This is a genomic window from Clostridium sp. C2-6-12 (assembly GCF_009928485.1).
Taxonomy (GTDB): Bacteria; Bacillota; Clostridia; order Clostridiales; family Clostridiaceae; genus Clostridium.
Genome location: NZ_JAABNP010000013.1, coordinates 57,672 through 115,342, shown reverse-complemented (window position 1 = coordinate 115,342; position 57,671 = coordinate 57,672). Strand labels below are relative to the sequence as shown.

The 57,671-nt window shown below is 27.7% G+C and carries 59 protein-coding genes (2 of these 59 cut by a window edge); 52 read left to right on the top strand and 7 right to left on the bottom strand.

The genetic code is table 11. The annotated features are described in order from the left end of the window. The 7 genes from GXK56_RS12855 to GXK56_RS12825 form a co-directional block, all read left to right on the top strand. Nucleotides 1-229 carry the final stretch of a HAMP domain-containing sensor histidine kinase gene (locus GXK56_RS12855; RefSeq protein WP_160687926.1) on the top strand. 1,217 nt of this gene lie to the left of the window's left edge, so only the last 229 of its 1,446 coding nucleotides appear in the window; its start codon lies beyond the left edge, outside the window; it ends in the stop codon at nt 227-229. 96 nt (nt 230-325) lie between these two features. Further along, nucleotides 326-1,024 carry a response regulator transcription factor gene (locus GXK56_RS12850; RefSeq protein ID WP_160687924.1) on the top strand — a complete coding sequence of 233 codons (699 nt, stop codon included), beginning with the start codon at nt 326-328 and terminating at the stop codon, nt 1,022-1,024. A 269-nt stretch (nt 1,025-1,293) separates the two neighbouring features. Next, nucleotides 1,294-2,478, top strand: a complete 1,185-nt coding sequence (locus tag GXK56_RS12845; RefSeq protein WP_160687922.1) for a TolC family protein — start codon at nt 1,294-1,296, stop codon at nt 2,476-2,478. Nucleotide 2,479: 1 nt separating this feature from the next. Next, a complete protein-coding gene (locus GXK56_RS12840; RefSeq protein ID WP_243156109.1) occupies nt 2,480-3,943 on the top strand; it encodes an efflux RND transporter periplasmic adaptor subunit in 1,464 nt (487 codons plus the stop codon). A gap of 12 nt (nt 3,944-3,955) precedes the next feature. Continuing rightward, the gene (locus GXK56_RS12835; RefSeq protein WP_160687920.1) at nt 3,956-4,693 is read left to right on the top strand and encodes an ABC transporter ATP-binding protein; all 738 of its coding nucleotides are present in this window, start codon (nt 3,956-3,958) and stop codon (nt 4,691-4,693) included. Beyond that, complete coding sequence (locus tag GXK56_RS12830) at nt 4,684-6,219, top strand: ABC transporter permease (protein WP_160687918.1); 1,536 nt, start codon at nt 4,684-4,686, stop codon at nt 6,217-6,219. The genes GXK56_RS12835 and GXK56_RS12830 overlap by 10 nt, the downstream gene beginning before the upstream one ends. Nucleotides 6,220-6,591: 372 nt before the next feature. Next, nucleotides 6,592-7,098 carry a hypothetical protein gene (locus GXK56_RS12825; RefSeq protein WP_160687916.1) on the top strand — a complete coding sequence of 169 codons (507 nt, stop codon included), beginning with the start codon at nt 6,592-6,594 and terminating at the stop codon, nt 7,096-7,098. Nucleotides 7,099-7,290: 192 nt separating this feature from the next. Here the strand turns inward: GXK56_RS12825 and GXK56_RS12820 are convergent, their stop codons facing one another. Then, nucleotides 7,291-7,917, bottom strand: coding sequence for a hypothetical protein (locus GXK56_RS12820; RefSeq protein ID WP_160687914.1), 627 nt, complete (start codon nt 7,915-7,917; stop codon nt 7,291-7,293). A 327-nt stretch (nt 7,918-8,244) separates the two neighbouring features. Here GXK56_RS12820 and leuA point away from each other — a divergent pair, with 327 nt between their 5' ends. From leuA to GXK56_RS12745, 15 genes are all read left to right on the top strand, one after another. Next, nucleotides 8,245-9,915, top strand: a complete 1,671-nt coding sequence (leuA, locus tag GXK56_RS12815) for a 2-isopropylmalate synthase (RefSeq protein WP_160687912.1) — start codon at nt 8,245-8,247, stop codon at nt 9,913-9,915. 174 nt (nt 9,916-10,089) lie between these two features. Next, nucleotides 10,090-10,413, top strand: a complete 324-nt coding sequence (locus tag GXK56_RS12810) for a CD3324 family protein (protein WP_347707954.1) — start codon at nt 10,090-10,092, stop codon at nt 10,411-10,413. A 274-nt stretch (nt 10,414-10,687) separates the two neighbouring features. Continuing rightward, nucleotides 10,688-11,386: a class I SAM-dependent methyltransferase gene (locus GXK56_RS12805; protein ID WP_160687908.1), complete on the top strand. Its 699-nt coding sequence runs from the start codon at nt 10,688-10,690 to the stop codon at nt 11,384-11,386. Next, nucleotides 11,373-12,257, top strand: a complete 885-nt coding sequence (locus GXK56_RS12800; RefSeq protein ID WP_160687906.1) for a GNAT family N-acetyltransferase — start codon at nt 11,373-11,375, stop codon at nt 12,255-12,257. Before GXK56_RS12805 ends, GXK56_RS12800 begins: the two co-directional genes overlap by 14 nt. Nucleotides 12,258-12,343: 86 nt before the next feature. Next, nucleotides 12,344-12,844: an AAA family ATPase gene (locus GXK56_RS12795; protein WP_160687904.1), complete on the top strand. Its 501-nt coding sequence runs from the start codon at nt 12,344-12,346 to the stop codon at nt 12,842-12,844. A gap of 144 nt (nt 12,845-12,988) precedes the next feature. Further along, entirely contained in the window at nt 12,989-14,053 is a 1,065-nt protein-coding gene (gene hisC, locus GXK56_RS12790) for a histidinol-phosphate transaminase (RefSeq protein WP_160687902.1), read from the top strand. Nucleotides 14,054-14,143: 90 nt separating this feature from the next. Next, a complete protein-coding gene (locus GXK56_RS12785) occupies nt 14,144-14,650 on the top strand; it encodes a GNAT family N-acetyltransferase (RefSeq protein ID WP_160687900.1) in 507 nt (168 codons plus the stop codon). Between the two features lie 77 nt (nt 14,651-14,727). Further along, nucleotides 14,728-15,765, top strand: coding sequence for a M42 family metallopeptidase (locus GXK56_RS12780; protein WP_160687898.1), 1,038 nt, complete (start codon nt 14,728-14,730; stop codon nt 15,763-15,765). Between the two features lie 112 nt (nt 15,766-15,877). Next, complete coding sequence (locus GXK56_RS12775; protein ID WP_160687896.1) at nt 15,878-16,507, top strand: HAD family hydrolase; 630 nt, start codon at nt 15,878-15,880, stop codon at nt 16,505-16,507. Between the two features lie 301 nt (nt 16,508-16,808). Next, nucleotides 16,809-18,050, top strand: a complete 1,242-nt coding sequence (locus GXK56_RS12770) for an extracellular solute-binding protein (RefSeq protein WP_160687894.1) — start codon at nt 16,809-16,811, stop codon at nt 18,048-18,050. 212 nt (nt 18,051-18,262) lie between these two features. Beyond that, nucleotides 18,263-19,753: a cell wall-binding protein gene (locus GXK56_RS12765; protein ID WP_160687892.1), complete on the top strand. Its 1,491-nt coding sequence runs from the start codon at nt 18,263-18,265 to the stop codon at nt 19,751-19,753. Between the two features lie 161 nt (nt 19,754-19,914). Continuing rightward, complete coding sequence (locus tag GXK56_RS12760; protein ID WP_160687890.1) at nt 19,915-20,862, top strand: GTP-binding protein; 948 nt, start codon at nt 19,915-19,917, stop codon at nt 20,860-20,862. Continuing rightward, the gene (locus GXK56_RS12755; protein ID WP_160687888.1) at nt 20,863-21,489 is read left to right on the top strand and encodes a GTP-binding protein; all 627 of its coding nucleotides are present in this window, start codon (nt 20,863-20,865) and stop codon (nt 21,487-21,489) included. Nucleotides 21,490-21,569: 80 nt separating this feature from the next. Further along, nucleotides 21,570-22,526 carry a permease gene (locus tag GXK56_RS12750; protein WP_243156111.1) on the top strand — a complete coding sequence of 319 codons (957 nt, stop codon included), beginning with the start codon at nt 21,570-21,572 and terminating at the stop codon, nt 22,524-22,526. Between the two features lie 105 nt (nt 22,527-22,631). Then, the gene (locus GXK56_RS12745) at nt 22,632-23,378 is read left to right on the top strand and encodes a TIGR03943 family protein (RefSeq protein WP_160687884.1); all 747 of its coding nucleotides are present in this window, start codon (nt 22,632-22,634) and stop codon (nt 23,376-23,378) included. 128 nt (nt 23,379-23,506) lie between these two features. On the opposite strand, the gene GXK56_RS12740 is transcribed toward GXK56_RS12745, so the two are convergent. From GXK56_RS12740 to GXK56_RS12725, 4 genes are all read right to left on the bottom strand, one after another. Further along, nucleotides 23,507-25,282: an ABC transporter ATP-binding protein gene (locus GXK56_RS12740; protein ID WP_160687882.1), complete on the bottom strand. Its 1,776-nt coding sequence runs from the start codon at nt 25,280-25,282 to the stop codon at nt 23,507-23,509. A gap of 1 nt (nt 25,283) precedes the next feature. Continuing rightward, the gene (locus tag GXK56_RS12735; protein WP_160687880.1) at nt 25,284-27,017 is read right to left on the bottom strand and encodes an ABC transporter ATP-binding protein; all 1,734 of its coding nucleotides are present in this window, start codon (nt 27,015-27,017) and stop codon (nt 25,284-25,286) included. A 382-nt stretch (nt 27,018-27,399) separates the two neighbouring features. Beyond that, a complete protein-coding gene (locus tag GXK56_RS12730) occupies nt 27,400-28,314 on the bottom strand; it encodes a DMT family transporter (RefSeq protein WP_160687878.1) in 915 nt (304 codons plus the stop codon). 61 nt (nt 28,315-28,375) lie between these two features. Next, entirely contained in the window at nt 28,376-29,602 is a 1,227-nt protein-coding gene (locus tag GXK56_RS12725) for a DEAD/DEAH box helicase (protein WP_160687876.1), read from the bottom strand. Nucleotides 29,603-30,318: 716 nt separating this feature from the next. Here GXK56_RS12725 and GXK56_RS12720 point away from each other — a divergent pair. The 4 genes from GXK56_RS12720 to GXK56_RS12705 all read left to right on the top strand — a co-directional run bounded on the left by GXK56_RS12720 (nt 30,319) and on the right by GXK56_RS12705 (nt 33,430). After that, on the top strand, nt 30,319-31,464 hold the full coding sequence (locus GXK56_RS12720) for a cysteine desulfurase family protein (protein ID WP_160687874.1): 1,146 nt from the start codon (nt 30,319-30,321) through the stop codon (nt 31,462-31,464). Continuing rightward, nucleotides 31,464-32,621 carry a tRNA uracil 4-sulfurtransferase ThiI gene (gene thiI / locus GXK56_RS12715; protein ID WP_160687872.1) on the top strand — a complete coding sequence of 386 codons (1,158 nt, stop codon included), beginning with the start codon at nt 31,464-31,466 and terminating at the stop codon, nt 32,619-32,621. Before GXK56_RS12720 ends, thiI begins: the two co-directional genes overlap by 1 nt. A gap of 133 nt (nt 32,622-32,754) precedes the next feature. Continuing rightward, nucleotides 32,755-33,006 (top strand): hypothetical protein, encoded by a 252-nt coding sequence (locus GXK56_RS12710; RefSeq protein WP_347707953.1) that lies wholly within the window; start codon nt 32,755-32,757, stop codon nt 33,004-33,006. Between the two features lie 199 nt (nt 33,007-33,205). Beyond that, nucleotides 33,206-33,430: a hypothetical protein gene (locus GXK56_RS12705; protein WP_160687868.1), complete on the top strand. Its 225-nt coding sequence runs from the start codon at nt 33,206-33,208 to the stop codon at nt 33,428-33,430. Between the two features lie 59 nt (nt 33,431-33,489). On the opposite strand, the gene GXK56_RS12700 is transcribed toward GXK56_RS12705, so the two are convergent. Beyond that, nucleotides 33,490-34,221, bottom strand: a complete 732-nt coding sequence (locus tag GXK56_RS12700) for a YoaK family protein (protein WP_160687866.1) — start codon at nt 34,219-34,221, stop codon at nt 33,490-33,492. 352 nt (nt 34,222-34,573) lie between these two features. Between GXK56_RS12700 and hisZ the strand changes: the two genes are divergently transcribed. The 14 genes from hisZ (at nt 34,574) to GXK56_RS12630 (ending at nt 46,365) form a co-directional block, all read left to right on the top strand. Next, nucleotides 34,574-35,719, top strand: coding sequence for an ATP phosphoribosyltransferase regulatory subunit (hisZ, locus tag GXK56_RS12695; RefSeq protein WP_160687864.1), 1,146 nt, complete (start codon nt 34,574-34,576; stop codon nt 35,717-35,719). Then, the gene (gene hisG, locus GXK56_RS12690; RefSeq protein ID WP_202127879.1) at nt 35,703-36,350 is read left to right on the top strand and encodes an ATP phosphoribosyltransferase; all 648 of its coding nucleotides are present in this window, start codon (nt 35,703-35,705) and stop codon (nt 36,348-36,350) included. The genes hisZ and hisG overlap by 17 nt, the downstream gene beginning before the upstream one ends. Before the next feature lie 128 nt (nt 36,351-36,478). Then, nucleotides 36,479-37,780, top strand: coding sequence for a histidinol dehydrogenase (gene hisD / locus GXK56_RS12685; protein WP_160687860.1), 1,302 nt, complete (start codon nt 36,479-36,481; stop codon nt 37,778-37,780). Continuing rightward, complete coding sequence (locus GXK56_RS12680; RefSeq protein WP_160687858.1) at nt 37,767-38,804, top strand: aminotransferase class I/II-fold pyridoxal phosphate-dependent enzyme; 1,038 nt, start codon at nt 37,767-37,769, stop codon at nt 38,802-38,804. Before hisD ends, GXK56_RS12680 begins: the two co-directional genes overlap by 14 nt. Nucleotides 38,805-38,875: 71 nt before the next feature. Then, a complete protein-coding gene (gene hisB / locus GXK56_RS12675) occupies nt 38,876-39,463 on the top strand; it encodes an imidazoleglycerol-phosphate dehydratase HisB (protein WP_160687856.1) in 588 nt (195 codons plus the stop codon). Between the two features lie 156 nt (nt 39,464-39,619). Further along, nucleotides 39,620-40,240: an imidazole glycerol phosphate synthase subunit HisH gene (hisH, locus tag GXK56_RS12670; RefSeq protein WP_160687854.1), complete on the top strand. Its 621-nt coding sequence runs from the start codon at nt 39,620-39,622 to the stop codon at nt 40,238-40,240. Continuing rightward, complete coding sequence (hisA, locus tag GXK56_RS12665) at nt 40,237-40,953, top strand: 1-(5-phosphoribosyl)-5-[(5-phosphoribosylamino)methylideneamino]imidazole-4-carboxamide isomerase (protein WP_160687852.1); 717 nt, start codon at nt 40,237-40,239, stop codon at nt 40,951-40,953. The genes hisH and hisA overlap by 4 nt, the downstream gene beginning before the upstream one ends. Before the next feature lie 96 nt (nt 40,954-41,049). Continuing rightward, the gene (hisF, locus tag GXK56_RS12660; protein WP_160687850.1) at nt 41,050-41,811 is read left to right on the top strand and encodes an imidazole glycerol phosphate synthase subunit HisF; all 762 of its coding nucleotides are present in this window, start codon (nt 41,050-41,052) and stop codon (nt 41,809-41,811) included. Nucleotides 41,812-42,055: 244 nt separating this feature from the next. After that, entirely contained in the window at nt 42,056-42,385 is a 330-nt protein-coding gene (gene hisI, locus GXK56_RS12655; protein ID WP_160687848.1) for a phosphoribosyl-AMP cyclohydrolase, read from the top strand. Between the two features lie 181 nt (nt 42,386-42,566). Then, complete coding sequence (hisE, locus tag GXK56_RS12650) at nt 42,567-42,893, top strand: phosphoribosyl-ATP diphosphatase (RefSeq protein WP_160687846.1); 327 nt, start codon at nt 42,567-42,569, stop codon at nt 42,891-42,893. Between the two features lie 469 nt (nt 42,894-43,362). After that, nucleotides 43,363-44,238: a phosphate ABC transporter substrate-binding protein gene (locus tag GXK56_RS12645; protein WP_160687844.1), complete on the top strand. Its 876-nt coding sequence runs from the start codon at nt 43,363-43,365 to the stop codon at nt 44,236-44,238. A 215-nt stretch (nt 44,239-44,453) separates the two neighbouring features. Further along, the gene (cobJ, locus tag GXK56_RS12640; RefSeq protein WP_160687842.1) at nt 44,454-45,179 is read left to right on the top strand and encodes a precorrin-3B C(17)-methyltransferase; all 726 of its coding nucleotides are present in this window, start codon (nt 44,454-44,456) and stop codon (nt 45,177-45,179) included. An 81-nt stretch (nt 45,180-45,260) separates the two neighbouring features. Then, nucleotides 45,261-46,034 (top strand): cobalt-precorrin-6A reductase, encoded by a 774-nt coding sequence (locus GXK56_RS12635; protein WP_160687981.1) that lies wholly within the window; start codon nt 45,261-45,263, stop codon nt 46,032-46,034. Nucleotides 46,035-46,185: 151 nt separating this feature from the next. Then, entirely contained in the window at nt 46,186-46,365 is a 180-nt protein-coding gene (locus GXK56_RS12630) for a transcriptional regulator (RefSeq protein WP_160687840.1), read from the top strand. Nucleotides 46,366-46,542: 177 nt separating this feature from the next. Here the strand turns inward: GXK56_RS12630 and GXK56_RS12625 are convergent, their stop codons facing one another. Next, complete coding sequence (locus GXK56_RS12625) at nt 46,543-47,139, bottom strand: DUF1349 domain-containing protein (protein WP_160687838.1); 597 nt, start codon at nt 47,137-47,139, stop codon at nt 46,543-46,545. A gap of 320 nt (nt 47,140-47,459) precedes the next feature. On the opposite strand from GXK56_RS12625, the gene GXK56_RS12620 reads away from it, so the two are divergent. The 12 genes from GXK56_RS12620 to GXK56_RS12565 all read left to right on the top strand — a co-directional run. Beyond that, nucleotides 47,460-48,575, top strand: a complete 1,116-nt coding sequence (locus GXK56_RS12620; protein ID WP_160687836.1) for an SLC13 family permease — start codon at nt 47,460-47,462, stop codon at nt 48,573-48,575. A gap of 247 nt (nt 48,576-48,822) precedes the next feature. Continuing rightward, on the top strand, nt 48,823-49,560 hold the full coding sequence (locus GXK56_RS28545) for a glucosaminidase domain-containing protein (RefSeq protein ID WP_279283103.1): 738 nt from the start codon (nt 48,823-48,825) through the stop codon (nt 49,558-49,560). A gap of 335 nt (nt 49,561-49,895) precedes the next feature. After that, entirely contained in the window at nt 49,896-50,987 is a 1,092-nt protein-coding gene (gene cobT / locus GXK56_RS12610; protein ID WP_160687834.1) for a nicotinate-nucleotide--dimethylbenzimidazole phosphoribosyltransferase, read from the top strand. Between the two features lie 206 nt (nt 50,988-51,193). Next, complete coding sequence (locus tag GXK56_RS12605; RefSeq protein ID WP_160687833.1) at nt 51,194-52,051, top strand: YitT family protein; 858 nt, start codon at nt 51,194-51,196, stop codon at nt 52,049-52,051. Between the two features lie 194 nt (nt 52,052-52,245). Then, complete coding sequence (locus GXK56_RS12600; RefSeq protein ID WP_160687831.1) at nt 52,246-52,776, top strand: cob(I)yrinic acid a,c-diamide adenosyltransferase; 531 nt, start codon at nt 52,246-52,248, stop codon at nt 52,774-52,776. A gap of 27 nt (nt 52,777-52,803) precedes the next feature. Further along, on the top strand, nt 52,804-53,343 hold the full coding sequence (locus GXK56_RS12595; RefSeq protein ID WP_160687829.1) for a bifunctional adenosylcobinamide kinase/adenosylcobinamide-phosphate guanylyltransferase: 540 nt from the start codon (nt 52,804-52,806) through the stop codon (nt 53,341-53,343). Next, nucleotides 53,340-54,098: an adenosylcobinamide-GDP ribazoletransferase gene (locus GXK56_RS12590; RefSeq protein WP_160687827.1), complete on the top strand. Its 759-nt coding sequence runs from the start codon at nt 53,340-53,342 to the stop codon at nt 54,096-54,098. The genes GXK56_RS12595 and GXK56_RS12590 overlap by 4 nt, the downstream gene beginning before the upstream one ends. Before the next feature lie 16 nt (nt 54,099-54,114). Beyond that, nucleotides 54,115-54,489 (top strand): bifunctional adenosylcobinamide kinase/adenosylcobinamide-phosphate guanylyltransferase, encoded by a 375-nt coding sequence (locus GXK56_RS12585; protein WP_160687825.1) that lies wholly within the window; start codon nt 54,115-54,117, stop codon nt 54,487-54,489. A gap of 56 nt (nt 54,490-54,545) precedes the next feature. Then, nucleotides 54,546-55,160, top strand: coding sequence for a histidine phosphatase family protein (locus tag GXK56_RS12580; RefSeq protein WP_160687823.1), 615 nt, complete (start codon nt 54,546-54,548; stop codon nt 55,158-55,160). Further along, on the top strand, nt 55,157-56,107 hold the full coding sequence (gene cbiB / locus GXK56_RS12575) for an adenosylcobinamide-phosphate synthase CbiB (RefSeq protein ID WP_160687822.1): 951 nt from the start codon (nt 55,157-55,159) through the stop codon (nt 56,105-56,107). Before GXK56_RS12580 ends, cbiB begins: the two co-directional genes overlap by 4 nt. 74 nt (nt 56,108-56,181) lie before the next feature. Beyond that, nucleotides 56,182-57,267, top strand: coding sequence for a threonine-phosphate decarboxylase CobD (cobD, locus tag GXK56_RS12570; protein WP_160687820.1), 1,086 nt, complete (start codon nt 56,182-56,184; stop codon nt 57,265-57,267). Nucleotides 57,268-57,374: 107 nt separating this feature from the next. After that, on the top strand, nt 57,375-57,671 hold the beginning of the coding sequence (locus GXK56_RS12565; protein WP_160687818.1) for a diphthine--ammonia ligase. 363 nt of this gene lie beyond the right edge of the window; the window shows 297 of its 660 coding nt (coding positions 1-297); it begins with the start codon at nt 57,375-57,377; the stop codon falls past the right edge of the window.

The following is a 57,671-nucleotide window of genomic DNA, read 5'->3' as shown; positions in this document are numbered from 1 at the left end:
AGATTTAATTAATATAGAGCTTAGTGATAATGGAATTGGTGTAGAAGAAAAAGAACTTCCAAATTTATTTGTAAGTTTCTATAGAGGAGATGTTTCAAGAACAAATCCAAGTCAAGGAAGTGGACTAGGACTAGCTATAGCAAAAAATATTGTAGAAGCCCATGGCGGAAAAATTCATGCCTACAATATGAATGGCCTTACAATTAAAATAACCCTTCCTAAAATTTGAGATAAATAATTGTAAAAATGACTACAACTAAAATCTATAATAAGAATTCTAAACTCTGAACCGTAAATTGTTAACTGAATCAAAGGTGGGATATGATTGAAAAATATATTAATTATAGAAGATGATGAGAGCATTGCTGAATTAGAAAGGGATTACCTTGAAATAACTGGATTTAATACTGAAATTGCAAGAACTGGAACTCAAGGATTGGAGTTTGCCTTAAATAATGATTATGATTTAATACTTTTAGATGTAATGCTTCCAGGTAAGGATGGATTTAAAGTATGTGAAGAAATAAGAGCTGTTAAAGAAGTTCCTATTTTAATGGTTACAGCAAAGAAAGAAGATATTTATAAAATACAAGGTCTTGGAATTGGTGCAGATGATTATATAGTAAAACCATTCAGTCCAAGTGAACTTGTAGCAAGAGTAAATGCACATATTTCAAGGTATGAGCGTCTAACATCAATGGATAAAAATAATGATAACGAAAAGAGTTCAATAATAATTGGAAGAATTAAAATATTGCTTAAAGCTAGAAGAGTATATGTAGGAGAAGAAGAAATAAGATTTGCAAATAAAGAATTTGAATTACTGTTATTTCTTGCATCAAATCCTAATATTGTATTTTCAAAGGAAACTTTGTTGGATCGGATATGGGGAGAAGAATCCTTTGGAGATAGTTCAACTGTAACAGTCCATATTAATAGAATAAGAGATAAAATTGAACTAGATAGTAGCAACCCTGAATATATAGAAACTGTTTGGGGAGCTGGATATCGATTTAATTTATAACAATTAGAGCCGTGTTTATAATACTTTATATAATAAGTAAAGTATTATAAATACGGCTTTTATGCTTTATATTATAAGTATTTCAGCTAAGTTGATTTCTAATTTTATTTATCCTAAAAATTTAACATAAATTTAACATAAGTTTATATTTTGTTTATATTTGTTTTAGAGGCAGGTTAGAATTGAATACTATACTAAAAATAACAATAATAATTATATTTTTAATAAAATTATATGGTTAATTATGACAAATCAAGGAGGAGACACGATTGAAAAGAGCATTTGTAAGTTTATTAATAATGACCTTAACGTTAACCAACATATCATTGGTGAACATAACAAGTGTACAAGCAGCCACTGCTGACAATATTGTAACTACAGATAAGTCGGCAACTACAGATGATGATACATTGATTGTATCATTAGAAAACATAAGGGAAATTGTTATTGAAAATAACATATCACTTAAAATTGCTGATAATAATTTGAAAATAGCAAAAGAAAAACGTGATGATGCCAAAGAAAGTTTTGATTCAAAATCTAAGCCTAGTAAGTCAGATTATACTGATGCCAATACTGGAGTGGTTGATACTTCAGCCTATAACTCAGCTTTGTCAAATTATAATACAGCTAAGTCTAATTATGAAAGTGCTAAAGAGAATCTCACAAAGGCAAAAGATAATTATGATAAAAATGTTGAAACAGTAGTTTACTCAGCACAACAAGCATACATATCATATTTAAATGATATGGCTACAAAAAAGATCAGTGAAGCTACTCAAAAGTATAATGAAAAAAAATCTGATATTTATAAGATTCAATATGAAAATGGATTTATTTCAAAAAATCAATATCTTTCTAAAATACAAGGAGATACTTCTGTTAATGATTTAAATAAATCAAAGGATACTGAAGAGCTTAATAGAATAAAGCTATGTAATACTCTTGGATTAAATCCAAATGACAAGATTGTATTCAACACTGATGTAACTGTGGATTTTAATGTTATTTCACATATTAATTATGAGAAGGACTTAGCAGTAATGCTTGATAATAATCAAAACATAAAAGATAAAAAAGATGCAATCGACAATTTAGATGATCAAGAAGATACTTATGATAATAATGATCAGGAAGATATTTATGATTATGAACAAGACAATGCAAAAATGGACTTAAATCAAACAGAAAATACGGCAGAAACTGATTTTAAAGCATTATATAATGATCTTATGTCTTCATATAATTCTTTAAAAAACAGCTATGAAAAAATAATGCAGGAACAAAAAACTTTTGAAATTACTCAAGCTCAATATGATTATGGTTATATGTCTAAAAATGCATTAGAAAATTCTCAAATAACATTGGATAAAGACAATGCTTCTTTTATTAAAACTAGAAATGAATGTTATTTAAAATATTTAAAGTATACTCAAATGAAAGAAGGTTATTAGTTTGAAACTATCGTTAAAGAATCATTTAATTAACAAAGATATTATAAGTAAGGAAAGTTTCATGAATAAATTACGTAATAAAAAGGTTATCGCTGTGATTTGTATATTGCTTGTTGTCATTTTAGGTTTTACGATTTATAAAGTTAAATTTTCAAAACCAGCTACGACTCAAAGTACTGTAAAATATACTATGCTCAAAAAAACAAATATAGCAACAACTATAAATTCTTCTGGAGCAATAAAAAGTGGAGATTCAACTAATATATATTCAAATTTACAATACAATGTATCGTCTATTAATGTTCAAGTTGGGGATGTAGTGAAAAAAGGAGATGTTTTGGCAACAATTGATACGACAACCTTAGAGGAACAAATTGCTGAAGCTCAGCAAAGTCTTACTTCAAGTGAAACAAAAAATCAATTATCATTAACAAGTGCTAAACAAAAATACGAAAATCTTAAATATTTATATGATAACAATTTAAATACAGATATAATTGATGGTGAAAATTCTCTTGAATCTGCAAAACTCGATTTAGAAAAGAAAACTAAAGCTTATGATTTTAATAAGGTAATGTATGATAAAGGAGAAATATCACAACAAGATTTAAATGATAAAAAAATAGATTATGAAACTGCCAAAAATAACTATGACAAGGCAAGTGCTTCTTTAGAAGCAAAAAAAATAAATGCAAAGCAAAGTTTAGATGAGGCTAAAACAGCCTATGATAATGCAAAAGCTAGTGCTGATGACAAAAGTAACAGACTTGCTTTTGAAGATAAAAAGAAAAAATTAGAAGATGCTAAAGTAATTGCTACAGTAGATGGGACTGTAACTAATGTAAATGCAGTAGTAGGTGTTCAAGCTTCAGGAGCATTGTTTGTAATTCAAGATTTAGGTAATTTAATAGTAAACGCTAGTGTTGATGAAACAGATGTTGGAAAGGTAAAGGTTGGACAAAAAGCTAGAATTACAACAGATGTAACCGGTAATGAAATTATTGAAGGACAGGTTATAAATGTTGAACCAGTTTCAAGCACTCAAAGTGCAAGTAATAGTAGTACAAGCAGTAGCACAGGTAAAACTACAACATCTACAACAAGTAATTCAACAAGCAGTGACGTATCTTTTACTGTTAAAATACAATTAAAAGGTCAAAGTGATAAGGTAAAAGTGGGTATGAATTCAGTAGTAAATATTGTCACTAATGAAAAAGCTAATGTATATGCTGTACCATATGGAGCAATTGTAAATAATAATGGAGAAAGTGTAATTTATGTTGCTGAAAAAACAGGTGATAAATATGTAGTTAAGGAAGTATCAGTAACAAAAGGTATGGAATCTGATACAAGTGTCGAGATTGATGGTTCAGATCTTTCAGAAGGGATGATTGTACTTAGTGAACCAGCAAATTATAAAGTTGGAGATACTGTTACAATCGAACGTGGCAAATTTAATAAATAGGAGGTGAGCTTTTTGAGTGAGTATATTATAGAAATGAAAGATATTACAAAAAGTTTTTATATAGGATCTCCCAATCAATTAAACATTTTAAAAGGGATTGATATAAATGTAAAAGAAGGAGAATTTGTTTCAATTGTTGGATCTTCTGGTTCTGGTAAAAGTACATTAATGAATATAATTGGAGCTCTTGATAGAGCTACTTCAGGAAACTATATATTAGATGGTACAAATATTAATGAAATATCAGATAATGGATTGTCTGAAGTAAGAAATAAGCAAATTGGTTTTGTATTTCAAACTTATAATCTAATTCCTAGAAGTTCAGCTCTCAAAAATGTTGAGTTACCTATGCTTTACCATGGAATGGGAAGAAAAGAAAGAAAAGAAAGAGCAGAAGAGCTTCTTGAACTAGTTGGAATGAAGGATAGAATGTCTCATCAACCTAATGAATTATCTGGTGGACAAAAGCAAAGAGTTGCAATTGCTAGAGCATTAGCCAATGACCCAAGCATAATTTTAGCAGATGAACCAACAGGCGCCCTTGATTCATCAACAGGAAGATTAGTTATGGATTTATTTCATAAGGTTCACGAAGAAGAAGGCAAAACAATAGTATTTATAACTCATAATAATGAACTTGCAGAAGAAACTCAAAGAATAATTACTTTAAAGGATGGAAATATAATATCTGAAACGAAAAATCTAAAGTATTATAAGAGATTTCGAAATGAGGAAAAATTATGTTTATAAAAGAAAATATAATGCTTGCAATAGCAGGTCTTAAATCAAATAAAATGCGTGCGTTACTCACAATGCTTGGTATAATTATAGGTATTGCATCTGTAATTGGAGTTGTATCTGTGGGAAATGCAATGACATCTTCTTTAACAAGTTCAATGGCATCAATGGGAGCAACTAACATTACGGTTAACGTACAAGAAAGAAGTTCAACAAGTACAAGTAATTCTACTTCAAAAAATTTTGGTAATAGTTCTTCACAAAAAAATAGCAGTGGAACTCAAGCTAAAAATAGTTCACAAAATAACAGTAGTGGATCACAGGCTAAAAATGGACAGTCTTCTAATAAGGAACAAGCAAACAGCGGATCACAACAAGGAGGTGGAGCACAACCAGGTGGACCACCTCAAGGTAGTGGAGGAGCACCATCAGGTGGAGGTGGAATGCCAGCAGGAGGAGCTATGAGAGCTGCAAGTGGAGGTGGAATACCTGGAGGTTTTGGAAGACAAGGTAAATCAAGCAGTTCTACTAAGGATACAGATCTTATGACTATGCAGCAGATAAATGATTTAGAAGATGAATTTAGTGATAAGATAAGTGCATTAAGCGTATCAGAAAATGGAGATTCAGGCAAAGTTAAAAATAGTACAACCTATGCTAATATTAGTACAGTAGGTACTAATATTGGATATAAAGATGTTAAAAATCTGGAAATGTCAGAAGGAAGATATCTTTTACAAAATGATATTGATGGAGCAAAAGATGTGGCAGTAGTTTCGGATAAATTAGCTACAAGAATATTTGGATATGAAGATCCAATAAATCAACAAATTAAAGTATATACATCTAATGCAATACATACATATACAGTTATAGGTGTATATAAATATAAATCTTCAGGTGGAAATAGAACAACTTCTGATGAAAATCTTACAACAGATATATATATTCCAATAACAGTGGTAAAGAAAACAGCTACAAATAAGAATTATCAAACTTTTACTATAAAATCTAAGGATGGAGTAGAAGTTCAATCTTTTACAACTGAATTATCAACTTATTTGTCAAAGCTTTATGAAAAAAATACAAAGTTTCAAGCTCAAGCAAGTAATATGGAAAGCATGCTGGAATCCATGACAACTATGATGACTACAGTTGCGCTTGCAATATCTGCAATTGCAGGAATATCACTTGTAGTAGGTGGAATAGGAGTAATGAATATAATGCTTGTATCAGTTACAGAGAGAACTAGAGAAATTGGAACGAGAAAGGCTCTTGGAGCTAAAAGCAGTCATATTAAAATGCAGTTTATAATAGAATCTATTATAATATGTTCTATTGGCGGATTATTGGGTATAGGTTTAGGCTTAGGCTTAGGTGCCCTTGGCTCTAAAATAATGGGATATGCAACAGCAGTATCACCAGTAGTAATTTTAATCAGCTTTTCGTTTTCAATGTTCATTGGTGTTTTCTTTGGATATTATCCAGCTAAAAAAGCAGCAGAACTTGATCCTATTGAGGCTTTAAGATATGAATAATTAAACTAGTTAATGCCCTTTAGAGTACTATGTGGGTAATAAAAATTTCTGCATTAAGAATTAAATTTAATGCAGAAATTTTTTTATGCCTTTTCAAAAGATAAAAATGGCAGCATATCATTTAAGGAGCCGTATAAATTAGTAAATAAAATGCATATTTATAATATATTAATTTGAAGATTAATAATATGAAAATTATATAATATAAGTTTAAATTATGATTTACAATTATTAAGAAAATATTAAGGATATATTAATTGTAACAAGAAATAATATACAGTAAAATTATAAAAAGTAAGGAAGAATATTTATAAATTTAATTTAGAACTTATATATTAATAAATATAATAATTAGGAGATGGGGAGATAAAAATGGAAGATAAAAATTACTTTTGGGGATTCTTTTTAATAATGGTTGGAACATTATTATTCATATCAAAAATGTTTCATATACAGCTTTTTGGAATGGGAAGATTATGGCCAGTGTTTGTTTTAATACCAGGACTATGCTTTGAACTTGCTTATTTTTCTACAAGAAGAGCACCTGGTTTACTAGTTCCAGGAGGAATTTTAACAACAATAGGAGTATTGTTTTTCTTTGAATCAATAACAAATTGGCATTTTTCAGGTTATACATGGCCTATATATCCATTTTCAGTTGCAGTAGGATTATTTCAATTATATATATTTGGAGGCAGAAAAAGAGGCTTGCTTATACCTATAGGAATTTTAACCTTGGTTTCAGTTACTTCATTTGCTTCTATGATTTTTGGAAGTATATTTAGATTTATAAATTCATCACTTGTTATGCCAGCAGTTTTAGTTTTAATTGGAATTTATTTAATAACTGGAAAAAAACAAAAAAATATTGGAGAATAAATCTATGCTCATTATAAGTCAGTAGTAAATCTGTGCTAGAATTTAGGTTATGTAAACAAAAAATTAGTATATAAAATTTGAAGTATAATAAAAATGGGATAGGCCCTAGAATTAATTAATATTCTAGGGCTTATCCCATTTTTATAAAAATTTTGATTTAAATTTTTATTTGAGTAGTCGTGTTACAATATGTTATTGATAAGTTTCCAATAATCCTAAAGTTATTAATAAAATTCCTCCAAATAAATAAAAATGTCTGCCCAAAAAAAGTATAATATTATCTTTAATGTTAAGGTATCCTAAATAAAAAACTATTAATGAAAGAATAAAATTGACAAATACACATATATTAATATTTATGCCAGTGATACCAGCTGAAATGTATATGAGAATATTATTTAGTAAAAATTCTGCTGAAAATTTAATAAAGCTATATATATTAATATCATTTAGGTTATTAATTTCAGGAATGGAAGAAGAGAAATCTAAAAGTTTTCTATAATTTAAAGAAGGTTCATAATAATATGAAGTATCATAGCCAGCAGATTCATTTAATATCCTCATGTATTCAACTATATAATAAACACCAATAAGACTTAAGCATACAGCACCAAAGATATTTCCGACTTTTGGAATAAATAAATTTAAAATCAATCTTCCAGCATACATAAAAACAACAATTCCAATAGATGTTATAATTGAAAACAAAAGAATTATAGATTTGCTAAAATGTATTCTTTTATTTACATATATCAAAGAAAGCACTAATGGAGTTAAATTTAGAAATAAGCATAATAATAATGCTGATAAATAGATCATATGAAACTCCAAGAAAATTATTTATTATATTATATACAAAAAGAATAAAAAAGGGTATTATTTGATAAATTTATAAAAAATAAGTGAAAAAGTTATCAGATCGTTTAAAAATAACCTCAAATGTTTACAACTAGTTAGTAGTGTGGTAGAATACAGAAAATGTTCTAAAAATTTAAAGAGGTGATGTAGGTGGGGTTAATAAGAAAGTAGACAAAAAAATAATATTTATTATTAAGCTTCGAGGTGTAGTGGAAGGGCTATATCTGGAACTCACACAACGAATATAAGCAAAAATAATAATAAATATATATTTTGGAGGGCTAAAAAATGTTAAATTATAAAAAATACAAAAGGTTTGAGACAATAAAATTGAAGGACAGAACATGGCCAGATAATGAAATAACTAAGGCACCTATTTGGTGTAGTGTTGATTTAAGAGATGGTAATCAAGCGCTTATAAATCCAATGACAGTTGAAGAAAAAGTAGAATTTTTTAATTTGCTTGTTAAGCTAGGATTTAAGGAAATAGAAGTAGGATTTCCATCAGCATCACAAATTGAATATGACTTTTTAAGAAAATTAGTTGATGAAAATCATATTCCAGATGATGTTCGTGTACAAGTCTTAACACAAGCTAGACCACACCTAATTGAAAGAACTTTTGAAGCATTAAAAGATGTGAAACAGGCAATAGTTCATATCTATAATTCAACATCAGTACTTCAAAGAGATGTTGTATTTAATATGAGTAAAGATGAAATTAAAGAAATTGCAGTTGAAGGAACTAAATTAGTTAAAGAATATGTTAAAAATTTTGATGGAAAGATATTTTTAGAATATTCACCAGAAAGTTTTACAGGAACAGAAGTTGAATATGCTTTAGAAATCTGTGAAGCTGTTTTAGATACTTGGGGAGCAAGTAAAGATAATAAGGTTATAATTAATCTTCCATCAACAGTGCAAATGGATACACCTAATATTTATGCAGATCAAATTGAATGGATGTGCAGAAACTTTAAAGATAGAGAAAGAGTAATTGTAAGTGTTCATCCTCACAATGACAGGGGAACTGGAGTTGCTGATGGAGAGCTTGCACTTCTTGCAGGAGCAGATAGAGTTGAAGGAACTTTATTTGGAAATGGAGAAAGAACAGGAAATGTAGATATGTTAAATATAGCATATAACATGTTTTCTCATGGTGTTAATCCTGAATTAAATATTGAAAACATAAATGAAATTATTGAAGTATATGAAAGATGTGTTAAAATACCAGTACATGTAAGGCACCCATATGCAGGAAACCTTGTATTTACAGCCTTCTCAGGTTCACATCAGGATGCTATAAATAAGGGTATGAAAAAATATCAAGAAAGACATGATAATATATGGCAAGTTCCATATTTGCCTATAGATCCAAGCGATTTAGGTAGGGAATATGAAGCATTAGTTAGAATTAACAGTCAATCAGGAAAAGGCGGAATTGCTTTTGTTATGGATCATTGTTATGGATTTAAAATTCCAAAGACTATGCAAAAAGAATTTGCTGATGTTATTCAAAAGATGTCAGAGCAAAAAGGAGAAGTTTCTCCATCAGAAGTTATGCATGCTTTTGAAAAGGAATATTTAAAGGTAGAAGAGCCATTTAAATTAATAAAATGTACAATTTCAGATGTATCTGAAGGTGCTGAAGATGGTGATACTAAGGTAAATGTTACAATAGAGCATGATGGAGTTACAAAAGAAAGAGAAGGTATAGGTAATGGTCCTATAGATGCATTTAAAAACTCCTTGGCAGGAAGCAGCTTAATCAATATTAAGATTATTGATTATACAGAACATGCATTAAGTACAGGTTCTGAAGCAAAGGCAGCAGCTTATGTATATATGGAAAGAATTGATAATGGAAATAAGACTTTTGGTGTTGGTGTTGACAGCAATATTACAAGGGCATCAATTAAGTCAATGATTAGTGCAATTAATCGTCTATACGCTAAATAGAAAATATGTTATAATATTCCTATATATTTATATATAGGAATATTTTTATGGAGTTAGAGGGGGGATATTGTTTTGAAAAAAGAAACACCTGCTATACTTTGTGCAGAGTTTATTTAAAGCTTGGGCTTTTAACTTATGTATAAAGTATGATATATAAAATAATAAGCCTGATATATTAAAATAAATTCTGCACCCTTAGATTTAAATCAATTATCTAAGGAGCTGGAATTTAAAATGAAATATATAAGTGCGGAAAATATCTTGCCAAAGGAATTAATTGATCAAATTCAAAAGTATTGTCAGGGACAATATGTTTATATTCCTAGGGAACAAGGGATTAGAAGTGAATGGGGAACAAAATCTGGTGTTAGAAAGGAACTTGAAATCAGAAATAATGAAATTAAAAGAAAATTTCAAGATGGAGAAAGTAAAGAAATTTTAGCTAAAGAGTATAGTTTATCTATTTCAAGTATAAAAAAAATAGTGTATGAAAATTAAAATTAAGCGTGTATCTAGTTGAAGTTAGATATGCGCTTGTTTTAGTTTTTTTTTAGTTCCTGTGAAGTGTAATTAGGATAAAGAATTATACTGTAAAAATCTTTAGCTTGAATAAAATATGGTAAGAAATATATAGTTAGTATATACAATTATGAATGTTAACAGTTAAATAATTTTATTATTTAATTTTGAGTATATCAATTTATATAAATTAATATTTAATTTTGGTCAGCATTTTAAAAGAAATTTTCATAGTAGATAGGAGCGCGGATTCATGAGTGAGGAATTAGAAATGAGCATAGAAGAAATGAGTGAATTTTTTAATAAAAGAGCTAAAACATATAATGAGCATATGTTTGAAACAATTGAAAAATTTGAAGAGTATTATGATGGATTATCTATAACAATGGAAAATGATAAGGATAAAATAAAAGTATTAGATATTGGATGTGGAACTGGACTTGAATTAGAAGGTATATTTAAAAGAAATCCTAATGCAGAAGTTCATCTTATAGATATGTCAGATGAAATGCTTAATGTATTAAAAGAAAAATATAAAGATAAACTTTGCCAAATGGAAATAATAAAAGGATCATATTTAACAATTCCTTTTAAAAAAGATTATTATGATTATGTTATTGCATCTATGACAATTCATCATTTTACAAAGGAAGAAAAAGAAAAGCTATATATGAAAATTCATAGTTCGTTAAAGGATGGCGGAAGGTATATAGAAGGAGATTACTATATGAATTCAAAGGAAGAGGAAAAGAAATGTGTAGAATTTTATTATGATGTTATTAATAAAATACCAGAAGGTAAAAAACAATTATATCATATAGATATTCCTTTTACAGTAGAAACAGAAATTGAATTATTGAAAAGATGCAAATTTATAAATATACAGAAACAACTTCAATTTGGAGAAAAGTGCATATTGATAGGAGAAAAAATAAGTTATGGAACAATTTAAATTTATAACCGATTATATGAATGATAATAAATATAGAAAGAGTTTTAATGAATTGGCTCTTAAAACTTTTTGTCTGGATTTTGATGAATGGTTTAAAAAAGGTTTTTTAGATGATAATTATATAAACTATTCTTTCCTTAGTGGTGACAAAATTGTATCCAATGTATCTATAAATAAATTTAATATAATTTACAATGGAAAGATTAATAAGGCAATCCAGCTTGGCACAGTTATGACAGATGAAGCGTATAGAAATAATGGGCTCATTAAAAAGCTTATGGATATAATTTTAAAGGAATATGAAGCATATGATTTAATTTATTTATTTGCAAATAAGAACGTACTAGATTTTTATCCTAAGTTTGGATTTAAAAAAGTATTAGAAGGAAAATATGAAATGGATATTAGTAACATTACTAAAACCCAATTAAAGTCTAATATTATAAAATTAGAACTTGAAAATGAAGAACATAAAAAAATTGTTGAGAAAATAAGTAAAAATAGAGTGCCTTTATCTCAGAAGTTATGTGCTATTAAGGATAAGTGGCCACTTTATATACATTGTAATTATGAATTTAAGGAAGATTTATATTATTTAAAGGATAAAAATGTAATTGTGATTTTTAGAAGAAAAAATAATATAATTACGCTTTATGATATTTTAAGTGAAAATAATTTTGATTTGGATGAAATTATTGAAAAAATAATTCAAGAGGATGATGAAAAAATTATATTTGAATTTATGCCAGAAAGTAATAAGTATTCAATTGATTTTAAGTTAAATAAGGATACTGTCGATACTTTATTTGTATTAAAAGGGAAAGAAACTCTATGTGATGGAGTAGTGTTTCCAATCACATCCCATACATAATAAAGCTAGTTAATAATTTAAAATCTTTGCGAATATAACATGATCTAAAATATTAAATCAATATATAAATAAGGAAAGGCACTATTATGAAAAAATTGATTATGATTAATGGAACTATGGGTGTTGGTAAAAGTACTGTATGTAACAAGCTGCTTAATTTACTAAGTCCTAGTGTTTATTTAGATGGAGATTGGTGCTGGAATATGAATCCCTTTGTGGTATCAGAAGAAAATAAAGAAATGGTAATAAATAATATTTCGTATTTATTAAAGTCCTATCTAAACAATTCTGGGTATGAGTATATTATTTTTTGTTGGGTAATGCATGAAGAATACATATTAATGGAAATATTAGAAAAATTGAAAGAATTTGATTTTCAGCTTTATAAATTATCCTTAATATGTACAGAAGAGGCTCTCAGAAAGAGATTAAATAAGGATGTAGTTAATTCAATTAGAAAGGCTGATGTTATTAGCAGGAGTATAGAAAGAATTACAGCATATGAAGAGATGGATACTGTTAAAATTGATGTAAGTAGTATTACAGCAGAAGAAACAGCAAATAAAATTTATTCAATAGTAAAGTAAAAAAGTATATATTAAAAATAAATATATTTGCAAGTAAATTATTTTTAAGTGTAAGTTTGTTATAGCCTCATTTTTCATGTATAATATAGGAAAAAGCAATAAGTATAATACAAAAAACTATATTAACATACTGGGGGGCAGGAAATGAGTAAATATTGGAATAATAAAGTAAGAGAATTAGAACCTTATGTGCCTGGGGAGCAGCCTAAGGATAAAAAGTACATAAAATTAAATACAAATGAAAATCCATATCCACCATCAAAAAGAGTTATGGAAGTAATGAAAAATGCAGTTAATGGAGATTTAAAGCTATATCCAGATCCAACTTGCAGTGAACTTATTGATGAATTAGCAGAGTATTATAGTTTAGACAAAGATCAAATATTTATTGGGAATGGATCAGATGAAGTTTTAGCTTTTTCTTTTATGGCTTTTTTCTCAAAAGATAGTAAAATACTATTTCCGGATATAAGTTATTCTTTTTATCCAGTTTATGCACAGCTTTTAGATTTAAATTATGAGCTAGTAAAGCTTGATGAAAATTTCAATATACAATTAGAAGAATTGAAAAAGAAAAATGGAGGAGTCATTATACCAAATCCTAATGCTCCAACAGCAAAATATATTCACATTGAAGAATTGAAAAAATTGGTTGAAGCTAATAAAGACAGTGTAGTAATTATAGACGAAGCCTATATAGATTTTGGTGGAGAATCAATGATTAAGTTTATTAATGATTATGATAATCTTTTAGTGATTCAAACATTATCAAAATCACGTGCATTAGCGGGCTTAAGAGTTGGATTTGCTTTTGGTCATAAAGATTTAATTGAAGGTTTAAATAGAATTAAGAACAGCATTAATTCTTATACAATAGATAGAGTAGCAATTTCAGGGGCAGCAGAAGCGATAAGAGATGAAGAATATTTTCAAGAAATAACTAAGAAAATAATTAATACAAGAAAAAAAGCAGTTAAAGATTTAGAAAGTCTAGGTTTTAAGGTTTTAGAATCAAAAGCTAATTTTGTTTTTGCAAGTCATAAAGAGGTTCATGGAAAAGTGCTTTATGAAAAATTAAAAGATAACGGAGTATTGGTTAGATATTTTAATAAAGAAAGAATAGATAACTTCTTGAGAATATCAATTGGCACTGATGATGAAATGGCTTTTTTAGTAGATAAGTTAAAAATAATATTAGGTGAAAATTAATTAAAATATAAGTTATATACCTTACATAAATTTGTTATGGTATATAGCTTATTTATATTTATAAATTATTGAGCTTTGGAGGTTGCATTAATGAAAGAACAAATAAATACGCAGGTTCAAAATTTTAAAATTAGATTTGCGGAAGAAAAAGATACAAAGTTAATATTAGATTTCATAAAAGAATTAGCAGATTATGAAAAATTATTAAATGAAGTAGTAGCAACAGAGGAGATATTATATGATTCATTATTTGTAAGAAAAAAGGCAGAAGTTGTTATTGGAGAATATGATGGAAAACCTGTAGGATTTGCTTTATTTTTTCACAATTTTTCAACGTTTCTTGGAAAGCCTGGTATATACTTAGAGGATCTATATATAAAGCCAGAAATGAGAGGTAAAGGTCTTGGGAAAATAATGTTATCTTTTTTGGCAAATCTTGCAATAGAGAGAAATTGTGGTAGACTTGAATGGTGGTGTATAGATTGGAACGAACCTTCTATAAAATTTTATAAAGAAATGGGTGCTAAACCAATGGATGAATGGACTGTATATAGAGTCGATGGCGAAGCACTTAACGAGTTATCAAAGAATTTTTAAGATTACTTAGTTAAACTTGATTATGGCAAAGTATTCAGTGAGTAGACAATATATAAAAATAGAAAAGAGGTATAATTATGGAATTAGCAATTAATAAAAAATACGTACTTGATACAGCAAAGGAAATATTAGAATTTCATAGCCCAACAGGCTTTTGCTTTGAAATAATGGATAAGATAAAATGTATTGCAGAAGGCTTTGGCTATGATTTTGAAACAACTAATAAAGGCTGCGGAATAATTACTATTAAAGGTGAATCTCAGGATAAAGTAATAGGGTTATCAGCTCACGTTGACACTTTAGGAGCTATGGTAAGATCAATAACATCAGAAGGGAAATTAAAATTCACTTTACTTGGGGGGCCAATTGTTCCAACCTTAGATGGTGAATACTGCAAAATAAGAACAAGAGAAGGAAAGATATATACTGGTACATTTTTGAGCACAAGCCCAGCAGCTCATGTTTTTGAAGATAGTTCAAGCAAAACAAGAGAACCTAAAAATATGGAAATAAGAATTGATGAAAATGTTAAATCAAAAGAAGATACACAAAAACTTGGAATATGTCCTGGAGACTTTGTGTTTATTGAACCTAAAACAACAATTACTGAAAGTGGGTTTGTAAAATCAAGATTCATTGATGATAAAGGTAGTGTAACTTGCCTAATGGGATTGTTAGAATTATTTAATAGAGAAAAAATAACTCCTCATTTTACAACAAAAATATTTATTTCAATATATGAAGAAGTTGGTCATGGATCTTCATATATTCCAAGTGATATAACAGAAATGATAGCTGTTGATATGGGGTGCATAGGAGAAGATTTAAGCTGCACAGAATATGATGTTTCAATTTGCGCTAAGGATTCAGGTGGACCTTATGATTATAATATGACTACAGATTTAGTAAATTTAGCAAAGGATAATAATTTAAGCTATGCAGTAGATATTTATCCATTTTACGGTTCGGATGTTGGAGCAGCTCTAAAAGGTGGAAATGATATTCGTGGTGCTCTTATAGGACCAGGGGTTCATGCTTCTCATGGAATGGAAAGAACCCACTATAATGCTTTAGAAAATACAATAAAACTTTTATATTTATATTTAACTAAATAATATTGGAGTGTGAAAATTTATGCTATTATTTTATAATCTAAAACAGACTGTAAATAGTAGCATAAATTTTATACAATTTTTTATAAAAATATTGACTAAAAGGAGATAACTCATGAAGGCTGTTATTTTTGATATGGATGGAGTAATTATAGATAGTGAACCAATTCATTTTGAAGTGGATATGAAGACGATGAAGGATTTTGGCTGCAGTATTTCAAAAGAAGAACTAAATAAATATGTTGGAACAACTAATGAGTACATGTTTACTGATATAAAGAATAAATATAAATTGGACAAATCAGCTGAAGAAATAATAAATTATAGATGTGAACTGGTTAAGAGGAAGGTAATTGAATCAGATTTAGAGCCAATAGAAGGAATTAAAAATTTATTAATAAATTTAAAGGATAAAAATATTCCAGCAGCAATTGCCTCATCATCACCTAGAGATTTTATAGAAGTGGTTGTTTCTAAATTTGGAATAGAAAATTATTTCAGCTGCATTTTAAGTGGAGAAGAAGTTGAAAATGGAAAGCCTGCTCCTGATATTTATGTTGAAACTGCAAAGAAATTAGGAATATTACCTGAAGAATGTGTAGTTATTGAAGATTCGAAAAATGGAGTATTGGCTGCTAAGAAAGCAGGTATGAAATGTATAGGTTTCAAAAATGCTAATTCAGGAAATCAAGATTTATCTAATGCTGATTTTATAGTTAATTCTATTGTTGAAATTAATATTTAAGGATTAATTCTAAAAAACAAAATATATTTAATTTAGTATGTAAAGAATTAATTTAGTATGTAAAGAATTAATTTAAATTGTAAAGGTATATTAAAGCTGTATAGTTTTGATATATCTTATTTTATTTATTGTCTTAAGTTTATTTTATTGTATTTAGAAATACATAGGAAATTGCATAGAATAATTTGTGAATATATCCAATAGAATACTGCAAGCGCTTGCATTATAATTTATTGGTAGAAAAAATAATTATTAACAATAATAGTGGTATAAAAATATATTTTAATTTTGGGGGAGAGAAATGAAGAATTTTATTAAATTAAGCTGCTGTGTAATGGTATTTTTTTGTTTTATATTTAATTTCATTGGATGTAGTCAAGTCAAGGAGAAAAGTAAAAAAATTAATCTTTGGCTTAATACAAATGAAGCTGAAGGAAAAGAAATTGAAAAGCTTGCACATAAATGGAGTGAAGAAAATGGAATTGATGTTAATGTACAAATCGATACAATTAACGCTGGTGGAAGTGTAGAGCAATACTTAAATATAACAAATAATGGAACAGATGCAAGGAATCCAAATTCACCAGATATTGAATTTGGGTTAAGTCATGAATTTATGGAAAAATTGGAAAAGTTAAATTTAGCAGAGGAGGTTCCTAAAGATATAATTAATTTTGATAATTATATATCAAAAGATATAATTGATGCTGTGACCATAAATGATAAAATATGTGCATTCCCAATATCTCAAGAGTGTCCGGCATTATTTTATAATAAAAACTTAGTTAGTAAGGTTCCAGAGACAATGGAAGGCCTAATTCAGGATGCAAAAGCCAATGGATTTAAATATGATATTAATAATCTGTATTTGTCATATCAATTTATAGATGCAAATGGAGGATATATATTTAAAAATAATAATGGTACTTTTGATAAAAAAAACATAGGTCTAAATAATGAAGGCGCTATAAAAGGATATAAGTTTCTACAAGATTTAGTTCAAACAAATAAATTAATGGCACAAGATGTAAATGATGAGATGGCAGAAGTTTCATTTTATAATGGGGAAATAGCATATTATATCGGGGAAGCAAAGAAATTAGAAAAGATGAAAAGTACTGTTGGTGATTTAAAGCTTGGAGTTGCACCAATTCCTAAGCTTAATGGTAACACAACAAAAACTTTTAAAGGGATAAAAATGGCTTTAGTTAATCCTAAATCAGAAAAGAAGGAAGAGTCTTATAAATTGTTAAAGTATTTAATTGAAAATTCTAAAGAGACTTTAATTACTTATGGCAACAGACTTCCTGTTTTTAAAGATGCACTGGAAATTAAAAGTTTTAAGAATGATGAATATTTACAAGGATTTTATATGCAGTCTAAGGACTCAGAAATAATGCCTAATATATTGGAAACAGAAGTAATATGGGGACCACTTCAAACCAATTTTAATTTATTATTAACTAATCAAATTACCCCTAAAGAATGCGGTGACCTTATTGTTAAGGAAATTAACGATGGAATCAAGATGTTCAAACAATAAAAAATAAAAGTAATGATGTATATTAATAATAATTGTTGTAATATTAGAAATCCAATTAAATAAAAGCATAAAAATATAATTAACAGATTTGCTGCTGATTATTATCTCACTATAAAATATTTAATAAAAATTTGGATTATTTTATATTTATTTGAGATTATAAAAACAAAATGGTATAATTTATATGTTAAAAAATAAAGGGAGACGATTAGATGCAGCACAATAAATTGAAAAAATTAGTTATACTATGTGCTATTTTATGTATTAATAGCATTCCAACAGCAGCTTTTGCAAAAGAAGTTAAAACATCCGAAGAAATTGTTCAACAAACTAATATTCAAGAAAAGGTTAAAATTGAGGAAAATTGGCTTACTAAAGAAGTTTCAAGCCAATTAAGAAAGGACGTAAAAAATCTTACAGAACAAGATTTTTTAAATATTAAGAAAATTAGTCTTAGATACAAAAACATAGGTGATGATATTCCTAAAGAAATAAAATTGCTAAAAAACTTAGAATATTTAGATTTAAATTATTCAGATATAAAAGGGGAAGTTCCAGAAGATCTTGGTAATTTAGCTCAGCTTAAATATTTAGATTTAGGAGATAATAAATTCACAAAAATACCAAATTCAATTTTACAAAAAGCTTCTAAAGGTAATTATACATATTGCGATTTGGAAGGAAATCAATTTAAACTTGATGAAGGATGGTATTTATTAAAAGGGAAATGGTGCTATTTAGATAGATATGGCGATAGAATAAAGGGAAACAAAAAAATAGATGGAAAAGAATATGAATTCAATGAAGATGGTAATGTAAGAGAAGGTTGGGAAAGTGATAAAGATAAAAATTGGTTTTTTTATGACAGAGAAAAAGGCTTGATAAAAAATGATTGGAAAAAAGTAAATGAAAAATATTATTATTTTAATGAAAATGGAATAATGCAAAAGGGTCTTCAAACAATTAAAGGTGTTAAATATTTTTTAAGTGATAATGGGGACATGCTTACTGGCTGGGTGAAAATAGATAATAAGTATTATTTCTTTTCAGGTAATGGAGCTATGCAACGTGGTTGGTTAGATTTAGATAATAAAACATATTATTTAGATGATACAACTGGAGCTATGGTTGCAGGAACAGAGAAAATTATTAATGGTAAAAAATATAAATTTTTAACAGATGGATCAATGGTGAGGAATGTATGGCTAGATAGCTATAATTATGTACAAGCTAATGGTGAAACTGTAAATACATATTATAATTATTCTCATTCTAATGCTAATTATCAATTATTTAAGTATATGACAGATGTAAATAATCAACTAAGTGTTGATAATACTGCTGTTTGGCTTCATGGAGGAGCAACGGATAATAATTGTGTGTTCTTTTCTTCAGAAGCATTGAGAAGAATAGGGGTTAATATTCCACGTTCAGTTGCTAATACATATCAACTTGAAAATGAATTAAAGGGAAGAGGTTTTTCATATAGTTATGACTTTTCTCAAATAAAACCAGGGGATATTGTGTTTACAAATAATTATAGTCATGTGTATATCTTCATGTGCTGGGATAGAGATGGATATGCATATATTGTAGACAATCAAAGAACAATGTATGGAAATTTAGTACTTCATAGAAGAAAAGTATTAACTGATACTGATATTTCAGACAGATCAACTCATTTCTTCTACTATCCGTCTTAGAAAATAAATATATGAAGTTTTATATACCTTGCAGGTAGATTTTAAATTCTATCTGCAGGGTATTTTTATTTTATGGAATTATTGCTAGGAAAATTTTATTCATATATAAATCCTTAATAAAGTATAAATATATATGAATTAAATTAAGAAGGGTAGTAAAAATGAAAATTCAAGTTGATATATTTTCAGGATTTTTAGGTGCAGGTAAAACTATGCTAATTAGGAAGTTGTTAATTGAAAATGTGTATAGTAAAGATACAATTATTATAGAAAATGAATTTGGGGAAGTTGGTATAGATGGGGACATATTAAAGGAATGTAATATTTCAGTTAAAGAAATTAATTCTGGTTGTATATGTTGCCAAGTATCTGGTGATTTTAGTAAAGCTATAGCTGAAGTGATAAAAAAATATAGTCCAGTTAATATAATAATTGAACCATCTGGTGTAGCAAAATTAAGTGAAATTATTAATTTATTAAAAGAAGAAAACTTGAAAGATAAAATTGAAATTAGAAATATTATTACTGTTATCGATATTAAAAATTATGAATTATATATTAGAAATTTTAAAGATTTTTATGAAAATCAAATTAGAAATGCATATAAGCTTATTTTAAGTAGAAGCCAATTAGTTGATAAACTTAAAATTGAAAATGTAGTTAATTCATTAACAAATTTAAACTCTAAAGCAGAAATAATCCATAAACCATGGGAATATTTGAATGGATTTGATTTAATTGAAATCAAAAGGGAAAAAGAAATAAAAGAAAAAAATATTATTAAGTTAAATGCTAATAAAATAGTAAAAAGAAAAGCAAATAACGAAGTTGATAATATTTTTGAGAGTTATCCTATTGAATTTGATTTTAATATGAATACAGAAGAAATTCAAAAAAAGTTTATATTTATAGAAAGTAGCAGTAAGTTTGGAAAAATAATAAGAGCAAAAGGTATTACAAAAGGAACAGATGGAAGCTATTATCAATTTGATTATGTGCCAAAGGAGTTTAATAGTAGAAAGATTAAATGGGCTAATAGGAAGGTTGTTTCAATTATAGGAAGTGAATTAAATAGAAAAGAATTGAAGCAATTATTTGGAGGATTATAAATGAAGATACATATGGATATCATCTCAGGATTTTTAGGTGCTGGAAAAACAACTTTAATAAATTCTCTTATAAGTGAAAGTAAAGTTGAAGGAGAAAGGATTTGTATTTTTCAATTAGAAGATGGAAAAGAAAAGATTGCAGAAAATTCAAATAATAATTATCAAATTAAAACTAAAAGTATAAGGGATATAAAAGAATTAAAACAAGAACTTATATTTTCCATAGCTGAGTTTAATCCTCATAGAATAATTATAGAATATAATGGCACGTGGGATTTGAATGAATTATTCCTCATGTTAAATGAAAAAATTTATAGAGAAACTTGTAAAGTAAAATCAGTATTTTTTGTTGCAGATGGAAAAACACTAAATGAATATATTGATAATATAGGTGGATTTATAATTCCGTTTATACAGTATTCAGATGTTATGATTGTAAATAATATTGATGAAGCTAATACAAAATCTTTGGAAAAAGGTTTAAAAAAATTAAGAAATATAAATCCTCATGGAAATGTTTTAGAAGTTAATAATAAATTTATTTTAAAATCAGTTCTTAAAGGTGCAAAAGTTTTTGAGAGTGGATATTTAAGAAAGATAAAAATACAATATGAAAGTAGCAGATAATAATAAGAAGGAGTATAGGCTGGAAATGAGGAAGATTTATGAGTAAGAATAAAATTTTAACTTTTGCAGCTTTAAGTGGAATGATTTTTTTACTAGTATTATTTTTTCAAAGAATTATAGAAACTTTAGAGATAAAACAGTTGGGGGATTTTGCAAATATTTTTATAAGTATAATTCTTGAAGCAATGCCCTTCATTATTTTAGGCTCCTTTATATCTGCTATAATTCAAATTTTTATATCTGAAGAACGTATAGTTAAGTTAATTCCAAGAATAAATATATTTGGATATTTTGGAGCAGCATTAATCGGACTTATTTTTCCAGTTTGTGAATGTGCTATAGTACCTATAACAAGAAGTCTTATTAAGAAAGGAATGCCTATTGGAATGGGAATAACATTAATGCTTTCAGTCCCTATAATAAATCCAGTAGTTATAATGTCAACATATTATGCTTTCTACGATAAACAAGTTATGGTGCTACTTAGAGTGGCGGGAGGTTTTGTAGCAGCAATTTTAATAGGAATCATAGTAAATTTACTAAAAGGAAATGAAGAGAAAGTAGTCTTAAATAATGGAGAAGATAATAATTACTATTGCAGTTGTGGCTGTAATAGCTTTTTAGGTAAAGAAAATAAATTGAAAGCAGTGTTTGAACATACTAATAGAGAATTTATAAATATAATGGGATATTTGATTTTTGGTGCCTTTATTTCAAGTGGATTTCAGGTCATACAAGCACAAGGAGGCTTGAATTATATTTTTGATAATAAGCTTTTAAATATAGTTTTTATGATGTTTCTTGGTTTTGCTTTATCCCTATGTTCTGAAGCAGATGCTTTTGTCGGAAGAACTTTTCTAGAAGCTTATTCTTTTAGTGGAGTAGCTGCGTTTCTTTTATTAGGGCCAATGCTTGATTTTAAAAATTTAATAATTCTTCTTGGTGCCTTTAAAAAGAATTTTGTATTTAAATTGGCGATAGTTACAATCAGTATTGTATTTATAATTTGTAGTATGTTTCTTATATGTGGAATATAAACTTAATTATAGTGTTGTTAATAATTCGATTAATCTAATGCAACACATGATTTGGAGCTAGAAAATCTTTTATAATAGATATGAAAAAATGAAAGGAATAAAAAGTTGAGACGATTTAATTTAGATGAATTTTTATGTTTTATAATTTTTATTCTATTAGATATAGCAATAATTTATTTAACTGTTACTGGAAAAATTGATTTCTACGTAGGAAGAAAGATGATTATTTATATTTACATTACTATTGTGATGATAAGTATAATGATTTTATTTCAGTTTCAAAACATATTTACTTTTAAAAGAAATAGTAATTTAAAAATGAAATTATTGCCTATATTATTTACTATAATACTCGGGATAATTTCAATTAATCATCAAGAAACCTTTAAACATAATGAATTAAACAAAGATTTTAAAGAAAACACTTTAAATATGAAATATTTATATGAGCATGAATTAAATTTAGGTGTAAATCAAAAGGAAAATAGCAAAAAAGAAGTTTTAGTGATTAATGAAAATAATCCAATGGTACTTGATGATATAAGAATAGATCCAGAAAAATATATTGGTAGAAAATTAGAAATACATGGTTTTGTATGCAAAGAAAATTACTTAAATATAAATCAATTTATTATAGGAAGGGTTATAATGGATTGTTGTGCAGCAGATTCAAAAGTTGTAGGAATAGTAGGTGAATATGAAAAAACATGTGATTTAAATGAAAATGAAAAGATTATTGCAAAGGGAAAAGTGGGGATTGCAAAAATAATTGATAGCAATAAGGTTAATCATAAAATACCTGCTTTAATAATAGAAAATTTACAGGAAGAAAAGGATTTGAATTTTAAATAAATACAATAAATGAACTAATGTCATAAATAATCTTTTAGGTGGAGATGAAAATAACAAAAAATAAAATGTGCTATAACAAGCGTATAATAGGCTTGTTATAGCACATTATTTTAGTTAATAATAGAAAATTAAGCATCTTGTTTAAGGAAAGTATACTGAGCTGTATACAACTTATGGTAGTATCCATGATTTAAAAGTAATTGTTCATGGTTACCTTCTTCAACTATTTTACCATGAGAAAGGACAAAGATTTTATCACAATCTCTTATAGTAGAAAGTCTATGAGCTATTACTATTGAAGTTCTGCCTTCCATAAGCTTTTTAATACCATCTTGTACAAGGATTTCAGTTTCAGTATCAATATTTGCTGTTGCTTCATCTAATATTAATATTCTAGGATCTGCAATTAATGCTCTTGCAAAAGCTATTAATTGTCTTTGGCCAAGAGATAATCTTGAACCTCTTTCATTTACGTTTGTATCATATCCGTCTTCAAGCTTTTCAATAAATTCATGAGCATTAACAGCTTTTGCAGCTGCAATTACTTCTTCATCAGTTGCATTTAATTTACCATAACGGATGTTTTCTTTAATTGAGGTAGAAAATAAAAAGGAATCTTGAAGCATTATTCCCATTTGACTTCGTAGGGATTCAATATTTACTGTTTTAATATCTATTCCATCGATTTTTACTGAACCAAAGGTTGGATCATAAAATCTGCTTATTAAATTAGTTATAGTTGTTTTACCTGCACCAGTTTCACCAACTAATGCAATTTTTTCTCCTGCTTTTAGTTTGAAAGAAGTATCTTTAAGGGCAGCGCCATCTCCCTTAGAATATGAAAAGGTAACTTGGTCAAATTCAATATCTCCCTTAATTGTAGGAAGATTATTATTAGCAGAATTTTCATCCAACATATCACTTTTTGTATCTAAAATATCAAAGATTCTTTCTCCTGCAGACATACTAGTTACAAAAGCATTATAAAAAGAAGAAAGATTTATAATTGGTCTCCATAGCATATCGATATACATAAAGAAAGCCATTAAGGTACCTAAAGTTAAATTGTTTTGTCTGTTTAATATATAACCTGAAACCAGTAGTATAACAAGGCTTAGTCCACGAAATAAATCTAAAAAAGGCCAAAAGAAATCTTGTGTATAAACGGCAGTCATAAAGCCAGTAGCATGATTACCTATATGATCATCAAATTTATCTTTAGCGTATTTTTTCTTACTAAAGCCTTGAATTACCTTCATACCAGAAAGTGATTCATGAGTGTATCCAATTAATGAGGAACGATGCTCTCTAAAAACCTTCCACTTTTTATCAGCTTTAATTTCTATGACAAACATAGCAATTGTAAGCAGCGGCATTGTAATAAGACATACGGCTCCAAGTATAGGATTTAATATAAGCATAACTGAAACCACCAAGATAATAGTGAAAACATTAGGAATTAAATTTACTATACTGTTATTTAATAAATTTTGAAGAGCATTTACATCACCAACAACTCTGGAAATAATTTTTCCAACAGGTCTGTTATCAAAGAAATTAAAACTCAAGGTTTGAATGTGAGTGTATAAGCTGTGCCTGATATCAACTAATATTTGATTAGTGATTTTAGACATAGCTATTGTTCTAATTCCAGATAAAATCATTGAAAGTATATTGACTAATATTAATGCACCTCCTAGAAATAACAGAGATTTAATATTCTTTTCTGCTACAAAAGTATCAATAGACATTTTCATTAAATATGGTGTTAATGTACCACAAGCCATTACTATAAGTAACAGGAAGATTACAAATATTACTTTCATTTTATATGGTTTTACATAAACTAATAATCGTTTGATTATTTCTATTTTAGAAGATTCATTTGTTATATCATTATTCATATTAATTCGCCTCCAATTGAAGTGCTTCAAAGTCTTGGAATTGATGAGAATAAACATTGTGATAATACCCTTTAGCATTAACTAAATTAGCATGATTACCAATTTCTACAATTCTACCATCCTTCATAAACAAAATAATATCTGCATCTTTAACACCAGAAATTCTATGAGCAATTATAAAGGTAGTAGCTTTTTTCTTATCATTTTTTAGATTTTGAAGAACTTTAAATTCAGTTTCCATATCAAGAGCAGAAGTTGAATCATCAAGAATCAATATAGGTGATTTTCTAATTAATGCTCTTGAAATGGCAAGTCTTTGCTTTTGGCCTCCAGATAAGCCTAGACCTCTTTCTCCAATAACTGTGTCAAAACCGTCAGGCATTTCTTTAATAAAAGAATAAGCAGTACTATCTTTAACAGCTTTTATTAAAGCACCTTCAGATTTATCACTTCCAAAATCAATATTATTTTTTATAGTATCGGAGAATAGGAAAGTATCTTGAAATACTACAGACATATGAGCTCTCAAGGTATCTAAATTCCAATCCTTAACATTCACATTATCTACTAAGATTTCACCTTTAGTAACATCATAATATCTGCCTATTAGAGCAAGTAAAGTACTTTTACCACAGCCAGTAGTTCCCATTATGGCAACAGTGCTACCGTGAGGAATATTTAAATTAATATTGTGTAAAACTTCAACGTTGTTATATGAAAAACTGACATTTTTAAAAATAATATCTCCTTTAACTTCGGTTGGATTGTAACAATTTTCTTTAGAAAAAATTTCAGGCTTTCTGTTGAAGATTTCTTTTATTTTTTCCATAGAAGCTTTATTTTGAGAAAGTAAGTTAATAAGAGAACCTAAATTTCTAACACACCATGAAATATTAAATATATAACTGGTGAAAGCAACTAATCCTCCTAAGCTTAAATTACCTTGAATACATAAATATCCACCATAGACAATCATTAAAATAGGAGCACTATTTGTTAAGAACTCAATTAATGGACCATAAGTACCAACTATTTTTGCTTGCTCAACATTCAAGTCAAAGAATTTTTCATTTACCTTTAAAAATTTAGAAATTTCGTGTTTTTCACGGGCAAAAGCTTTTACAAGTCTTATACCTGAAACATCTTGTTGAACTATAGAATTAATTTCAGCAGTTTGATCACTGATTTGTGAATATACTTTCCAAAACTTCTTGTCCATAACTGTACCAATGTAGGCTACTGGAAGTAATACCGCTAAACATATAATTGTTAATGAAGGATTTAAAGTAAACATTATAACAACAGATATTGAAAATAGTATTATAGCTTCAATAAATACTCTCATTCCAAAAGCCAAAGTATCCCAAACTACATCAACATCTTCAACTATTCTTGAAAGTAGTTCACCAGTATTGTTGTTATCAAAAAATGAAAATTCAAATGATTGAAACTTAGAATATAGGTCTTGTCTCAATTTCTTACATACAACTAAAGCAAATTTATCAAATAAATATTCTTTAAGGTAACCTAATCCACCTTGGATCAAAGCAAATGATATTATAGTTATAATGAACATGAATAAATAATCGTCCATACCACCAAGAATAATATTATCAATAAATATCTTTTGAAGATAAGGGTAAAAACTATCTATGCAAATGCATCCTATCATAGCAGCAATAGGAATAATTAAGAATTTCCAATGCTTTTTAATATAAGTATTAAATAATGTCAAAATAATTCACTCCTTTTAGAATTATTGATGTTTAAAATAAATTGTTATTAGAAATATTTAAAATTATCATTTCTTTTGGCGCCGGTGAAAAATAATAATTTTAAGCACAAAAAAACACAGCCATTCAGAGCTGTGTTAAATATCAATAGAAATATAAATATAAATATAAATAGTTAAATGCTGTATAACTAATATATTTCGTATATCATTTTTCCTTGAGGTTTCACAGATGAATTAATAAAAATATAATTATTTATTTTTAATGTAATTCTAAATATTTTATTAGTTTTCATAGTTTAACCTCCTTAAAAATTATTTTTTAAACATCTGGCTTTACTGTACCACATATTTACAAAATATGCAATATAAAATAAAAAATAAATTAATTTTCTATGGTTTGACGTCTTTGAAATACATTTATTTTAAGACCATGCTCTGAAATATACACACCAAGGAAAATTAAAATAGCTCCAAGGCTTGAATAAAGAGTCATCTTTTCATTTAATATGAGTACAGAAAATATTAATGTAATTGCAGGAATAAGATATATATAATTATTGGTTTTTACTACCCCTAGCTTGTCTACTGTATAATTCCAAACTACATAACAAAGACTAGATGCCACAATTCCCAAAAATAAAAGATTAGAAAGTGACTTGAAAGTTAAAATTTTATCTACATCAAAATTGAAGTCTGATGTGAATAAAAAAGGAATCATAGTAAGTAGAGCATAGAAGAATATTTTTCGTGTTAGGTATAAAGTGTTATATTTACTTCCAAACTTTTTCGTAGTTATTGAATAAATAGACCAAGAAATAGCTGCCCCTAAAGCAAGAATATCGCCAAGTGGGTTAAGTTTTAACATAAAATTGCCATTAAAAATAACTAGAAAAACCCCTGAAATTGCAACTATAAAACCTAAAAATAAATTTTTGCTGAGTTTTTCTCCCTTGGTAAAAAAATGTGCTAGAAGGGCTGTTAAAATTGGTGCTGTTGCAACAATTAAGCTAACATTCGAAACTTGTGAAATTTTCACTGCAGTATTTTCAGTTAAAAAATAAACAGAACCACCTGCTATTCCTGCAATTAAAAACATAAACTCTTCCTTTATGGATTCAATTTTATGAAACTTTGGGTGAATTATTAGCAATATGAAATAAGCTATAACAAATCTATAAAACATTACTTCAAGAGGAGTGAAAGTATTTAAGAGAATTTTACTTGAAATAAAGGTAGTTGCCCAAATTATAACTGTTATTAAGGCTAAAAGATTTAAGAAAAGTTTTTTGTCAGTCATGAAATTTATCTCCTTTTAAATTGTTGAAGGCTAAGGAAAAATTTATCCTTAACCTTTAATTTTATTTATGAAACTTAGATTTATTGATTTTATTATTATAGGATGAACCGCTTTTAGGTGTAATTTGGCTTATTTCAGAAGAGTAATGAAAGTCTTCTAAAACACCTCCAAAAATTTTCTTTTGTTTAAATTCTACATTGAACTCTTTTTCATATTTTTTTATTATATTAAGCTGTTTAACAGTAGCGATACATATAGAAGTACCACTTGCATTTCCTCTAGCAGTTCTTCCAGACCTGTGTAAATATTCATTTAATTTTAGTGGCAAATCTAAATGGAATACATGAGTTACTCCTTCTACATCAAGTCCTCTTGCTGTAACATCTGATGAAACTAGTATTTTAATCTTTCCAGTTCTGAAGCTTTCAATTGCGAGTTTTCTGTCTTCTTTTGATATTTTGCCTGTCATAGCATAACAATCTTTGTTGTGATAATTAAGCTTTACAGTGGTTAATTCAATATCTTCGTTATCATTAACAAATATGATTGCTTTTTCTGGTTTTACAGCAGCAAGAAGTTTTCTTAATGTTTCAAACTTATCACGTCTGTCACATACCACATACATATGCTCAATATTAGGGTTCATAAGAGGTTTATCTTCAGCTTTTATGATTACAGGATCTTTCATTAAATTTTTAGCTGTTTCAAGAGTTTCAGCTTTTATAGAGGCTGAAAACACCATAAGTTGTCTATCTCTCATAGTAGTCTTGATTATATCTTTAGTAATACTAGCTCTTTTAGGATCTAATAAATTATCCCCTTCATCAATTACAATTGTTTTTATAGTATGACTAGTAATCTTCTTTTTTCTGATTAAATCAAGAATTCTTCCAGTTGATCCAACAATTATATGAGGTTTAACTTCTTTAAGTTTTTTTATTTGATTATTTATATTTACATCTCCAATGATAGATAAAGAAGTTACAGGAATGTTTGAATTTACTGCAAGAAGCTTGATTTGTTCTTCAATTTGTATAGCAAGTTCGTGAGTAGGAGCTAATATTATTCCTTGCATTTCTCTCTTTGAAGTATCTATCTTATGGAATAATGGAATAAGATATGCTAAAGTTTTACCGCTTCCAGTAAAAGCTTCCCCAACAATATCTTTATTTTCAAGTGCAGGTCCAATAGATAGTCCTTGAATTTCTGTTGGAGTGTCTATACCTTGTTTTTTTAATGCTTCAATTATATTTGAATTTATGTTTAAATCAGTAAAAGAATTATTCATAATTTCTCCTTTATAGTTTATTTTAAAAAATAATGTAGATAAATAACTAAAACTTAAGAAAGTAAATAGTTTCATATTGTTTCTATAAATTTGAGTCTACACATTTTCAATTAATTATATCCTTTATGTTTACATTTTTCTAGTTAAAATTGTATGTTTATAAATATATGTACTTAATTTAATTGAATTCAATGAAAATTATTTGATTGTTAATTAATGATAATATTATTTGAAAGTTTTAACAAAGAAAAATATAGTAGTTTTTTATAGATCTATTAAAAATAATTTGAAAAATAAAATTAAAAATACAAATAAAATACTAAAAAAGACTTTTGTATAAAAAATATTAAAATATATGTTGCATTTTGTCATAATGGTGATATAATTAAATTAACCCTAATAAATACTAATAAATATCCCTTAACAATTTTTCTCTCTCTCCTAAGCAGTAAATATAACGATTTATTTACTGCTCTTTTTTTATTTCTAAAAAAAGACTATGCAGATAAAATTTTTTTGTTATAATAAAACTTGTAAAATGCATAGTAAATCTATCGGATAAACAAGAAAATGTAAATTCAGATGTAATTTTGTAAGAATTTTAGGAAGTTAATATATTTCAAATGATATATTTTATAGATAAATTAATTATGGAATTTTACTTGACTGGTTTTATTTAATGTTATTAGATTAGTGCTGAAAGGAAGGTAAATTGTATGGAAGTTTATTTTGATAATAGTTCAACAACAAAGATATCAGAAGATGTAATAAATGAAATTGTTTTTGGAATGAAGAATTTTTTTGGGAATCCATCATCATTGCATAACTTGGGATTAAAGAGCGAAAAAAAACTAAAAGAATGCAGAGAACTATTAGCTAAAACAATAAATGCAAAAGAAAATGAAATATATTTCAATTCAGGAGGAAGTGAAGGAAATAATTCTGTTCTTAAAGGAATACTAAAAGATGGAAGCCATTTTATTACAACTCCTTTTGAACATCCATCTATTTTAAATATCATCAAGAAACTTGAAGGCAATAACATAAAAGTTACTTTTTTAAAGATAGATAAGGAAGGAAAAGTTGATTTAGAACATTTAAAAGAATCAATAACTAAAGATACTGCATTAGTTTCAATAATGCATGTTAATAATGAAATAGGTGTGATTCAAGATTTAGAGGCCATAGGTGCTATTGTAAGAGAAAAGAGCAGCAGAGCTAAATTCCATGTTGATGCGGTTCAAGGATATGGAAAGTTCTTTATAGATGTTAATAAAATGAATATAGATTTTCTCACAGTCAGTGCTCACAAGTTTCATGGCCCTAAAGGAGTAGGATTCATGTATATTAAAAAGCCTAATTCATTAAGTCCATTAATTGAAGGTGGAAGTCAGGAATCTGGAGTAAGAGCTGGAACCCAAAATATACCAGGGGTTATGGGAATGACATTAGCTGCTATAGTAGCTAATAGAAATATAAAAGAAAATTATAATAAGGTTTTTGAAATAAAAGAAAGATTTATTGAAAAATTAAAATCTGTAGATAATATAAATATAAATAGTCCTCTGAGTGAAAACTTTTCACCATATATTTTGAATGTTTCGTTTAAAGGCGTAAGAGGAGAAGTACTTCTTCATTTCTTAGAGGAAGTTGAAATTTATGTATCAACTGGATCAGCATGTTCGTCAAAGGAAAGAGAAAAGCATGGAGGAAGTTACGTGCTAAAAGCACTAGACTTAAGTAAAGATGAAATTCAAGGGGCAATTAGATTTTCATTTTCTGATGATAATAATCAGGAAGAGGTTGATTATGTAATAGAGAATTTAAATAAGGGACTTAAATTTTTAAGGAGGAAAAGATAATGAAAGAACTAATTTTAGTAAAGTATGCGCCAGAAATATTTTTAAAGGGGTTAAATAGAAGTAAATTTGAAAAAAAATTAAGAGATAATATTGGAAAGAAACTTGAAGGAATAAAAATTGAATTTATACATGATAGTGGAAGATATTTTATTCAAACTGATGAAGTTTACGAAAGTGTGAAAAGAATCAGTAAAGTGTTTGGAATTTCAGAAGTATGTGTAGTTGAAAAAATAGAATCTGACTTAAACACTATAAATGATGCCGCTCTAGAAAAAGCAAAGCAAGCTAAAAGTAATACATTTAAGGTAGTGACTAATAGAGCAAACAAGCATTTTGAATTAAATTCTATAGAGGTTTCAAGAACTGTTGGCGCTTTTATTCTCAAAAATTTTGAAAGTGAAATAACTGTTGATGTTAAGAATCCTGAATTAATAATAAATGTGGAAATAAGAAATAATTTCACATATATTTGGACCAATAAAGATGTTACTAAAGGTGCAGCAGGATTGCCATATGGAATGAACGGAAGTACAATGCTTATGCTTTCAGGTGGAATTGATTCTCCAGTAGCAGGCTATTTAATGGCTAAGAGAGGTGTTGAGGTAAACTGTGTATATTATCATAGTCATCCTTATACATCTGAAAGAGCTAAAGAAAAAGTTAAGGATTTAGCTAAAATCCTAGCTGAATATACAGAAAAAATAAATTTATACATAGTTCCATTTACACAAATACAAATGGATATTATAGATAAATGTAGAGAAGATGAACTTACTATAATAATGAGAAGATTTATGATGAGAATTGCTTGCAAACTTGCTGATAAATTTGGAATAGACTCAGTTAGTACTGGAGAAAGCATAGGTCAGGTTGCAAGCCAAACAATGGATGGACTTATAGTAAGTGATGCATGTTCAGATAGACCAGTGTTTAGACCGCTAATAGCTACAGATAAGACAGATATAATGGAAATTGCAAGAAAGATAGGCACTTATGAAACATCAATTCTTCCTTATGAGGATTGTTGTACTATATTTGTTCCTAAACATCCAAAGACTAATCCAAAGCTAGATAAAATTGTAAAAGAAGAAGAGAAGTTAGATATAGATAGAATAGTGGAGGAAGCCGTTGAAAATCTTGAAGTGGTGACTTTTTAATTTTTACGTTTATTATTATTGAAATGTAAATATATAAATTAAATATAAAACATATATTGTAAGTGTTATGTAATTTGAATTATACTTAAAATAAGGATAATAATATCATTAAAAATGGGAATTTGAGAGAGGGATGTTAGTGATAATTGTAAATTGTGCGTTAAAACAAGAGGACATAATAAAAATTGTGGAGAATATTGAAATAGAAAGCAAAAAAGTCTTTAAGTATAATAAAAGAGATGGAATTAGAATTTTTTTTGAATGTGACTATAATGACATTGAAAAAGCTTGCAATATTGTAAAGAAGGAAATCTTTAAAACCAAGCTTGGTAAGGCATTATTTTATAATGTTGTTGATGTTAAAGAATATCCTTGGATAAAATAATAAAAAGTACTTTGCTAAGAAAGTTTAAAAGATAATTTATACTCAAAAAAATTGATAAAAGCATAAAAATATGATATATTTATGCAAATGATATGTTTAATTTTGAAATAATTATATAACAAGAAAATAATTACAAAAAAGTTAATTGAATATCATAAAATATTTTTATATAAATTTAATAGAAAAGGGGTATAAATAAATGGTAATAGTAAATTGTGCCTTAAGACAAGACGACATAATATCAATTGTAGAAAATATTGAAGTTGGAGGAGCAAAACCTTATAAATTTATTAAAAAGCAAGGACTTCAAATTCATTTTGATTGTGAGCTTGGTGCAGATCAAGATCCAGCAGGAACAGCAAAAAAAGCAATAAAAGCAACTGAAATTGGTAAAGCTTTATTCTTTAGTGTTACTGCACAATAAGAATATTTTATAAAAATAGGACTGCCACTTCAACATTCTTGTATGTTGAAGTGGCAGTCCTATTTTTGTTTACTTTTTGAAGAAATAAATTTATAATCATCTATTCTAAATAACAACAAAGATATAATTAAGACCAATGAAGCAAACCATATTGATTTAACCCCCAATAATAAAGTTAATAATCCTGAAAGGCAAGCACCAATAATAAAGGAAAAAATTATTGCTATATATCGCTTTGTTTTTAATGCCGAATTTCTGTCTTTTTTTGAAAATGCTTTATAGGCAGCTTGGGAAGCTGTTCTTAAGTTACCAGTACACATAGTTGTGCTGTAAGGTGAATCAACTAATTTATTAAATGAAGCAATTTGCACAGAAGAAACAAATGAAATTGGTAAAGTAGCAAATGCATGAGGCATTGTGCTTGGAATAAATCCTACAATGAAAAGTACAGTTACTTCTATTAGTATAATGATTTGTTCTGAATATGTAACTGAAGCAGAAGAAGGAAAATCAAAGTCTTTAATTTTTTCAGTGACGATAATGCCTAGTATAAATGCTAAAATTGGTAAAAGTGCCATAAATGCTTGGACAAAATCACCTCTAGCCGCATCTAAAGCTACAAGAACAATGTTTCCTGTTTGAGCATTTGCAAAAACACCACCTCTACAAATAAAAGTATAGCCATCTAAAAAACCGCCTACTATTGCAAGAAGAATCCCTAGTCTTATTGATTCTGAGGTACTAATATGTACATCACTTTTGTTATTATAAAAAATGTTATGAGTAATCAATATTAAAACATCCCCTTTTTATAAGTTAAGAATTTAAGAATTAAATATATTAATTCTTAATAAAAATTTGTTAATTAGTATTTCTTACTTACTATCTCTTATTTACTCATTATTTGTACTGCCTTTTAATATGATAGTTAACTTGTTAAAAAAAATCAACCAATATATTATAGAAGTTTTAATAAATGTATTTTTTTATGATTTTTTAAATAAAGAATATTATAATTATAATTGAACCTAGAATTATTGACAGTATATAAAAAATAGTATATTATAAATAAAACATCAATTTAGTGTGCTAAATTGATAAAACGATATAGCGATCAAGTAATAAAGATGGGTGGGCTGGATAATGGATAAAAAAAATGTGCTTCCAGAAGGAACAAGGGATTTAATATTAGACGAATGCATTATTAAAAGGTCGTTGGAAAGAAATATAGATAATATTTTTGAAAAGTGGGGGTATAAGGAGGTTATAACTCCAACATTAGAGTTTTATGAAACTTTTAATCATGATTCTCAAAGTTTAAGAGAAGAAGATATGTATAAATTTTTTGATAATAGAGGCCGCATATTAGTTTTAAGACCTGATATGACAATTCCTATAGCTAGAGTTGTAGAAACCAAGTTTAAAGATACTGAGTTGCCTATAAAGCTTAGATACACTTCAAATGTATTTAGAGTTCATGCAAGTCTTGGTGGAAAGAGAAATGAATATACAGACTGTGGAATTGAGCTAATAGGGCTTGAAGATAAAAAATCTGATTTGGAAATTTTAGTTTTAGCTTTGGAAGCTTTAAAAAAATTAGGATTAAAAGATTTTAAATTAGAAATAGGAAACATAGGTTTTTTTAATGGGGCATTTAAGAACTTGGAAATAGAGCAGCAATACAAAGAAGTTATTGCACAATTTATAGAGGATAAAAATTTAAAAAGTTTAGAGGATTTTTTATCAGGTCTAGATATTAAGGAAGAATATAAGATGTTTTTTAACAAACTACCTTGGATGTTTGGAAATAAAAAAGTATTAGAAGAGGCCAAGAAATTAGCATTTAATAATGATATAAAAGAAAATTTAGAATATTTAGAAGAATTGTATTCTCAGCTTGAAGCCTTAGGTTATGGAGAAAATGTAACATTTGATTTGGGAATGGTCCCAAGACTTAATTATTATACTGGAATTATTTTTAGAGGATATGGTGAAGGCGTAGGAAATACACTTTTAAGAGGTGGAAGATATGATAATTTAATTAAAGCTTCTAAAGAATATGTTCCTGCAATAGGATTTTCAATAGACATTAATTCTGTAATTGAAAATGTTAAACAAAATGGTAGTATTAATAAAAATCAAAATGTTTATAAGATATATTATAATCCTGAAAACAGAATTAAAGCTATTAAAAAAAGTGAAGAACTTAGAATTCAAGGATTTATAGTTGAGTTATTACCTAAAGAAGATATTAAAGAAATCAAAATTGTTAATGGGGGGGAAGAATAAAATGAGTATAAGTATAGCATTAACAAAAGGAAGATTGGAAAAGGAAACTGTTAAGATTTTAGATAAAGCTAATTTTGATCCTTCAGAATTAAAGGATAAAGGAAGAAAGCTCGTATTTAAAGATGGAAAAGAAGATATAAAGTATTTTTTAGTAAAAGCTGCTGATTCAATAACATATGTAGAACATGGTGTGGCTGATCTTGGAGTTGTTGGCAAAGATACAATTTTAGAAAGTGATAATAACTGCTATGAAGTATTGGATTTAGGTTTTGGAAAATGTGGTTTTATAGTGGCATCTCTACCTGAAAGTGATATTTTTAAGAAGGTTGGGCATATAAAAATAGGCACTAAGTATCCTAAAGTAGCCAAAGATTATTTTAAAAACAAAGGTATGGATGTTGAAGTGATAAAAATAGAAGGTTCAGTAGAACTTGCTCCCATACTTGGCTTGTGTGATGGAATTGTAGATATTATGGAAACGGGAACTACTTTAAAAGAAAACGGCCTTGTTGTATTGGATAGGATTTGTGAAATAAGTGCTAGACTGATAGTAAATAAAGCAAGTTTTAAAATGAAACAAAATGAAATTTGGGACTTTATAGATAAAATTAAAAAAGTGATTAATAATTGACAAAAAACGTGAAATGTTGATAATTATAATTAGTATATTTTAAATAATTATTAAAAAATATCTAAGTTGATTAAAAGATTAATTTTTATAATTATTGATATTTTATAACAAAGGGGGCTATTTATCGTATGTTGAAATTTATGGAAATCACTGAAAGCAATAAAAACAGTTTGATTAAAGACCTTAAAGCAAGAAATGTAGAAACAGAACAGGAAGTGATTTTAAGCGTAAGCAATATTTTATCAAAAGTTAAAAAAGATGGGGATAAAGCTTTATTTGAGTTTACTAAAGCTTTTGATAAAGTTGAACTTAAAAGATTGGAAGTTTCTGCTGAAGAAATAGGCGAATGCTTTAATAATGTGGAAGAAGATTTTATTGAAGCATTAAAAGAAGCAAAAGCAAATATTGAAGATTATCATAAAAAGCAAAAAGCAAATGGATTTTTAATGACAAAGGATAAGGGTGTTTATTTAGGACAAAGAGTTCTTCCACTTGAAAGAGTTGGTGTTTATGTTCCAGGAGGAACAGCAGCATATCCATCTTCAGTATTAATGAATGTAATACCAGCAAAGGTTGCCGGTGTAGATGAAATTATAATGGTAACACCTCCAGATAAAGACGGTGGAATTAATCCTTATATAGGAGTGGCGGCTAAGATTTCTGGAATAGACAAAATATATAAAGTTGGGGGAGCTCAAGCAGTTGCAGCTTTAGCTTATGGAACAGAAACTATAGAAAAAGTTGATAAAATTGTTGGACCTGGAAATATATTTGTTGCTACTGCTAAAAAATTAGTGTTTGGAGAAGTTGATATTGATATGATTGCAGGACCTAGTGAGATTTTGGTTATTGCAGACGAAAAATCAGATCCAGCATTTGTTGCAGCAGATTTAATGTCTCAAGCAGAGCACGATAAATTAGCATCATCTATATTAATAACAACATCTAAAGAATTATATGAGAAGGTTGAAGTTGAATTAGAAAAACAAGTAAAAACTCTTGAAAGAGAAGAAATAATAAGAGCATCTCTTAAAGATTTTGGAAGTGCAATGTTATGTAAAACCATTGAAGAATGTATTGATATTTCAAATGCAATTGCACCAGAACATCTAGAAATTATGGCTGATGAACCAATGAAATATTTAGGGATGGTTAAAAATGCAGGATCAGTGTTCCTAGGAAGATATTGTCCTGAACCTATTGGGGACTACTTTGGAGGAACAAACCACGTATTACCTACAAGTGGTACAGCAAGATTTTTCTCACCATTATCAGTTGATAGTTTTATAAAAAAATCCTCATTTATTTATTATTCTAAGGAAGCAATTATAGAAAATGGAGCAAAAATTATAACCATGGCAAATAAAGAAGGTTTGACTGCTCATGCTAATTCTGTGAAAGTGAGATTGAATAGCAATGGGAATCTATAATGAATATCTTAATTCCTATGATGAATATACAATTAATCTAGATAGTAATGAAATTTATCTAGAAATGGATGAGAAAATACTAATGAATATGAAATCTTGCTTAACAAGTATACAAATGCATAGATATCCTACTAATGATATGAAAACTATTAGAGAATTATATGCAGCTTATGCAGGAACAGAAAGCAAAAATATTATTGTAGGAAATGGTTCGGATGAAGTTATAGACCTTGTTATAAGTAAAGTAATTAAGCCAGGTAAAAAGGCTTTAAGTTTGGGACCAGACTTTGTAATGTATGATTTTTATGTATCCAGGTTTGGTGGAGAGCTTATAACTTATGATATTGCTGGTTCAATGAGCTTTAATGTAAATGAATTTATAGAACTTGGAAAAAAAGAAAATGTTGAGTTGATAGTTTTTTCTAATCCTAATAATCCTACTGGTATTGGAATTGATTTGGAAAACATAATTGAAATACTAGAAGCCTTTAATGATAAAACAGTTCTTGTAGATGAAGCTTACTATGAGTTCTTTGGTAAAACAATGATTCCTTATATTAATAAATATAAGAATTTGGTTGTAACTAGAACTCTATCAAAAGCTTGGGGGCTTGCATCCTTAAGAGTAGGTTTTTTAATATCAAATGAAGAAAATGTTAGTGAATTAATTAATTATAAGATACCTTATACAATAAGTTCATTTTCACAAAACTTAGCTTCGATTGTATTAAAGTATCCTCAAAATGTTTTGAAAAATGCTAATTTAATAATAGAGCAAAGGGAAGAACTATTTAAGAATCTAAAAGAAATTGAAAAAAATGCAGCTATGAAGATTCAATTTTATCCATCTAAAGGAAATTATATTTTTGGACGAACACCCCATAAAGAAGCACTTATAAAAGGTCTTGAGAATAATGGAATCGTAATTAGAAATTTTGCAGATGACACTTTTAGAATAACTGTTGGTTCACCAATGCAAAATAGAAAAGTAGTGGATGGAATAAAAAAGATTTTTGTATACTAATAGTGATGAAAGATTTAAATTGAAAAAGTATATTTTGCACAAATTAGCAAAATAAATTTAAGGGGGCTAATATGTTAGATAGATGCTCAAAAAAAGAAAGAGTAACAAAAGAAACTAGTATTAAATTAGAAATAAATTTAGATGGATCAGGGAAAAGTGAAATAAATACAGGTGTTGGATTCTTTGATCATATGCTTAATTTACTTTCATTTAACAGTAAAATTGATTTAAAAGTTTTAGCTAAAGGTGATTTGGAAGTTTGCGATCACCATACAATTGAAGATATTGGTATAACACTTGGAGAAGCTTTTAAAGAAGCTTTGGGTGACAAAGCAGGTATAAATAGATATGGAACTTTTTATATTCCTATGGATGAAACTTTAGTTTTAGCATCTTTAGATATAAGTAACAGACCATTTTTAGTATTTGATTGTGATTTTAAAAGAGAAAAGGTTGGAGAAATGTCAACAGAAATGGTAGTTGAGTTTTTTAGAGCGTTTGCATTTAATGCAGGAATAACACTTCATTTAAAAGTATTATATGGAGAAAATGATCATCATAAAATAGAAGCATTATTTAAAGCATTAGGAAGGGCTTTAAAAGAAGCTAAATTTAGATGTGAGGAAAATGGTATTCCATCTACTAAAGGAAGCATTTAAGTCAGTTAGCAGTTAACAGTGCAGAGTTAACAGTTATTAGGAGAATGTTTCGTTTATCGTTACAACATATATAAAATCAAACAAATGCTATAGCATTTCATCATCAACTGTTAACTGTTAATTGCTAACTGTTAACTGAATTAGCGGGGTGTGTTAATGATAGTTATAATAGATTATGGAATGGGAAATTTAAAGAGTGTAAAAAATGCCTTGGATTTCCTAGGTCTTGAAAGTAAAATATCATCTGATAGAGAAGAAATAAGAAAAGCTGATGGATTAATATTGCCAGGGGTTGGAGCATTTCCTGATGCTATGGATACTATAGAAAAATTATCTTTAGATGAAATAATAAAAGAAGAAGTTGCAAATAATAAGCCTCTTTTAGGTATATGCCTTGGAATGCAGTTGTTATTTGAAAAAGGCTTTGAAGGTCTTGAAAGGGATGGTCTTGCTTTATTAAAAGGGAATATAGTAAAAATGAAGGAAGATAAAAAAAGTAATATTAAGATTCCTCACATTGGTTGGAATAACTTAATATACAATAAAAAAGATCCTTTATTTAATTCCATAGAAGAAGGTAAATTTGTATATTATGTACATTCTTATTTTGTACAGGATTATGATAATGAAGATTTAATAGCTTATAGTGAATATGGTGAAAACAAGATTCCTGGAGTAGTTAGACATAATAATGTTATGGGGGCACAATTTCATCCAGAAAAAAGTGGAGATGTGGGATTAGCTATTTTGAAAAATTTTGGGGAGTTGATTAAATGATAATTTTACCGGCAATTGATATAATTGATGGAAAACCAGTGAGATTGTATCAGGGAGATTACGATAAAAAAGAAATTGTTGCTGATGACATATTTGAAACAGCAAAATCTTTTGAAGATATGGGGGCTGAATATCTACATTTAGTAGATTTGGATGGAGCTAAAAGTGGTAGTAATGAAAATCACGAATTAGTTATAAAAATTGCTAATATGCTTAAAATTCCGGTTGAATTAGGTGGAGGAATACGTTCTTTTGAAACAATTAAATATTTATTGGATAACGGTGTATCAAGAGTTATTCTTGGAACTATTGCTATGGAAGATGAAGCGTTGTTAAAAAAAGCAGTAGATACATATGGAGAAAAAATTGCAGTTGGAATAGACTGCAAAGATGGCAAGGTATATGGAAGAGGTTGGCTTGCAGGCAGTGATTTAGATTATGTTGATTTTGCTAAGAAGATGGAAAGCGTTGGTGTCAAAAACATAATAGTTACTGATATAAGTAAAGATGGAACATTAGAAGGACCAAATGTTGAAATGCTAAAGAAATTAAAAGAAACTGTAAATATTGATATTACAGCTTCAGGTGGAATACGTGATATAGAAAATATTAAAGAACTAATGGAAATAGATGTATATGGAGCTATAACAGGTAAGGCAATATATGCTAAGACCTTGTCTTTAGAAGAAGCAATAGAAATTTCAAAGCAATAAAAATAAAAAGTTAATAGTTAATGGTGCTCAGCTAGCAGTTAAAAACAACTGTTAATTGTTAACTGTTAACTGCTAACTGAATTAACGGGGTGGGTTATGCATACAAAAAGAATTATTCCTTGTCTTGATGTAAAAGAAGGAAGAGTAGTTAAGGGTATCAATTTTGAAGGCTTAGTTGATGTTGGAGATCCTGTTGCATTGGCAGAATACTACAATAAGCAAGGTGCAGATGAATTAGTTTTTTTAGATATAACTGCTACTCATGAAAAAAGGGGCATAATGGAAAAAGTAGTTCAAAGTGTAGCTGAAAAGATATTTATTCCTTTTACTGTAGGTGGGGGATTGAAGAACTTAGAAGATATAAAGTCTATACTTAGAGCAGGTGCGGATAAAGTAAGTTTAAATTCAGCAGCTGTGAGAGATAAAAGTCTTATTAAAGAAGGTGCTTTTTATTTTGGAAGCCAATGCATAGTACTTGCAGCAGATGCAAAAAAAAGAGCAGATAATACTGGCTGGAATGTAGTAATTAACGGTGGACGAATTGATACTGGTATGGACTTATTAAAATGGATTGAAGAGGCAACAGCTCTTGGTGCTGGAGAAATTCTTTTAACATCTATGGATGCAGATGGAACCAAACAGGGTTTTGATTTAGAATTAACTAAAGCTGTTAGTGATATAACTAATGTACCTGTAATTGCATCAGGAGGATGTGGATGTTTACAAGATTTTTATGAGGTATTTGAAACTAACATAGCAGATGCAGCTCTTGCAGCTTCACTTTTTCATTATGGAGAGTTGACTGTTGATGAAGTAAAAAGTTATTTAAATGAAAGAGATATTCCAGTACGAATATAGATAGGGATTTATAATTCCTAGAATATACACATATAAAAAGAGTGGCTTTGCCACAATACGGAACTTTATAATCACAACCAAGAACTTAATCCAAGAACTTTTATTTTGTAAGGATTGAAATATACAAATATGATAAAGATACGTAATTTTATAAAGTGCAGTAATAAGCACAACCAAGAGTCTTTTTAATTTCTATAAAGCATAGGAGATTAAGAAAATTCCAGACTCAGAAAGGAAGTTTCATATGGAAATTTGTGAAAGAGTAGATCAGGTTGATTTTGAAAAATGCAATGGTCTAGTTCCAACCATAGTTCAAGATTATAAAACTAGAGATGTGTTAATGCTTGCATACATGTCTAAGGAAAGTTTGAAAAAAACTTTAGAAGGAGATACTACTTGGTTCTATAGCAGAAGCAGAAATGAACTTTGGAATAAAGGTGCAACTTCTGGGCGCTTTCAATATGTTAAGGAAATAAAAATAGACTGCGATAACGATACTATTTTAATACTAGTAGAGCAAACTGGAGCAGCTTGCCATACTGGTAATAAAACTTGTTTTTATAGAAATCTGTGAATCAGTAAGCAGTGCACAATTAATTTATAATTTGTTATTGCTAGTTGAATTAATTGGAAGTCAACTTTGAATTAAACTGAACATAATTATTTCAATAAATAATATAAAGATAAATAGAAAATATATTATAACTGTTAATTGTTAATTGCTAACTGTTAACTGTTTAAATGGAGGGGTAGAAATGGGAGATACTATACAAGAATTGTACGATGTGATATTAAAGAGAAAGACAGAAGGCGAAGAAGGTTCTTATACAAAATATCTTTTTGAAAAAGGAACTGATAAGATTTTAAAAAAAGTTGGGGAAGAATGTACGGAAGTTATAATAAGTTCCAAAGAAGATAATAAGGAAGAACAAATTAATGAAATTTGTGACTTAACATATCATGTGCTTGTTTTAATGGCTCAATTAGATATTTCGGTTGAAGAGGTATCGGCTGAACTTGAAAAGAGAAAAAATAAAATTAATAATTTTAAAGGTGAAAGAAAACCGGTAACAAATGTTTAGTATGAAAGAGAGTGCTTTATGCAGTCTCTTTTACTTATTCCTAGAAAATTTCAATGAAAATCAAAAGTTTAACCATGGCATTACTTCTGATTTACACTAATTATATTTAATGATAAAATATAATTAAAGTAAGATAATATTTATATTTCACTCAAATAATTTTAATTGATTTATCATACTATATTTTTAATTTTAGTAATTGTTTTAGAGAATATTGTATAGAAATTATAAATAAAATTTTAATAATAATTAATGAGTGATAAACGGTAATGGGATATAAAAAATATAATCTGAGTTTATATGTGTAAAACTAGTATTTATAGCTATCACTCATAAAAGAGTGGTAGCTTTTTGTATTGTTAGTTCAAAGCAAGAAATTATTTTCGAGTAAAAGAAAATAGATGTTAGGATTAGGTATTAAAGAGTGAGAATAGCATAACATATATTTTAGAGAAGGAGGTAAGTGGCTATGAAAAATAGTAAAAGAGTAAAAATTATATTAAGCTGGTTGTTTGTTTTGCTTATAGGAAGTTTTATTGCAGCATGTGGAAATAATTCGGAAAAAGAAAGTGAATATATAACGATTAGTGGTTCTTCAGCTTTATTACCTCTTATGGAAAAGTCTATTGAAAAATTTAATGAAAAATATCTTTATAAAGAAATCGGGGCTCAAGCAGGAGGCTCAGGTACTGGATTAGCTCAAGTCTTAAATGGAGCTGTCAATATTGGTAATTCGGATATGCCAGCAGAAGAAAAGTTAGATAAGGCACTAGCAGATAAATTGATTGACCATAAGGTTATTGCCCAAGGTTTTGGAGTAGTAGTAAATAAATCACTAGGAATAGAAAATTTGTCTTCCAATGAAATTAGAGATATATTTTCCGGTAAGATAAGTAACTGGAAAGAGGTGGGAGGGCCTAATAAAGAAATTCTATTAATTCATAGGACAGCTGGTTCAGGAACAAGAGCGACTTTTGAAAGAACTTTACTTGGGGGAGATAAAACCTTAGAAAATGACTCCATAGGGGTAACTCAAGATTCTAATGGTGCAGTTTTAAGTGTGATTAAATCAAATGATGGTGCAATAAGTTATTTATCTCTTGTATATATGAATACAGGGGATGCTAAGAAGTCATTAAATACATTGAAGATAGATGGAGTTGCATGTAATAAAGAAAACATTATTAATAATTCTTATAAATTTTGGTCTTGGGGCCATATGTATACTAAGGGTGAAGCAACAGGATTAACAAAAGAATTTATTGAATTTATATCAAGTCGAGATAATTATTCAAGTATAGAAAGTTTAGGATTTATTTCAGGAAGTGAAATGAAAGTAAAGTAAGAATAAATGTGTGACCACAATTTTAAAATTTAAAAGAGGAATGCAATGCATTTCTTTTTTTGTTCACATTAGTAAAATCATAAGAAGTTTTTAAAGTAAATAATTTGTTGTTTATTATAACACTATATATAATTTGTGTGATAAAATAATATAATGTATTTCTAAAAAGAATAATTATTAAATAACATAAAATTAAAAGATTGGTGGATTAATAAATGGGAAAATTAAGTGTAATAGGAATAGGACCAGGTAGTATTGAAAACATGAGCTTAAGAGCTTTAAAAGCAATAGAAGATAGTGAAGTAATTGTTGGATATAATAAGTACATAGATATGATAAAGGAGTTGATCGGAAATAAAGAATTATACTCGACAGGAATGAAGGGGGAAGAGGCTAGATGTATAGAAGCTTTAAAATTATGTAAAGATAAAAATGTAGCTTTAATAAGTACTGGAGATGCTGGTATTTATGGAATGGCTGGATTAATCCTAGAACTTAGAACTGATGAAGAAATTGAAATAATTCCAGGAATTACTGCAAGCAGTGCAGCAGGCTCTATAATTGGGGCACCGCTTATGCATGATAATTGTAATATTAGCTTAAGCGACCTTATGACACCTTATGAAGATATAAAGAAGAGAGTAAAGTTGGCAGCAGAGGGAGACTTTGTTATATCATTATACAATCCGAAAAGTAAAGGAAGACCAGATTACTTAAGGGAGTGCATAGAAATAATAAAAGAATTTAGAGCAGACAATACTCCTGTTGCAGTAGTAAGGCATGCACTTAGGGAAGGGCAAAGCTATAATTTATTTACTATTAAAGATTTTGATCCAGAAGTAGTAGATATGATGTCAATTGTAATAGTAGGAAATTCAAAAAGTTATTATAAGGACGGAAGTTTTATAACTCCTAGAGGTTATTCTTTAAATAAATTATAATGTTTATATTTATGAAGCTTTTTGAAATTTAAAGTAGCTTTAGCATATAAACTTATAAACTAATTTATGATTGGAGTAAATATGATTGGATTTATTTTGGGTACTTCAGAAGGAAAAAAGATATTAGAATTAATAAATAAATATACAAATGATATTGCGGTTACAACAGCTACAACATATGGTGGACAAATATTGAAAGAGTTCGACATAAAGGTGCTTAATACTAAACCTTTAAATGAAGAAGAAATGCTAAATTGGTTAATAGCAAATGAAATTAATGTTTTAGTTGATGCATCTCACCCTTATGCAGAGGAAGTTACCAAAATTGCTTTAAAATGTTCAAATACAATTGGAATACAGTATTTTAGGTTTGAAAGACCAGGAGTATTAGAAAATATAAATTTGGATAATATAATAAGAGTTAAAAATTATGATGAAGCAATTGAAGTCATAGAAGAAATTGATGGAAATGTATTAAATACTACGGGTGGAAATAATGTTTCAAAATTCTTGAACTTAGATTTTAAATATAGAGTTATACATAGAATACTTCCATTACCTAAGGTATTAAATAAAATTGTTGAAGCAGGAATAAGTATTAAAGATATTATAGCTATGCAGGGGCCAATAACATATGAACTTGAAAAAGCTTTTATATATCAATATGATGCAAAGGCAATTTTAACTAAGGACAGTGGTATTGAAGGTGGAACTTTAGAAAAATATAAAGCAGTAACAGATGCTGAAATTAAACTTATTTTAATTGAAAGACCGAATTTTAATGGAACTTTTGTGTTTACAAGTGAAGAAGAATTAGTTGAACATTTGGTAAAAGAATGCTGTTTAAATAAATGATAATGTAAATTTGTTTTTAGAAAATGGAATTTGCAGATTTAAAACTATAAATCTAAAAAGATAATATATTTTCTTTAATAATAATTATTGATTAAATAAAAATAATATATTATAATTTCAATATGATTAATTTAAAAAGGGAGTTGTTATAATGAGCGTTAAGGAAAAAGTATTAGAAGTAATGAAGGAAGCTGGTAAACCAGTTAGTGCAGGAGAAGTAGAAAAATTATCAGGTTTAGATCGTAAAGAAATAGATAATGCATTTAAAGAATTAAAAAAGGAAAATGCAATTATATCTCCAGTTCGTTGCAAATGGGAACCAGCAAACTAATAAGATAAATATTTCTGAAATTGAGTATAGATAATTGTAATTGAAAAGATGTGTGAATTTATAGAAACTAAAAATCAAGAGAATTATATGCTAATTCTCTTGATTTTTTTATGAAGTTATAATATAAAAACTAAAGTTATGTTATAAAAAGTTAAGTATAAGATCAATATTTATTGATTAAGAAGACTTGTGTTCATTCCATAAACATTCAGATATTTTTATTTCAGAAAATATAGCATTGAAAGAAGAGTTGGAAGGACTACAAGCATATATTCCTAAATTTATTTCATTATCAGCTTGAAATAAATGAAAAATTCTCATTTGCTTATAATTTTGGCCATCATATGAATTTTCAATGCAAAAGTCGTTATTTCTACGACTTAGTCTATAATACATTGATTTAATATTTCCGCTTATATCAGTAGTTGCCCAATCTGAAAATCCATTGTTAGTAACAACACTTCCTAATCTTTGATATTCATCATTTTCATATTCGATTGAAGCCTTAAACCAATTGTCGCTGTTTTGATAAATGATTACTCCACATTGGTCAAATTGTTTTTTACTATCAAAATTGGTTTTGACTGTAAATGAAAAGTATTTTTCGTCAGTTTTAATTAATAAAGCAGGTGCATTATCATTCCTAAAACCGTAATAAGTTCTTTGCCATAAGTCTGTGTTTGGTTCTGTAGTTATTGTAATGACATCAGCTTTAAGTTCGTATTTTTGTGGTTTAAAAATCCAAAAAGTTTTTTTGAAATCAAAAATAAACATGGGAATACCTCCATTATAAAATAATTAATATAGTTTTACACAGTACTATTTTAAGTAAGAAATTAAAATTATTGTTAATATGTAAATAGTATAACATAAGTAGAACTAACTAATAAGCAATTTGAAAAAATTGTATGAACATCTAAATAAATTAATTTTATAAGGAAAGCAAGATAGTATAAAATGTTTATTAGAAGAAAATGATTTTCTAAACGTAAAAACTTATTAGATGTGATATAATTGGATTTGTTTTTTAGTTTTAATACAAAATTATATTGTTAAGCAGAGTAAAAAAATTGACTTGGAGGATGGCTTTTAAAATGAAAATAAAACAATTTTGGAATAATACTGTAATAATTTTAAAAACAGAAATGGTTTTTACTATTTCACTATTTTTGGCTTTAACTACTTCAATAATAACTAGGCCTAAATTGGAATATATTGATTTTCAGGTATTAATATTATTGATTAATCTTATGATAGTAATATGTGCTTTTGAAAAATTAAAATTATTAGATAAAATAGCAATTAAAATATTAGCTAAAAATAAAAGTTTAAGGGGAATTTCCTTTGTTTTAGTGGGCTTATGCTTTATATTTTCTATGTTCATAACAAATGATGTGGCATTAATAACCTTTGTGCCTCTTACTCTAATTGTTGCTAATAAGGCGGAGTTTGATCCTATAAAGATAATAATATTAGAAACCTTAGCCGCCAATATTGGAAGTAGTCTTACTCCAATGGGTAATCCTCAAAATTTATATTTATATTCTTTTTTTAATATAGAAGCAATAACATTTTTTAAAGCTACTATTTATTTTGTGTTAATTGGTGTGTTGTGGCTAGTAATGTTAAATTATAGAGTTTCTAATGAAACCTTGAAAGTTGATTTAGATAAAATAATAATTAAAAATAAGAATAGTGTAATTATTTTTTGCTGCTTATTTTTGATTATATTACTATCGGTTTTTCATTTATTTGATTATAGAATTGCATTTGCAATAACAATTTTTGTGAGCTTTTTTATTGAAAGAGAGATTTTTAAGCAATTAGATTACATATTACTACTTACTTTTGTATTCTTTTTTGTTGCAATTGGAAATTTATCCAGTATGGACTTTATAAACAATATTATGAGCAGTCTTTTGAAAAGTAGTACAAGTGTATATTTTTCGGCGATATTTTTTAGTCAATTTATAAGTAATGTTCCTAGTGCTATTTTATTATCTCAATTTACAGGGGCATGGAGAGAAGTATTGCTTGGTGTAAACATTGGGGGAATGGGGACAATTATTGCATCATTGGCAAGTTTAATTTCATATAAATTATATGCTAAGGAATACGATGGAAAAAAATATCTTTTTAAATTTATAAAATACAATTTTTGCAGTTTGGTAATTTTTACGACAATATTTTATGTGTTTTTAAAAGTATAAAGTCTGAATGCTATTTATTGGAGTCTATTCCAATGTAGAAATAATATTATCTTGAAAAAGAGAAACCTGATTAGAGTAATGCCAAAAAGGTTTCTCTTAATTTTTATATTAATATGGTCATAACTTGAAATTTTATGTTATATTTAAGGAAAAGGAAATTGCAGATAACTGTAATAATTAGTAGAAACTATAATGTGATTTATTAATTAAAAGGTATTTTAATATTTAGAGGAGTTATTTTATATCAATGAAAAAGAAAAAAAAGAAGAGTTTTGGTAAATTCATTATGGCTATTGTGGCAGCAATTTTTGCAGTGCTAATTGCCATAGAAATTAATGTGATTAATAATGTAAAATATAAGGATATTAATTTGGAACAGCTTAATACTAAGCAATATATACAAATAGCGGATAAAGTTAGTGATGGGAGGCTTCAAATTAATTGGCAGTATATGGCTGCCATTGATGGAGTTAGATACGGAAATGATTTTTCCAAAGCTACTGATGAAAGTATAACTGCATTAGCTAATATGTTTTTAGAAAAAAATAGTACAAGTACAAAACTTAGAGATAATGAGTATAAACTTGTAGACTTAGATACGGTTATTAGTAAATTTGATTTTGATAAAGAAAAAAGGGATAAGGTTTATCATTACATAGACAATTTAAAATTTACAGGAACACAAAAGAATAGTTTAAATAATAGTTCAAAACAGGAGTTTGTTAAGGGACTATATTCTCAGGCAACAGATATATATAATAAATATGGAGTTCTTCCATCTATTACGATTTCCCAGGCAATATTAGAAAGTGGTTGGGGAAAATCTGAACTAAGTACAAAAGCAAATAATTTATTTGGTATAAAGGCAGATAACAGTTGGAAGGGCAAAAAAGTAAAAATGGATACTTCAGAATATTATAATAAGAAAATCACAGATTATTTTAGGGTATATTCAAGTAATGAAGAATCTGTAAAAGATTATTGAGAATTTCTTAAAAATAATAAGAGGTATAGAGAAAGTGGAGTTTTTAAGGCTACTCAGTATATAGAACAAGCTAATGCAATAGAAAAATCGGGATATAGTACTGTCCAAAATGATAAAGGCGAAAATATATATGCGGAACTTTTAACAGAAATTATTCAAGAACAAAATCTTCAACTTTTAGATTTTGAATGCGAGATGAATTTTTTTAATAGTAAATAAATATAATTCATAATAACTTATAAATACGTAACAATATATTTTAAAATCAAATAGTTATAAGTTGACTCTTGATTTTTAATTTATAACTCTTAATGGAGTCTAATTTGGGGGTAACAATGAAGGATAACTTAAAACAATTAAATGAAATTATATACGGAATAAAAGATGTAGATAAGGAAACAATAAAAAAAGCGGAAAATAGAATGACTTCACTTGCAAAGCCATTAAAAAGTTTGGGAAAATTAGAAGAAATATCAATAAAACTTTCTGGAATTACAGGAAAGGTTAAGAACAATATCAATAAAAAAATGGTAATAATAATGTGCTCAGATAATGGAGTTATTGAAGAAGGAGTTGCATCAGCTCCCCAGTCTGTAACTTTAGCTCAAACTATTAATTTTACAAAAGGATTAACTGGGGTTGCAGTTCTTGCAAAAGCTAATAGCACAGAACTTATGGTTGTTGATGTTGGCATTAACTGTGATTTTAAGCATGAAAAAGTAATTAATAGAAAGATAAGAAAGTCTACCAATAACATAGCAAAAGGACCTGCAATGAGCTATGATGAAGCAATACAAGCAATAATGACTGGAATTGAAGCTGTTAAAAATGCGAAAAATATGCAGTTTCAAATCCTTGGTGTAGGAGAAATGGGAATAGGAAATACATCAACAAGCAGTGCAGTATTATCAAGTTTAACTGATGTAAAAGTGGAGGATGTAGTAGGTCGAGGTGGCGGAATTACGGATGAAACTTTTGCATGGAAGAAAGAAGTAATAAAGAAGGCCATAGAAATAAATAAGCCAGATAAAAAAGATCCTATTGAAGTGATTTCTAAAGTTGGTGGCTTTGATATAGCAGCAATGACAGGTGTGTTCTTGGGAGCTGCATATTATCAAATTCCAGTTGTTATTGATGGATTTATATCAGCAGTAGCAGCACTCCTTGCGTTTAGATTAAATTCAAAAACAAGAGATTACATGTTTACATCTCATGATTCAAGGGAATTAGGCTTCAAAGTTGCATTGGAAGAACTTAAACTTAGTCCAATATTAAATTTGGATATGGCTCTTGGTGAAGGTAGTGGATGTCCACTTGCATTTTCAATAATAGATTCAGCCTGTGCTGTTATGAATAACATGGCAACCTTTGAAGAAGCTGAAATAAATGATAGTTATTTAGATGAACTTAAAAAAGTGAGCAAATAATATTAGTGAGCCTGTTTTTGAAATATGACAATTTTGGTAAGGTATGCTATAATAATAATGATATGTTTATATGTTTTTAAATTTTTTAAAGCAAAAGATGTATGAAATAACAAAATTACAGGTATTAACAGTTATTAATTTACGCTTTATTATTTAGAAATATTACCTCTTATAAGGCATATTAATAATATTTAAGGAGTGATGACATGAAACATAAACATAACCATATTTTTACTACTTTAAGCAGAGTTGTTTTTATAATGATTGGAGCTGCTTTAGTGTCAATTGGACTTGAAATATTTTTATTACCTAACAATGTTATTGATGGTGGAATTACAGGGATATCGATTATAGCAAGCCATTTAACTGGTATAAGTTTAGGAATATTCATAGTATTACTAAACTTGCCATTTGTAATTATAGGATATAAACAAATAGGAAAAACCTTTGCACTTTCAACAATATTTGCAGTAATATGTTTTGCAACAGGAGTAAGTATACTTCACCCGGTTCCAGGAATAACACAGGATATACTGCTTGCAACTATATTTGGTGGAATTATAATGGGTGCAGGAGTAGGTTTAATTATAAGAAATGGTGGTTCCTTAGATGGAACAGAAATTACCGCTATCATATTAGAAAAAAGATCACCATTTTCTGTTGGTGAAATAGTTATGTTTTTTAATTTTTTCATATTAGGAAGTTCTGGCTTTATATTTGGATGGGATAGAGCTATGTATTCATTGATAGCATATTTTATTGCTTTTAAAACAATAGATATTACTGTTGAAGGACTTAATGAGTTAAAGGCAGTGATTATTGTATCGGATAAAAATAAAGATATTTCAGAAGCTATAATGGCAAGGCTTGGAAGAGGAATTACAATATTAGATGGAAAAGGTGGCTATACTGGAAATAAAACAAATGTTATATATGTTGTGCTATCAAGGCTAGAAATAACTAAGTTAAAGGATATTGTTAATGGATTTGATGAGGAAGCATTAATTACAATATCAAGTGTAGAGGGAAAAGGGAAAAGGTATAAAAAGAAAGCAATTCATTAATTAGTGAACTGAATTTCAATAATAATTACGGTATGTCGCCTTTTAAAGTTACTAAGTTAGATTATCTAATTTGGTATTAAAAGGGACATATTTTTAATTTTCAATATTATTATAGTTATATTAATATAAAATATAGCTGAGTATAATTAAATAAAAATATTTGATTTTATTATGGAATTAGGAGGGAAACACATATGGAACTAGGACTTATACATATATATTGTGGAGATGGTAAAGGAAAAACTACAGCAGCAATGGGACTTGGAATTCGTGCAGCAGGAAGGAATAAAAAAGTTCTATTGACTCAATTTCTAAAGGATAATGAGACAGGAGAATTAAATTCTATTGATAAGCTTGGAGAAAATTTTGAAATTTATAAAGGAACTCCAGTAAAAAAGTTTTTTAAATTTATGAGTGAGGAAGAACAAATAGAAACTAAAAAGGAGCATGAGGATAGATTTAGGAAGGTCATAAAAAAAGCTATAGAAGAAAAAGTTGATTTATTAATATTGGATGAAATAATTGCTTCAACTAATTTAGGGTTAATACCATTAGATGAAATAGTAGAATTTCTTAAAAAGAAGCCAGTTGGATTAGAAGTTGTTTTAACGGGTAGAAATCCAAATCAGAAACTGATTGAACTTGCAGACTACGTATCTGAAATCAAAGCTGTGAAACATCCTTATGAAAGAGGAATAAATTCTCGAATTGGGATAGAAAAGTAAGGGATTTAAGTAGGGTAGATTAATATTATGAAATATTTAATTATAGGTGGATCAAAAAGCGGTAAATCTGAAATAGGTGAGAAAATATCTTTAGTTTTATCCAAAGAAAAAGTTATATATATAGCAACTATGAAGCCTTACGATAAAGAAGATAAGGAGCGCATAAAAAAGCATATCCAAAGGAGACAGGGGTTAAATTATGAAACCTTTGAAATTGAAAGAGATCTTCATAAAATAGTTAATAGTATAAGTGAAGAAGATACTGTATTAATTGATAGTATTACATCGCTTCTAACTAATGAAATGTTTTGTAATGAGAAAATTATTAAAAATCCGTCACTTAATATATTATATGGATTGGAAAAGATTTTATTTAAAGCGAAGAACACTTTGGTTGTAAGTGATTATATATTTAACGATGCCATAGAATATGATGAAATAACAAAGAATTATCAAAGAGAATTAGCAAGAGTAAATAGAAGATTAGCTGAAATTTGTGATAATGTAATTGAATGTAGCTTTGGCAATGTTAAGTACTATAAAGACAGGGGAGAAAATATTATATGAACGAATTATATAAGGGATTCATAATGTCATTAAGCATGTTTACTATAATTCCAACACCTTATGTTGAATGGGATGATGAAGGTGCTAAAAATATGATGAAATTTTATCCAGTCATTGGTTTAATTGTTGGAACTATATGGAGTCTAGCATATTATTTTATGAAATTTTTTAATACTTCAATAGTTTTAAAAAGTGCAGTAATTATGATAGTTCCTTTTATAATTACAGGGATGCTTCATTTAGATGGTTTTATGGACGTTTGCGATGCAATTTTATCAAGAAGGGATAGGGAAGAAAAGCTAAGAATATTGAAGGATTCAACAATAGGAGCTTTTGCTGTAATAGCATTATTGATATTATTCTTTATGCAATTTGGAGGAATATATTCAATTGTAGAAAAAAATATGCCTTTTTATACATTAGTTTTAATTCCAGTAGTAAGTAGAAGCATAGTTGCATATTTCCTTTTAAGTAGAAAAACAATAAAAGAAAGTACACTTGGAACTTACTTTAAAAAAGGTACTAATATTAAAGATATATTAATTATGGTATTTTCATTATTATTTGCTGCAGGAGTTTCATTTTTATTGTTGAAAATATATGGTTTAATATTGGTTTTTTTAATCATATTTGCAGTTACACTTGCAGTAGAAAAATGCAAAAAGGAATTTGGAGGAATATCAGGAGATGTTGCAGGTTTTGCACTGGTTTTAGGAGAGGTGACTGGAGTATTAGTTTTAGGTATAATAATATAAATTTGAGGTGAAATAAGTGGTCTTGATTTTTGGGGGAGCTTATAATGGCAAATTAGATTTTGTAAAAGAAAAGTATAATTTAGATGATGAAGATATATTTTTTTGTAAAAACGAAAATTTAAAGCTTAATAAAAAGGTTTTAAGTGGATTGCACATATTTACTAAAGCATGTGTTATAAATAATGTTAATTCTTTAGAAATTTTAGAAAAGAATATACACATTATAAAAGATAAAATAATAATTTGTGATGAAATAAATTCAGGAATTGTTCCAATTGATAAGTTAGATAGAGAATGGAGAGAAGAAACAGGTCGAGTGTTACAATTGTTAACTAAAAATGCGGATACAGTTTATAGAATATTTTTTGGCTTAGAAGAAAAATTAAAATAGATAGCTGTGAGTAGTTTGGATAGATTTAATTAAAAATATGTTATTAGGAGTAATTTATGAATGATGAAATTAAGTTATATTTAATAAGGCATGGAAAAACTTACTGCAATGAAAAGAATCTATATTGCGGAAAAAGTGATGTTGAGCTAACTGAAAATGGGATATGCGAGTTAAAAGAAATTCTAAAAAAGATTAAATATCCAAAGTGTGATTTTTATTTTACAAGTGGAGCTAAAAGAGCAAATGAAACTTTGGAGATTCTTTGCCCAGAAACCAGGTATACTAAATTAGATAAGTTTTTTGAATATAACTTTGGTGATTTTGAATTAAAGTCATATGAAGAATTAAAAGTAATTAAAGAATATATAACTTGGATTGAGGATGAAGAAGAAAAAGTAAAATGTCCAAATGGAGAAAGTAAAGGCGAATTTAGAAGAAGAATTGTAGAAGGATTTAATGAGCTTATAGAATATTGTATAGAAAATCATATAAAAACAGCTTTAGGAGTTACACACGGAGGCACTATTGGAATGATACTAGAAATGCTCTATGATAATAATAAGAAGTTTTATGAATGGCAGCCTAAAAATGGAGAGGGTTATGAATTAACTATAAAAATAAATGATAATAACAGATATAAAATAGAAAAAGTAGTTGGGAGCAATAGATGATTGAATTAATAATAGGTTATATATTAGATATGGTAATAGGAGACCCTAATAATCCATTACATCCAGTTAGAGGAATCGGATATGTTGCAAGTAAATTTGAAATTATATTTAGACGTCTTTTAAAAAAGAATTTAAAATTAGCTGGTTTTGTAGTATGGGCATTGACAGTAGGGTTAACATTTATAATTACTTTTGAAATTATCAAAGAAGCACGATTTATTAATATTTATTTTGGAACTATTTTAGAAGGAGTTTTAATATATTTTTGTATATCTTCAAAAGGATTAGTAGTTGAAGGATATAAGGTAATTAAATTTTTGTTAAAAGAAGACTTAGAAGAAGCACGGAAACAGTTATCATTTATTGTTGGACGAGATACGGGGAGTTTAAGCAAAGAAGGTGTAGTAAGGGCTGTTATTGAAACAATAGCAGAAAATATGGCAGATGGTATTATAGCTCCACTTTTTTATGCAGGAATATTTGGAGCACCTTTGGCTTTTGCATATAAAGCAGTTAATACCTTAGACTCTATGTTTGGATATAAGAATGAAAAATATATAGAATTTGGATATTTTCCTGCTAAATTAGATGATGTTTTTAATTATATTCCTGCTAGAATAACTGGATTATTAATTATAATTTCGTCTTTAATACTAGGGTATGATTATAAAAATAGTTTTAAGGTATATAAAAGAGATAGATATAATCATACAAGCCCTAATAGCGCTCATCCTGAAGCAGCAATGGCAGGAGCACTTGGTATAAGGCTTGGAGGAGCTAATTACTATTTTGGAAAACTAGTAGAGAAACCAACAATTGGAGACTCGGCTAAGGAAATTGAAATAAGTGATGTTAAGAAAACAGCAAAAGTTCTTTATTTAGCTTCTTTTATTGGTGTATTAATTACATTGGGAATTAGAGAATTGCTAATAATTTTAATTGGATGAGTAAAATTAAGTATTTAGTTTAAACCATCATAACTTAATACTAAATTACTTTGTGATTAATGGAGGTGATAAGGATGGCAAGTTTAGGCCATGGAGGAAATGCTAAAGAAATAAGTAGAAGTAATAATATGGATTATGATAAAATAATTGATTTTTCTGCTAATATAAATCCTTTAGGAATGCCAGAAAGTGTTAAGAAAGCAATTGTAGAAAACTTAAGTGAAGCAGAAAAATATCCCGATATAACTTATTATGAATTAAAGTCTGCAATAAGCGAATTTGAAGATGTTACTTCTAATAATATAATATTAGGAAATGGAGCAGCGGAAGTATTATTTAATGTGGTTAGAGGAATTAATCCAAGAAAGTCTCTTGTACTTGCACCTACTTTTTCTGAATATGAAGAAGCAGTAAAAGCAATAAATGGGGATATTATTTATTATTACCTAAATGAAGAAAGTCAGTTTCATATTAAAGAAGATATTTTAAATTATATTAAAGAGGATTTAAATTTACTTTTTATATGCAATCCTAATAATCCAACAGGAGTTATAACTAAACGAGAATTATTAATTAAGGTTTTAAAGAAAGCTGAAGAATATAATGTGTTTGTGGTAATTGATGAATCCTTTCTAGACTTTATTAATGAGGATTTATCTATGATTATGTACATAAGTGAATTTCAAAATCTAATTGTAATAAAATCCTTAACTAAGTTTTTTGCACTACCAGGTATAAGGATTGGATATGGTATAAGTGGAAACATCCAATTGATGAAAAAAGTTGAAAGCATATCTCCAGCTTGGAATATAAATATTTTTGCAGAAATTGCTACAAAAGCGGGACTAAAAGACGAGAATTATATTAGAAATTCTATTAAGTACATATCTGATGAAAAAGATTATTTGTATAGAGAATTAAGTAAGATTAATGAATTAAGAGTATATGAGCCTAGTGTAAATTTTATTTTACTTAAAACTTTGACTAAAATAAATTTAAAGGAAGAACTGCTAAAATATGATATTTTAATAAGAAGCTGTAGTAATTATAATGGATTCACCAATAATTATTATAGGGTTGCAGTAAGAAGTCATGAAGAAAATTCTATATTAATAAAGAGTTTAGTAGACATATTTGAACAAAATCATAATAAAGAGTAATATAATAAGAGAAAGTTTATATGTTATTTATATTTATATGGTAAAATGTAAAATACATAATTATATAAATAATATATTGAATAATAAAGAAATAAAGGAAGTCAAAAATGAATAAAGAGAAAGTTGTAATATCGTTTAGTGGTGGCAAAGATAGTATGTTGTCTTTGTATAGAATGTTGAAAAAAGGATATGAAGTAATTGGATTATTAGTAACTTTTGATGATGATAATGCTTCGTGCTTTCATAAGATACCAAAAGAAATATTAAATGAAGTTTCTAAAAAGATAGACATTCCAATGTTTGAAGTGGATTGTTCAGGAAAATCTTATGAAGAAGAATTTGAGAAGACATTAATTAAAGCAAAAGAAAAAGGTGCTGATATTTGTGTGTTTGGAGATATAGAT

Coding starts and splice junctions, on each gene's coding strand:
- hisH (WP_160687854.1), top strand. CDS start 39,620: ATGATAGTTATAATAGATTATGGAATGGGAAATTTAAAGAGTGTAAAA.
- cobT (WP_160687834.1), top strand. CDS start 49,896: ATGAAGGATAACTTAAAACAATTAAATGAAATTATATACGGAATAAAA.
- GXK56_RS12635 (WP_160687981.1), top strand. CDS start 45,261: ATGATTGGATTTATTTTGGGTACTTCAGAAGGAAAAAAGATATTAGAA.
- GXK56_RS12630 (WP_160687840.1), top strand. CDS start 46,186: ATGAGCGTTAAGGAAAAAGTATTAGAAGTAATGAAGGAAGCTGGTAAA.
- GXK56_RS12595 (WP_160687829.1), top strand. CDS start 52,804: ATGAAATATTTAATTATAGGTGGATCAAAAAGCGGTAAATCTGAAATA.
- GXK56_RS12750 (WP_243156111.1), top strand. CDS start 21,570: ATGATTTTTTTACTAGTATTATTTTTTCAAAGAATTATAGAAACTTTA.
- GXK56_RS12725 (WP_160687876.1), bottom strand. CDS start 29,602: ATGAATAATTCTTTTACTGATTTAAACATAAATTCAAATATAATTGAA.
- cobD (WP_160687820.1), top strand. CDS start 56,182: ATGGCAAGTTTAGGCCATGGAGGAAATGCTAAAGAAATAAGTAGAAGT.
- GXK56_RS12825 (WP_160687916.1), top strand. CDS start 6,592: ATGGAAGATAAAAATTACTTTTGGGGATTCTTTTTAATAATGGTTGGA.
- hisC (WP_160687902.1), top strand. CDS start 12,989: ATGAGTAAATATTGGAATAATAAAGTAAGAGAATTAGAACCTTATGTG.
- cbiB (WP_160687822.1), top strand. CDS start 55,157: ATGATTGAATTAATAATAGGTTATATATTAGATATGGTAATAGGAGAC.
- GXK56_RS12775 (WP_160687896.1), top strand. CDS start 15,878: ATGAAGGCTGTTATTTTTGATATGGATGGAGTAATTATAGATAGTGAA.
- GXK56_RS12620 (WP_160687836.1), top strand. CDS start 47,460: ATGAAAATAAAACAATTTTGGAATAATACTGTAATAATTTTAAAAACA.
- GXK56_RS12780 (WP_160687898.1), top strand. CDS start 14,728: ATGGAATTAGCAATTAATAAAAAATACGTACTTGATACAGCAAAGGAA.
- GXK56_RS12820 (WP_160687914.1), bottom strand. CDS start 7,917: ATGATCTATTTATCAGCATTATTATTATGCTTATTTCTAAATTTAACT.
- hisF (WP_160687850.1), top strand. CDS start 41,050: ATGCATACAAAAAGAATTATTCCTTGTCTTGATGTAAAAGAAGGAAGA.
- GXK56_RS12605 (WP_160687833.1), top strand. CDS start 51,194: ATGAAACATAAACATAACCATATTTTTACTACTTTAAGCAGAGTTGTT.
- GXK56_RS12645 (WP_160687844.1), top strand. CDS start 43,363: ATGAAAAATAGTAAAAGAGTAAAAATTATATTAAGCTGGTTGTTTGTT.
- GXK56_RS12760 (WP_160687890.1), top strand. CDS start 19,915: ATGAAAATTCAAGTTGATATATTTTCAGGATTTTTAGGTGCAGGTAAA.
- GXK56_RS12720 (WP_160687874.1), top strand. CDS start 30,319: ATGGAAGTTTATTTTGATAATAGTTCAACAACAAAGATATCAGAAGAT.
- GXK56_RS12755 (WP_160687888.1), top strand. CDS start 20,863: ATGAAGATACATATGGATATCATCTCAGGATTTTTAGGTGCTGGAAAA.
- GXK56_RS12590 (WP_160687827.1), top strand. CDS start 53,340: ATGAACGAATTATATAAGGGATTCATAATGTCATTAAGCATGTTTACT.
- hisZ (WP_160687864.1), top strand. CDS start 34,574: ATGGATAAAAAAAATGTGCTTCCAGAAGGAACAAGGGATTTAATATTA.
- GXK56_RS12710 (WP_347707953.1), top strand. CDS start 32,755: ATGTTAGTGATAATTGTAAATTGTGCGTTAAAACAAGAGGACATAATA.
- GXK56_RS12805 (WP_160687908.1), top strand. CDS start 10,688: ATGAGTGAGGAATTAGAAATGAGCATAGAAGAAATGAGTGAATTTTTT.
- hisA (WP_160687852.1), top strand. CDS start 40,237: ATGATAATTTTACCGGCAATTGATATAATTGATGGAAAACCAGTGAGA.
- GXK56_RS12765 (WP_160687892.1), top strand. CDS start 18,263: ATGCAGCACAATAAATTGAAAAAATTAGTTATACTATGTGCTATTTTA.
- leuA (WP_160687912.1), top strand. CDS start 8,245: ATGTTAAATTATAAAAAATACAAAAGGTTTGAGACAATAAAATTGAAG.
- GXK56_RS12740 (WP_160687882.1), bottom strand. CDS start 25,282: ATGAATAATGATATAACAAATGAATCTTCTAAAATAGAAATAATCAAA.
- GXK56_RS12770 (WP_160687894.1), top strand. CDS start 16,809: ATGAAGAATTTTATTAAATTAAGCTGCTGTGTAATGGTATTTTTTTGT.
- hisB (WP_160687856.1), top strand. CDS start 38,876: ATGTTAGATAGATGCTCAAAAAAAGAAAGAGTAACAAAAGAAACTAGT.
- thiI (WP_160687872.1), top strand. CDS start 31,464: ATGAAAGAACTAATTTTAGTAAAGTATGCGCCAGAAATATTTTTAAAG.
- GXK56_RS12795 (WP_160687904.1), top strand. CDS start 12,344: ATGAAAAAATTGATTATGATTAATGGAACTATGGGTGTTGGTAAAAGT.
- GXK56_RS12625 (WP_160687838.1), bottom strand. CDS start 47,139: ATGTTTATTTTTGATTTCAAAAAAACTTTTTGGATTTTTAAACCACAA.
- GXK56_RS28545 (WP_279283103.1), top strand. CDS start 48,823: ATGAAAAAGAAAAAAAAGAAGAGTTTTGGTAAATTCATTATGGCTATT.
- hisI (WP_160687848.1), top strand. CDS start 42,056: ATGGAAATTTGTGAAAGAGTAGATCAGGTTGATTTTGAAAAATGCAAT.
- GXK56_RS12705 (WP_160687868.1), top strand. CDS start 33,206: ATGGTAATAGTAAATTGTGCCTTAAGACAAGACGACATAATATCAATT.
- hisE (WP_160687846.1), top strand. CDS start 42,567: ATGGGAGATACTATACAAGAATTGTACGATGTGATATTAAAGAGAAAG.
- cobJ (WP_160687842.1), top strand. CDS start 44,454: ATGGGAAAATTAAGTGTAATAGGAATAGGACCAGGTAGTATTGAAAAC.
- hisG (WP_202127879.1), top strand. CDS start 35,703: ATGGGGGGGAAGAATAAAATGAGTATAAGTATAGCATTAACAAAAGGA.
- GXK56_RS12580 (WP_160687823.1), top strand. CDS start 54,546: ATGAATGATGAAATTAAGTTATATTTAATAAGGCATGGAAAAACTTAC.
- hisD (WP_160687860.1), top strand. CDS start 36,479: ATGTTGAAATTTATGGAAATCACTGAAAGCAATAAAAACAGTTTGATT.
- GXK56_RS12800 (WP_160687906.1), top strand. CDS start 11,373: ATGGAACAATTTAAATTTATAACCGATTATATGAATGATAATAAATAT.
- GXK56_RS12680 (WP_160687858.1), top strand. CDS start 37,767: ATGGGAATCTATAATGAATATCTTAATTCCTATGATGAATATACAATT.
- GXK56_RS12600 (WP_160687831.1), top strand. CDS start 52,246: ATGGAACTAGGACTTATACATATATATTGTGGAGATGGTAAAGGAAAA.
- GXK56_RS12785 (WP_160687900.1), top strand. CDS start 14,144: ATGAAAGAACAAATAAATACGCAGGTTCAAAATTTTAAAATTAGATTT.
- GXK56_RS12730 (WP_160687878.1), bottom strand. CDS start 28,314: ATGACTGACAAAAAACTTTTCTTAAATCTTTTAGCCTTAATAACAGTT.
- GXK56_RS12830 (WP_160687918.1), top strand. CDS start 4,684: ATGTTTATAAAAGAAAATATAATGCTTGCAATAGCAGGTCTTAAATCA.